45 protein-coding genes, 3 pseudogenes and 1 riboswitch are annotated in these 56,922 nt (G+C 39.7%); of the genes and pseudogenes, 3 read left to right on the forward strand and 45 right to left on the reverse strand.

Translation table 11 applies throughout. The annotated features are described in order from the left end of the window. The 11 genes from WJP93_RS06895 to WJP93_RS06945 form a co-directional block, all read right to left on the reverse strand. The coding region (locus tag WJP93_RS06895; RefSeq protein ID WP_337547451.1) for a hypothetical protein at positions 1-326 on the reverse strand (326 nt) is incomplete at its 3' end. Positions 327-352: 26 nt separating this feature from the next. Next, the gene (locus tag WJP93_RS06900) at positions 353-1,894 is read right to left on the reverse strand and encodes a hypothetical protein (protein WP_337547452.1); all 1,542 of its coding nucleotides are present in this window, start codon (positions 1,892-1,894) and stop codon (positions 353-355) included. A 150-nt stretch (positions 1,895-2,044) separates the two neighbouring features. Further along, positions 2,045-4,564: a hypothetical protein gene (locus WJP93_RS06905; RefSeq protein ID WP_337547453.1), complete on the reverse strand. Its 2,520-nt coding sequence runs from the start codon at positions 4,562-4,564 to the stop codon at positions 2,045-2,047. Positions 4,565-4,768: 204 nt separating this feature from the next. Then, complete coding sequence (locus WJP93_RS06910; RefSeq protein ID WP_337547455.1) at positions 4,769-6,313, reverse strand: hypothetical protein; 1,545 nt, start codon at positions 6,311-6,313, stop codon at positions 4,769-4,771. Further along, complete coding sequence (locus WJP93_RS06915) at positions 6,310-7,605, reverse strand: hypothetical protein (protein ID WP_337547457.1); 1,296 nt, start codon at positions 7,603-7,605, stop codon at positions 6,310-6,312. Before WJP93_RS06915 ends, WJP93_RS06910 begins: the two co-directional genes overlap by 4 nt. Before the next feature lie 236 nt (positions 7,606-7,841). After that, a complete protein-coding gene (locus WJP93_RS06920) occupies positions 7,842-8,375 on the reverse strand; it encodes a nitroreductase (protein WP_118613907.1) in 534 nt (177 codons plus the stop codon). Positions 8,376-8,438: 63 nt separating this feature from the next. Then, the gene (locus WJP93_RS06925) at positions 8,439-10,727 is read right to left on the reverse strand and encodes a hypothetical protein (RefSeq protein ID WP_337547459.1); all 2,289 of its coding nucleotides are present in this window, start codon (positions 10,725-10,727) and stop codon (positions 8,439-8,441) included. After that, a complete protein-coding gene (locus tag WJP93_RS06930; RefSeq protein ID WP_337547461.1) occupies positions 10,724-12,835 on the reverse strand; it encodes a hypothetical protein in 2,112 nt (703 codons plus the stop codon). The genes WJP93_RS06925 and WJP93_RS06930 overlap by 4 nt, the downstream gene beginning before the upstream one ends. 33 nt (positions 12,836-12,868) lie before the next feature. Next, complete coding sequence (locus WJP93_RS06935; RefSeq protein ID WP_337547462.1) at positions 12,869-16,555, reverse strand: tubulin-like doman-containing protein; 3,687 nt, start codon at positions 16,553-16,555, stop codon at positions 12,869-12,871. Between the two features lie 22 nt (positions 16,556-16,577). Beyond that, positions 16,578-19,061, reverse strand: coding sequence for a hypothetical protein (locus WJP93_RS06940; RefSeq protein ID WP_337547463.1), 2,484 nt, complete (start codon positions 19,059-19,061; stop codon positions 16,578-16,580). Between the two features lie 135 nt (positions 19,062-19,196). Continuing rightward, positions 19,197-20,411 (reverse strand): aminotransferase class I/II-fold pyridoxal phosphate-dependent enzyme, encoded by a 1,215-nt coding sequence (locus WJP93_RS06945; RefSeq protein ID WP_227101249.1) that lies wholly within the window; start codon positions 20,409-20,411, stop codon positions 19,197-19,199. Between the two features lie 555 nt (positions 20,412-20,966). Between WJP93_RS06945 and WJP93_RS06950 the strand changes: the two genes are divergently transcribed. Beyond that, the gene (locus tag WJP93_RS06950; protein ID WP_337547465.1) at positions 20,967-21,692 is read left to right on the forward strand and encodes a YoaK family protein; all 726 of its coding nucleotides are present in this window, start codon (positions 20,967-20,969) and stop codon (positions 21,690-21,692) included. A 75-nt stretch (positions 21,693-21,767) separates the two neighbouring features. Here the strand turns inward: WJP93_RS06950 and WJP93_RS06955 are convergent, their stop codons facing one another. Then, positions 21,768-22,952 carry a glycosyltransferase gene (locus tag WJP93_RS06955; RefSeq protein ID WP_337547466.1) on the reverse strand — a complete coding sequence of 395 codons (1,185 nt, stop codon included), beginning with the start codon at positions 22,950-22,952 and terminating at the stop codon, positions 21,768-21,770. Between the two features lie 207 nt (positions 22,953-23,159). Between WJP93_RS06955 and WJP93_RS06960 the strand changes: the two genes are divergently transcribed. After that, a complete protein-coding gene (locus WJP93_RS06960; RefSeq protein WP_337547468.1) occupies positions 23,160-24,137 on the forward strand; it encodes an alpha/beta hydrolase in 978 nt (325 codons plus the stop codon). 41 nt (positions 24,138-24,178) lie between these two features. Here the strand turns inward: WJP93_RS06960 and WJP93_RS06965 are convergent, their stop codons facing one another. The 6 genes and pseudogenes from WJP93_RS06965 to WJP93_RS06990 all read right to left on the reverse strand — a co-directional run. Further along, positions 24,179-25,153, reverse strand: a complete 975-nt coding sequence (locus WJP93_RS06965; RefSeq protein WP_337547470.1) for a U32 family peptidase — start codon at positions 25,151-25,153, stop codon at positions 24,179-24,181. Further along, positions 25,150-26,565 (reverse strand): hypothetical protein, encoded by a 1,416-nt coding sequence (locus WJP93_RS06970; RefSeq protein WP_337547472.1) that lies wholly within the window; start codon positions 26,563-26,565, stop codon positions 25,150-25,152. Before WJP93_RS06970 ends, WJP93_RS06965 begins: the two co-directional genes overlap by 4 nt. A gap of 37 nt (positions 26,566-26,602) precedes the next feature. Continuing rightward, positions 26,603-28,177, reverse strand: a complete 1,575-nt coding sequence (locus tag WJP93_RS06975; RefSeq protein ID WP_227101192.1) for an AarF/UbiB family protein — start codon at positions 28,175-28,177, stop codon at positions 26,603-26,605. Beyond that, positions 28,170-28,505: a hypothetical protein gene (locus WJP93_RS06980; RefSeq protein ID WP_337547474.1), complete on the reverse strand. Its 336-nt coding sequence runs from the start codon at positions 28,503-28,505 to the stop codon at positions 28,170-28,172. Before WJP93_RS06980 ends, WJP93_RS06975 begins: the two co-directional genes overlap by 8 nt. 31 nt (positions 28,506-28,536) lie before the next feature. Continuing rightward, positions 28,537-28,956, reverse strand: a complete 420-nt coding sequence (locus WJP93_RS06985) for a diacylglycerol kinase family protein (protein WP_262538056.1) — start codon at positions 28,954-28,956, stop codon at positions 28,537-28,539. An 18-nt stretch (positions 28,957-28,974) separates the two neighbouring features. After that, positions 28,975-29,382: pseudogene (locus tag WJP93_RS06990) on the reverse strand (phosphatase PAP2 family protein); the annotation flags it as partial. 358 nt (positions 29,383-29,740) lie between these two features. Here WJP93_RS06990 and WJP93_RS06995 point away from each other — a divergent pair. Next, positions 29,741-31,174 (forward strand): MATE family efflux transporter, encoded by a 1,434-nt coding sequence (locus WJP93_RS06995; protein ID WP_337547476.1) that lies wholly within the window; start codon positions 29,741-29,743, stop codon positions 31,172-31,174. A gap of 63 nt (positions 31,175-31,237) precedes the next feature. Here the strand turns inward: WJP93_RS06995 and WJP93_RS07000 are convergent, their stop codons facing one another. From WJP93_RS07000 to WJP93_RS07130, 27 genes and pseudogenes are all read right to left on the reverse strand, one after another. Then, entirely contained in the window at positions 31,238-31,666 is a 429-nt protein-coding gene (locus tag WJP93_RS07000; protein ID WP_262538017.1) for a DUF3021 domain-containing protein, read from the reverse strand. Positions 31,667-31,680: 14 nt separating this feature from the next. Further along, entirely contained in the window at positions 31,681-32,124 is a 444-nt protein-coding gene (locus WJP93_RS07005) for a LytTR family DNA-binding domain-containing protein (RefSeq protein ID WP_337547478.1), read from the reverse strand. A gap of 21 nt (positions 32,125-32,145) precedes the next feature. Further along, positions 32,146-33,057, reverse strand: coding sequence for an ABC transporter permease (locus WJP93_RS07010; RefSeq protein WP_262538015.1), 912 nt, complete (start codon positions 33,055-33,057; stop codon positions 32,146-32,148). Beyond that, positions 33,054-33,980: an ABC transporter ATP-binding protein gene (locus tag WJP93_RS07015; RefSeq protein WP_066559202.1), complete on the reverse strand. Its 927-nt coding sequence runs from the start codon at positions 33,978-33,980 to the stop codon at positions 33,054-33,056. Before WJP93_RS07015 ends, WJP93_RS07010 begins: the two co-directional genes overlap by 4 nt. Positions 33,981-34,281: 301 nt before the next feature. Then, positions 34,282-35,859: a DUF5605 domain-containing protein gene (locus WJP93_RS07020; protein ID WP_337547481.1), complete on the reverse strand. Its 1,578-nt coding sequence runs from the start codon at positions 35,857-35,859 to the stop codon at positions 34,282-34,284. Positions 35,860-35,945: 86 nt separating this feature from the next. After that, entirely contained in the window at positions 35,946-37,106 is a 1,161-nt protein-coding gene (locus tag WJP93_RS07025) for a hypothetical protein (RefSeq protein ID WP_337547483.1), read from the reverse strand. Between the two features lie 184 nt (positions 37,107-37,290). Continuing rightward, positions 37,291-37,761, reverse strand: a complete 471-nt coding sequence (gene sufU / locus WJP93_RS07030; protein WP_082868534.1) for a Fe-S cluster assembly sulfur transfer protein SufU — start codon at positions 37,759-37,761, stop codon at positions 37,291-37,293. Continuing rightward, positions 37,754-38,992, reverse strand: a complete 1,239-nt coding sequence (locus WJP93_RS07035; RefSeq protein ID WP_337547485.1) for a SufS family cysteine desulfurase — start codon at positions 38,990-38,992, stop codon at positions 37,754-37,756. The genes sufU and WJP93_RS07035 overlap by 8 nt, the downstream gene beginning before the upstream one ends. A gap of 1 nt (position 38,993) precedes the next feature. Further along, positions 38,994-40,055 carry a SufD family Fe-S cluster assembly protein gene (locus tag WJP93_RS07040; RefSeq protein ID WP_337547501.1) on the reverse strand — a complete coding sequence of 354 codons (1,062 nt, stop codon included), beginning with the start codon at positions 40,053-40,055 and terminating at the stop codon, positions 38,994-38,996. Between the two features lie 26 nt (positions 40,056-40,081). Then, positions 40,082-41,491, reverse strand: coding sequence for a Fe-S cluster assembly protein SufB (gene sufB / locus WJP93_RS07045; RefSeq protein ID WP_066559195.1), 1,410 nt, complete (start codon positions 41,489-41,491; stop codon positions 40,082-40,084). 27 nt (positions 41,492-41,518) lie between these two features. After that, positions 41,519-42,259, reverse strand: coding sequence for a Fe-S cluster assembly ATPase SufC (gene sufC / locus WJP93_RS07050; RefSeq protein WP_066559192.1), 741 nt, complete (start codon positions 42,257-42,259; stop codon positions 41,519-41,521). 214 nt (positions 42,260-42,473) lie between these two features. Further along, the gene (locus tag WJP93_RS07055) at positions 42,474-44,018 is read right to left on the reverse strand and encodes an ATP-binding cassette domain-containing protein (protein ID WP_227101178.1); all 1,545 of its coding nucleotides are present in this window, start codon (positions 44,016-44,018) and stop codon (positions 42,474-42,476) included. A 317-nt stretch (positions 44,019-44,335) separates the two neighbouring features. Continuing rightward, positions 44,336-45,574, reverse strand: a complete 1,239-nt coding sequence (locus WJP93_RS07060; RefSeq protein WP_337547488.1) for an MFS transporter — start codon at positions 45,572-45,574, stop codon at positions 44,336-44,338. A gap of 339 nt (positions 45,575-45,913) precedes the next feature. After that, entirely contained in the window at positions 45,914-46,771 is an 858-nt protein-coding gene (locus tag WJP93_RS07065) for a YitT family protein (protein WP_337547489.1), read from the reverse strand. Positions 46,772-46,945: 174 nt separating this feature from the next. Continuing rightward, positions 46,946-47,288 (reverse strand): annotated as a pseudogene (locus tag WJP93_RS07070) (MATE family efflux transporter); the annotation flags it as partial. A 66-nt stretch (positions 47,289-47,354) separates the two neighbouring features. Further along, a complete protein-coding gene (locus WJP93_RS07075) occupies positions 47,355-47,570 on the reverse strand; it encodes a substrate-binding domain-containing protein (protein WP_337547502.1) in 216 nt (71 codons plus the stop codon). Continuing rightward, positions 47,540-48,022, reverse strand: coding sequence for a hypothetical protein (locus WJP93_RS07080; RefSeq protein WP_337547491.1), 483 nt, complete (start codon positions 48,020-48,022; stop codon positions 47,540-47,542). The genes WJP93_RS07075 and WJP93_RS07080 overlap by 31 nt, the downstream gene beginning before the upstream one ends. A 157-nt stretch (positions 48,023-48,179) precedes the next feature. Further along, complete coding sequence (locus WJP93_RS07085) at positions 48,180-48,776, reverse strand: thiamine phosphate synthase (RefSeq protein WP_337547493.1); 597 nt, start codon at positions 48,774-48,776, stop codon at positions 48,180-48,182. Then, positions 48,769-50,028: a 2-iminoacetate synthase ThiH gene (thiH, locus tag WJP93_RS07090; RefSeq protein WP_337547494.1), complete on the reverse strand. Its 1,260-nt coding sequence runs from the start codon at positions 50,026-50,028 to the stop codon at positions 48,769-48,771. The genes WJP93_RS07085 and thiH overlap by 8 nt, the downstream gene beginning before the upstream one ends. Positions 50,029-50,040: 12 nt before the next feature. Continuing rightward, on the reverse strand, positions 50,041-50,805 hold the full coding sequence (locus WJP93_RS07095) for a thiazole synthase (protein ID WP_066561590.1): 765 nt from the start codon (positions 50,803-50,805) through the stop codon (positions 50,041-50,043). Between the two features lie 40 nt (positions 50,806-50,845). Continuing rightward, positions 50,846-51,499, reverse strand: coding sequence for a sulfur carrier protein ThiS adenylyltransferase ThiF (thiF, locus tag WJP93_RS07100; protein ID WP_262537993.1), 654 nt, complete (start codon positions 51,497-51,499; stop codon positions 50,846-50,848). A 4-nt stretch (positions 51,500-51,503) separates the two neighbouring features. Beyond that, on the reverse strand, positions 51,504-51,698 hold the full coding sequence (gene thiS / locus WJP93_RS07105) for a sulfur carrier protein ThiS (protein ID WP_118613975.1): 195 nt from the start codon (positions 51,696-51,698) through the stop codon (positions 51,504-51,506). 164 nt (positions 51,699-51,862) lie between these two features. Continuing rightward, a riboswitch (TPP riboswitch) is annotated at positions 51,863-51,970 on the reverse strand. Positions 51,971-52,081: 111 nt separating this feature from the next. Further along, a pseudogene (locus WJP93_RS07110) lies at positions 52,082-52,159 on the reverse strand (type II toxin-antitoxin system antitoxin, RelB/DinJ family); the annotation flags it as partial. Between the two features lie 151 nt (positions 52,160-52,310). After that, on the reverse strand, positions 52,311-52,970 hold the full coding sequence (locus WJP93_RS07115; RefSeq protein WP_082868632.1) for an HD domain-containing protein: 660 nt from the start codon (positions 52,968-52,970) through the stop codon (positions 52,311-52,313). A gap of 180 nt (positions 52,971-53,150) precedes the next feature. Further along, positions 53,151-53,888, reverse strand: coding sequence for an alpha/beta fold hydrolase (locus WJP93_RS07120; RefSeq protein ID WP_262537989.1), 738 nt, complete (start codon positions 53,886-53,888; stop codon positions 53,151-53,153). A 361-nt stretch (positions 53,889-54,249) separates the two neighbouring features. Beyond that, positions 54,250-54,669 carry a DUF2179 domain-containing protein gene (locus tag WJP93_RS07125; protein WP_337547498.1) on the reverse strand — a complete coding sequence of 140 codons (420 nt, stop codon included), beginning with the start codon at positions 54,667-54,669 and terminating at the stop codon, positions 54,250-54,252. Positions 54,670-54,719: 50 nt separating this feature from the next. After that, entirely contained in the window at positions 54,720-56,777 is a 2,058-nt protein-coding gene (locus WJP93_RS07130; protein ID WP_337547499.1) for an ATP-binding protein, read from the reverse strand. Positions 56,778-56,922: the final 145 nt, after the last annotated feature.

The raw sequence follows: 56,922 nt of genomic DNA on the forward strand, positions 1-56,922 counted from the left end.
TTTATTGTAGTATTATACCAAGTAAACTCTTGCGGTATTTTCTTCAATTTGATCTCTGGTAGCCTATTAATAAACTTATCAAACTTTTTGATATTTTCTACCTGATCATCAGGATTTATATCCATACTCTCAAGTACTGCTTTTAAATCATTATAAATATGAATTTTTTCTGTTTCTCCATATTTAACCCAATATTTTCTTTCTGATTCTGACTTTTTTTCTTCCAGTGTTCGTACCCAATTAAGGCGAAACGTACTATGGTAAAAGATATTTTGCTCATCATCGCCCATAGACTCAAAAAAATCTGCAAAGCTTTCTTGTGCCATTCTCTTTTCCTTTCAATTTTTACATTTTAAAAAGTCGTCATTCTAGTTCTTTTTTCTTTAAACTGATGTACTTGACCGGTAGCCACATTACTTTTTGCTATTGTAGCTTTTGCAGTCGCTATTGTGTTCATCTTACCTAATGCTTCTTTAAATTCTGTGCTAATATTTTCCATATCTGTTCTAGTTGCAATTGCGCCTTCCTCAACTTTAGAAAATGTTGTATTTACCATTTCAACCATATTTGCATACAATGCATTGCTATCAGCTAATTGATTAAATGTTTTTTCATACTCTTCTTTAAGTTCCCCAAGCTTTGTACAAAATGTATTAAATTTTTCTGCAGCCGACTCTATTGCTTGCACATCAATTGCAACCGGTTTATCAATTTTAATTTGATCCATTTGTCCAAAATTTTCTACTTCATTTTGAATATCCTCTTCAATTTTATTGGCTGCGTTTATAGATTTCTGACTTTCCCCAATTGATGTTAATAATGCAGTAAAACTATTATCTGAATTGCGCCATCCTTCTATCGCTTTCTTCACTTTATCTCTCAAATCATTATTATAAAATTCAATAAAAATATTGCCAGCACTCTCTAACTGTTCAAACGGAGTTTTCTCTATAATACCGGTAAACTCTGTTATAGTATCAGATGCAATTTTATATATGTCCGCAATCACCTCCTCATATTTATTTCCTGCTGCTCTCTGAGCCTCTTCTGAAAAATCCACACTACTTGCCATATTAAAACCTCCTTTAGGTATATTATTTTCACCTTCATCTTCTTTTCTATCAGCATTTTTTTGAATAAACTCATCAAATGTCTTGCCAACAGTTATCGGGGCAATAGTTCCATTAGGTGATATACTTCCTGCCTCCATCAATATTTGATTTCTTACAATTATAGCTGGTGCTTTTTCAAGTGAAAGTATTTCATCCACAGTATATTCCATATACAGCTTTGTTCTCTGTTCTGCAAATGCTTTTGTATCCCATTCAAGACCATTTATCGGATATCTACCCCTCCTAAAATCTTCATCAAAATTTTCATCAGAATATTCTAAGAACTGTCTACTCGTCTCAGTAATCTCTCGATGATCTTTTATTGATTCTATAGATTCATATTGATATTTATGTCGTGTTTCATGAATAATTGTATCTAAAAATTCTTTATAATCTGTTTTCGTTTGAAGCGGATATGCTGAATTGATATAGATTGTATCCGCTTCTGCATCCATTTCGAATCCATCATCATACCTTACTCTTCCTTTTTCACGATTATAAAAACCATATTCCTTATCAGATTCTTTCTCAGGCTCATAATCATACCAAAGATATTGAGGAGGATGAATTCTTAGATATTCACTTTCTAGCTCTATCATTTTGCAAATTAAAGCATCCTTTTTTTCAGGTTCAATATGAAATATCTCACCTGAATTTACTTTAAAAGTGTTTTTCTGTAATTTTCTTACTCTCCCTTCTGGTCTGGATCTCTCTCTAGCTCCTTTATTAGGATCTTCTGATGATTCTGACGAATTTGTTTTTTTCCTTTTAAATTTTTCCATATCAATTTTTGACGGATCTACCTTCGCTTTTATTCTATCCTTAAAACTTTCATTACCTATTTTTCCTCACCACCATTCTACTTGGCTTTGCAAATTACACTCTCTATCTGCTGGTAATTTTTTAATTACCAGCAGTATTCATAAAGCACTTTAGATATCCAGTTTGGATGCATTATCTCTTCCTACGCCCTTTACAAGAAAAACAGTCTTATCTTTGACATTCTGTAAATAAGCAGCATCTGCACTTTCTTTAACATTATTCCATGTATTAGAAGAAATAAGAAAAATTGGTACGATACCATAGAGCTTTACATTCATAAGCACATTCTTTATCTGATCACTAAGAACAGACGGCTTTCCTCCATCTTCGTTCACATTAGGAACAATAAAAATAATAAAGCTATATGGACGTGGCTTTTCCCATAATTCATCAATTGGTATATTAGGTCGTATAGCTATATCCTTTATATTTCTATCGTTCCCCATTTTTATATTATTCAGCTCATCAAAACTATTAATTCTAACTCCTTTCTTTCTGATATCTGATACAATATCATTTTCCTTTTCTTCTAAAGCACCTACTAATTTTGCTTTTCCATCCTCATTCGTTATGACTTGAATATATCTATTATATGGTGGCATGCTCAGAATACTTATTCCAGATAATACATCAATTACTGGAAATTTTCTCAGCAATGTTTCTGGATTACTTCTTCGCACAGCATCTATAAACCATTTTATAAAATGACATAATTCTTCGCTAAGATTATTGCCAGAAATATCTTTATCATCATATACAAATATCGTATGTTGACACCTTAAATCAATTTTTCTTAACTCTGCCATTTCATTTTTATCTTTTTCATTGCGAACGAAATAAATATGCTTTGCTAATTGTCCTTTGCATTTTAGAAGTTCACCAGGTGTATTTAACAGTTTACATTCTGCATCAAACGTATCTACACTGTCATCTGTGAGTATTTTTGTCTGCTTTATCAAACTGTTCTTCGTATCCTCCATCTGTGTTTTTTGCTTCGTAATTTTACTTATTAGTAAATTAATTTTGTCCGTAAAGAAGTCAATAACCCCTTGCAATTCCAAAATTTCTTTATCTTTTTCTTTCAGTTTTTTGCTTAACGTGTTCTTTTTTTCTTCAGACGCATTTTTCTGTTGTTCTATTTCAGCAATTTGTCTGCTACGCTCTCGCTGTCTAGCATCTAATTTTTCGTTACATTCTCTTGTAAATGCTATACATTCCGAATCTACTTCCATATTTTGAAGTTGTGCATCTAGCTCCATAATTTTTGAATGTAGCCTGTTTTCACATGCATATCCTATTGCTTCCTCATAATGAAACATTTGCACGTAGGTTACTCTATTTCTATCAAAATACTCTTCAAAATGATTCAAATCCTCAATAACCATATCTTTTCCTGGTTTAAAAAAGATCTTCACAAGAGCAGTATGTACTATAACCAAATACATAACGGCAACAATAACGGTTATCACAATGAAATTAAAAATTTCAAGAATAATATAATGAAGAACAACTCCAGCCCCCATCATACTTTGAGTTGAAAATTTCAAATATTCAAAAGTGTCGAACAAAAACATTGCAACTACAAATGCTATTATTCCTACAATAACACCAGGAGCCCCTCCATCATCTATAATAACTTCCTCAACAACCCAATATACTATACCCCCTACAACAACTGCTATTATAGCTGATACAAGCGTTCTAATTATCCATGTCACTGCTGTACCACCAACACTAGCAATTGCACGACTTGATGGAATTAGCGATGTCCACGGCGCAATTCCTATCGTAAATAAAATGAAAAGCCCTATTATCATTATTCCCAAAAAAGGGTAGAATAATTTACTTTGATAGTAAGATCCTTTTTTATATTGTGTAACAAAATCAACAATTCCATCACTAAAAAGTTTACGTCGATTATCATTAAAATCTTCCCGATCAAATCGTTGAGTTCTACAATAATCTTCCGTTCCTTTTAGCAAAAGAATTCTTGTTATTATATTTTCTTCTGAACTTCCACACTCATCTCGACCAATAGTTTCTGTATCAACAACATTTTGAATTCGTTTAGCAGTTTCTGTACTTTTAATTTTCTGATTAGCATTTAAGTATTCAAGAACATCCTGCTTCTTCTTTTCTATAATATCAAGACAGTCACTATTTATCTGTTTCATCGTTCGGCGTATGTAATTATTTTTATCTTGATTATATTCGGATTGCTCTTGTAATAACTGACCTTTCGACACTGTAAGTTCTGCTTCTTTTTTTTCGCAATACACTCTAATAGATTCATCACATTGTTGCTTAATTTCCTTTTGTTTTTTTTCAAATATGTCTGGATCTGTATATTCGTTCAAGATGACATAGTCATTTCCACCTGTTATGTCATTTGTTCCCATACTTCTTGAATACTGATATTCCAATCTTCTTGCTTTTTTTTCAGCCTCTTGCTTTTGCTTTTCCGTAAAATTTCTATCACGGATAGACTGTTCCAATTGCTGTTGTTTGTTCTTTAGATTTTCCTGCATATTATGCAGACTTTCTTCTAAATCCTCTACAACCGACATATCAGCTTGAAATTTATTATAAGCGATTAAATACGCCTCTAATTGTTGTTCTCCAAACTGCATACCTAATCCCCTCCTGTAATAACTTTTTATTTGTTGTATATAATTCTTTTACTCCTACTGCTACTGCAAAATAATCTACACAACTTTTGAATTTTCTTTTTATTTTAACTTTTTTTGTATTCAAAAACCAGTCTGTATCTACTACCATCTACATTAAACAACCAAAATAGACTATATTTTTTCACCCTGTATATTTTTCGCACCTTACATTATTCTATCACTACTTTGTGAATCCATTTTCTCTAGCATCTCCTCTAACAGTCTAACCTGCTCTTTTAATGAATATACCCATCCGCTTTCTGGTAAAAATTCCAGAAGGCAGAAAATCCATCTTGTTATACCAGCTTCATAAAATGAGAAATTAATCATATTTCCGTCATATCCCAAACAGGATAAATCCGTATCTACTTCACCGGAGCTTCGAACTGCAATTCCCGGTGTAAGGCTGAAATAATTTGTATTTAAAATCTGTATCATAGGAAGCTTCGTACCTTCCGATACTGACATAGCGTCTTTTTTCTTCTCTGCCTGCTCAGTCTCATATTCCTTTTGAATAAGTTCCAACAATCTGTGTAAAACTGCACATCGTTCCTCTTTGGAAAACGGGATATACCATTCATCTGGTAATTCCAGTATCTTTCCTGTGTCTATAAAATACTGAATTCCTTCACGTGTTATGTATTCACTTTTCTTTTTCTTTTTTTTAACCGTCTGTACTCGCTTTTGATAAACGCCAAGCGCCGAAATCAAATAGTCTTTTTTCTCTGGCTTAATATGAGTTACAAGCACATCGGCCGGAATTAACTCCATCGCACACAACTGCCAATTAAGGCAATAAAACGTGTCTCCCTCCTCTTCCATCTCTTGAGCTTCATTCTGCCAATCCACAATATTGATGCTTCGCTGTAATACAGTCGTACTATTTTTGTATTGACTCTCAAATTTGGCACGATAAAAAGCTAACACCTGTGAATCTGTAACAATCTGCGCATGCTTATATTCCTTCTCAATCCATAACGCAGCTCTCTCTGTCATTAACAGACACTCAAACGGGAAAAAAGCTTCTCTCGACGAGATTTCTTCATACACCACTCTTACATCGTAATTAAAATTAGACCGAAGACATGGCATCACCTCTGCCAGCAGCTTTAAATTATTCAAATTACTTTCTTGACTTGTTGATGGCAGTAATGAATACAAATGCTCTACTGAAATTTCTGTATTATGAAAAGCAAAGGCAATATCCGATAAAAGTGTATCGGTCCCTTGTCCCCATAATATGACAGGCAAATCATCTGACTCCTCACGCACCTGATTTAAAATCAAAAGCACTGCATCGCGTACAGACGATCTGCCAGAAATCAGGGAATTCTTCATTGTCCATATGTCATTTCCATTGCTACCCTGATTTTCCCTTTGAACATTTTCCATGCCTTCGGACATCTCATCCACAGACAAAAATTGAATACTCAACAGTTCTTTAAGTGTTTTTATGCATTCCCATGCCTCTTTTCCATACGCTGTCTGCAATTCTTCTCGGAATAATGCCTCATACAACTCTTGCTCTGTACGATTATTACACGGAACGACACGCAATATTGATTTTAACAATTTTACAGATCGTTTTTTCGTTCCATTTTTAAAGCGACTCAGTACATGATATTCCACTTCCAATCTTGCTGCGATCTGGTGCATTGTTACATTATGTGCTGCCATCATTCTTTCAAATAACTGTGCAAACGTACTCATATTTTCTCGTTCTCCTTCTCTGTGTTTTCAATCATTTGTAAAAGAAATTGCTGTTTTCTTTGTTCACTCATCACAAATTCAGAATCGGAGATTTCTTTCAGTGTACATCCGATCCATCGGATTAGTTCTGGCTCACACACCTCATATCTTCTAATTTCATATTCTGCCACCACTGAAATACACAAAAAACGCTCCTCACAAAATTCAATTGTAAGATTCGTTTTTAATGGCATTAAATCACTATCAATAAGAACAGTCTTTGAGTCCTTTAGTATGGATTCAAATATACTTTTCTTTCCGAGTTTTGATTTATATTGATACCATTCATTTTTATAGCGATCCCACAAAACACTATTTTCAGAAAAAGTCTGTATTGCCTTTGATGTAATATAACATGTCCCTTTTCTTTTTGTAATACGATCTAACTCAATCCAACCTTGGATAAAAATAGCTGCATCATCAATTACCCTATACCACTCTCCTTGTTTTACAGTCACGGCAATTGGCTTTCCCTGTTCTCGTATCTTCATAAAATAGTGATTAATCATCCGAATCTGATCATTATCTCTTAACACGATTCCCTGTTCTGCATCTTCCGATATAAAAACAGCCTCTTTTTCTGAAATGACAACACCAGAAAAAAGTTGTCCTGCCCAACCATTATTTCCATATACAATCATTGGATAATATTGTGGACAAGAAATCATCCTTAACAGCATTCCACATACTGTATGAATCCACTTTGACGTTTTTTTATTACTTTCTGAATGAATTAAGTGTAAATATTGAGTCTCTTTTGAGTATGGGATTAAAGACAAATTTTCCACAAACTCCTCGTTCCCCCACATTTTTATTTCACGTTCCTGGCTATTACTCAAAAAAGCTTCTAAATATTTTCTTACATCTAAGCTTCCGCAAAGTACCCCCTCCGTCAAACGAGACTCGCTTTTTTTCTCGTACAAGTAGATATCTGATGTGAGACTTTCACTTTGGAGAAATCTTAAAACTTCTTTTATGCATTCCCATGCATCATCTTCCTTATATTTTCGCGCCATGTATTCCTGTTTCCAAGCATTTTTTACCTCATCGCGCGCAGAAGCTGAGCAACGAATTACAGACAACAACCTATTCACTTTTTCTCTATTCTCAGGAAAACGTTTTCCTCTTTTGTATTTCGATATATCATCAGGACTGATCTTCGCCATTCTTGCGATTGTTACTGGCTTCTCTGGTTGCTGATTCAATAAATCATTTAGCTTTTGCGCAAACTCTGTCATTTTCCTCTCCCTCATGTTGACTCACACCTTTTTATCGCTGACCTTCCAATCAACGGGTGTTTTATTATTTTTCTTTTGTTAAACATTTGTATATACTATATCATCACATGCATCTATAATTCAAGTGCCAATTTTGTTTATGCTCCATATAAAAAGCGATATCTTTTGTACATACAGCCTCGCCATATTGTACATTAAAAGATATCGCTTTCACTCTTATGCAACTTTATTTTGCATTTTCTTTTTTGCGCTTACTCCGCAAAAATCACATAGTTTTCTTTTCTCGGTGCAGCTGTTGGCTCTTCACAGTCAGCATAACCTAAAATACAATGACCGATGCCTTCATAATCACCTGTAATGCCTAAATCTTTTAAGATCTGCTTTCCTTCTGGGCTTTCAAATTCTTCTTTTGCACGGTGGATCCAGCAGCTTGCTATGCCTAGCTCATGTGCGGCTAACATCAGATTACCCATGACAAGGCTTCCATCGTAAACATAAGTGCCATAATTTTTATTTGCCAGAACGATTAAAACTACTGGTGCACCGTAAAATGGATCGCTGTTTGATCCCATAACCTGTGCATTCATTTTGGAAAGACGATCTCTAAGTTCTTTGTTTGTAACGGCAATAATGATTGGAGACTGCTTGCCCATGCCAGTTGCAGCGTATGTTCCAGCCTCTGCAATCTTCTCAATAATTTCCTTCGGAACCATATCCGGCTTATATTTGCGGATACTTCTTCTTGTTTTCATATTCTCTAATACCTGATTTTTTTCTCCACTCATTTTTGTTTTCCTCCTAATTTTCTAGCTGTTCATCGCTATTTGGCTGGCAGGTGACAATCATGTTTACTCGCTCAAAAGTCCCAAGAGAAGCTTCGCTAATCCTGCAAGCTGTCCTGCACTTTCAGATGCGGCAGGAAGCATCAGCTGTGTTTGCTGTGCTTTCATCATATAATCTACAAGCGCGGCCTCGTTTGACTTTGGATCATCTACAGCGCGTCTTAGCCATTCCCTGCACAGCATAAAAAGAAGACTGCTGTTTTTATAAAGTGCGGCGGCAAGTCCTTCCTCACTCTGATTTTCGATAAGATCAATCACAAACGCATCCTGGTACATATTTTCCGTTGTCTGACTATGTCTGATAAAAGGAACAATTCCCAAAGAAGAATCCTCATCACGATAACATGCCGTAATTTGCCCTTTATTATAAGGAAAGATGGTCGATAACACTTCATTGCAAACTGATGCCAATAACTGCGCAAGCTGTTTTTTCTCTGAACTCTCACTGCACATAATTGTAAGCTGCAAAAAAACTGTCTCGTACTGATCAGGCTGTCTAAATACTGATTTTTCTTCATATTCCTCATGTATCATATGATCATAATCAGAAAGACTCCTTGTTTCTGCAAGAAAATAAACACCCCTGCATGTTCGTTTTATCTTTGCCTCACAAAGCTGCATACGCCAATTGTTTTGCTCAAGCTTGCTTCCAAGCGGCGCCACATCTTCCATTTCATAGACCATATCCGGCAGGCGAATCATTTCTGGTCGAGTGCTGATAAGCTTTTTCTCTGTGTCTCTCCTTGTCAAAATTGCCTCTGCTGCTGCATCGCTTAAGCGAACTTTCCATTTGCCATGCGGCCAGGCTGGCTCCTCCTCAAATGAAAAGATATCATAGATGTTTTGCACCGGATAGTCTGGAAGAACAGCTGACAATACGTTTTTTAGAAACTCCTCTGTTGATGCATGCTCCATACCAAAGCGCTTTTTTTGTCTGATAAGCCAACTCTCAGGCACCCCATTTTCTGCCTTCATTAAAAGAAGTAATCTTCTGTAAAGACCTGCCTGTGATACAACAAGCCATGGAACTAATTCTCTGCTTTCCTCATTAGATGCTTCTTTTTCCCAGTCAGCTTGATCTTCAACATCGCCTCCTGCATAATAAACAAGTGCTTCTTTTTCCTGTGCGCTCATTGTACAGTCTAAAAATAAATACTGAATCGAAGATTTGCTGCTCCTTTGTGAAAAATCCTGACTAGCCATCTGTCTCCAAAGAGCAAAAAAAGCATCTGCCTGTGTCGTATCTGCCAGAAAACGATGTGAATCAGACAAAATGACGAATCCAACCTGAAAAAACCACTGCGGCCAAATTTGCTGTAAATTTGTATGTAAAAATTCATCCGCATCTGCCACAAGTATATCAATATCTTCGCGATTCTTCAAGTGTATTGATTCACCAATTCTAATCAAGCAAATTTCACCAAATCGTCCTGTAAGCATATCAGTTAAAGTCATCTGCCAATGCAATTTTTCTTCTTTTCCTCTGCATAGAAAGACTACTCTGTGGCGTCTTTGAAAGCATTCATACAGATAATCTGGAAGCACCATTTTCAAATCACTTCTAGATGCCACCCTCAGATTAACACCCAAAAGCAATCGCTCATACGATGCTTGCTTTTTTTCAGCTTTTTGTGTTGCTGACTCTTGTGGTGCTCCCTGTTCAAGTGACCATTTGACATCATAGCTAAGTGCTCTGCCAACACCAGCCATTACAAGACTAATCAAAAACGTAAGCCTAAAAAAGCCGTATAACCACTGTGTTTTTCTTATATAAGAAAACTCTGGAATTTTCACATACACTGCAATCAGTCCGCACACAATCTGAATAAAAAATAAAACGAGCATCGCACTGCTAAGATTCCAGAGCCATTTGCCAAGTATAGTTGTAAATGGACGTTTTCTCATTTTTTCTTTGATATATATGGCTGCATTTTGCACGCATGTCAATTTGCTCATAAGTAAAATAAACCACCAAATCAAAAGACCAGCAATGCATACTGCAAAATTAATCATCAGTATATAAAAAAGAAAATATAAAACCTGCGGATTGCTTCCAGACAAAAAGTTTATTTTTATATAAGAAAACAATGCAGTCTTTTTCATTGACTGATACATGCCTTCGCTTCCAATTCCGCACGCAAATACAGCCACAACACCAAAAATTCCATAGCAGACAGCTGCCGCTGCTCCCTGAATCTTGCTTCCTGCCTTTATAAGCCTCTTTACTGAAACAATCAGAGACAAATCAAGTGCCAGAAATAATAAAGCAAAAATAATCGTCACAATTTCTTTCACCTTCTCTGCCCCCTTTCAATATCATTTTCTGTCCAAACTGGCCAATAGCATTCATTTCCAAGCTCTTTTTGACTATAATCCATTGGCTGCACAATGCGTGATGCAATCATTGCATCTTCTGTTTGTACAGTCACATGATTATTCTGCTCAAACCCAAATGAATCCAGCAAATCTAAAATGCGCTTGATGTTCGCAAGATGCCATGCACGCGCTGATACCTGCTCATTTTTACCTTGATTTTTTTGTGCCTGGTCATTCTTAAACTGCTGCTTATTAAATTCACACAGCCATTCATTTAGACAATTTTCATAATCCTGTGCTCTAAATTGATACGCCTTTAAAACTTGCTCTATCTGGTTTTGCAAATGTGCATAGCTCTTACGAATCTCATTCATAAAATAGCCAGAAATATTAAAACTGCCCACCGCCAGAAAAATAATGATAACAGCCATAGCGCAAAGACCTGCATACACAGACTGTACGCCTTCACCCTTATGGACTGGAAAATAGATACCAGCAGCAAATGCCATGCAGCCGCACAGATACAAAAATGATGGCAAGAATCCTGTAAGCTTTGCGCAGTGCACAAGAAACTGCATATCTTGCTTCCATTTTGTGATCATTTCCTTTGCAGATGCTTCTGTCTTTTGCTTCTGTATTTTTTTTGTTTGAATAGATGCTTCGCTTAGCTTATTTACTGATGATACTGATTCAAAACCAATTGAAGCAGACTGCTCTATCTCCCGATAAAGTGTCTTCGCTGCCGCCTTTTGATATGCCACAAGCTCATCCTCTAAACCATCTGTTGTCTTAAAAAGAATATCAGAGGCCTGCTCTATACGCTCCTTCATCTCACTTTTCTTTCCTTCTTTTAAAGAAAGCTCACAGATGTCAAGCTGCATCTTTACATTTTTTAAATGCTCCTGATATTCCTGCGGTGCACTTGGAACCATCAAAGGTTCTATACGAATCCTTTGTTCCTGCTCAAAAGATGTTTCTTGGTCATTTGATGCATATAAGTCTGCATGCTCTGCCTGAATTTCACGTATGATCTGCTGACGTTTTTTTCTAAGCTGATATCGGTATCCATCCAGAACATCCAAAAAGTGTTCCTGCAATTGTTTGGCTGCACGAGGATCTCCATGTGTCAAATAACGCTGTATGCTTTCTTGTGTGATTTCTTTTTGCATACACAAAAGCTCCACAAGCCCAAACATAGCAAGTGTACTCGCCTGGCTGCTATTTGCTGCAACCGGCCAATAAATAACTTCACATACACGCCCTATCTGACTTCCTTCGATTACACTTCTAAGACGATGGCTTATATATTCGCCATAATTGTCATCTGATATTTCATCTGGCGAATTTATATTATCAATCTGTGGAAGTTCCTCCTCTGGCATTCTCATTTTCTCGTCAAGCAGCTTTTCTTCCTCTATTACAGAAAGAATCCTTCTTTGAAGCCATGTCTGTGAAGATTCCCTCTTTGCGTTAAGCACTGCAACATTAAGCGCCTGAAAAAGAGTATTCTCCCACTCCTTAGGAGTAAGCACTGATGGCAGTCCAAAGCTGTCTACCATGACATATGAATTTTTCTCACCAGACATATCTTCATGATCACTCTGATCATTTTGTATAGCCTCACAAGCAGCCTGCAGACTTACTAAAAAGGATCTAAGACCTTCCTGTTCCTCCTCCCAGCTGCTTATCTGCTGTGCACTTCCAAAATATTCCTGCTCAGACTGAAAAACAATTTTTATTTTTCTTGTATACGATGAAGTCAGTACAGATGTCATACCAGACTGCTCAAGTGCTCTTGCTGTGAGTGTCTTTGCATATAGTGTTGTGTCATGCCATATAAGCTGAGCATTCATCTGATGTCTTGATGCTCTTTTATGTTTTCTTACACATACGATGACCTGATAATCATTATCTTCAAACTCGCGGCGGTTTATATGCGCTGCAATTTGTGAAAATACATCTGTCAGTGACTCAAATGTCCATTTTGCCTCAAACAGCTCTATCTTTTGCTTTGCTGCAGGCTCATAGAAAAAAATACCATAATTTTCCTGATGAATACACGCTTCCACATTCACCACATACAGCATTTTTTCACCCCCTTACTATAGCGCTGCCTTTGTTTAGGCAAGATCATCATAATCATCTGTAAAAATTTTCTCACCTGGCTCATCTTTTGCGACTGCAGCTTCTGCATCCGGATCATCAGTATCATAAAGGACTTTGCTTAATCCTGCATTTGAATCTGCCATGTCATCTTCTTCATAAAGCTCAAGGAAAACTGACAATAAATGTTCTTCTCTGTATGTAAGCTTTTCCTGTTTGCTTCTTTGATAAAGCTTTGAGAATGTTGCAATAGCATTTCTTATATTTCGGCATGCGTATATTACCTTGACCTCGTCCTTATCAAACATATACTCACAATACTCACGAATAAACTGTGCCAATCCCTCTAACAAACGATTAAACTGTGCACTTTCCATACTTCTTGACATCTTTTCAAAAATATCAAGCATGTTTTCATCGTCTGGCTCTTTCTCCTGCTGAATCATATCGGCAATTATCGGCTGCGTGTAAATTTCCTGCTCTAGCTGATCCTGCATGCTTTGAGCCTTTATACGATGCAAATGATTTTTTCCATAATATAAAAGTGTATATTTCATATCCCTGTTAAATTTCATCGCTTCATACAGATCTGCATAAGAGCTTCCAATTGGGACACCTGCTGCCTTGACGCGAATCGTATCCATACCACGAAGAAACCACCATGATATTTTTCCCTTAGTATTTTTCAAACGCACACAGCAAGGTTTTTCAAGTGTTAGTGCATAGAAAAAGGCTCGCATGTTATTTTTTTCATCCACAATTCGCTGCGATGGATAAATACTTGGAAGAAAGCCCTCCTCGCACCAATATTTATTTAAATGAGGATTGATTACAGTAATGATCTCTGACTCTCTTGACGTACCTGGCAGCTGACCAATACGGTTGATTCGCTGCTCATAGTAGCGATGCGCCTCTCCTTCCCGTTTGAATTTATCAAGATTTTCAATAAGCAAGTTGTAGCGTGCCTTATAGCAAATCAATTCATTCTGGCGGAAATTATCATGGATCAGCACAGTAACTGCATGACCCTGTGGTGTTGTTCGTTCTTTTAAATAACGTGCTGCTGTCGCCTCGACAGATGGTGTATTATCCATTCTAACAGCATTGTCAGGATGCATTGCAAGATAAACAGACATAGTCGTCGCACCCACTGTATTGCATATGCCGATCCAAGGCTGCGCCATTGTCATGGCAGCTGATACCTTGCTTTTAATCCATGCATCTAGCATTGCATCATAACGATCACGATCATGCTCACGCACAATGCCAAGCTCTGTCTGCATCTCAAGTGCAAATGCATCATATATACTTATTTCCACTACTGAAGAAGCCTGCTCACGCGCTTTTTGCTGCATCACCTCTGCCACCGCCTGATTAAATATCGTCCTCATGCGGTTATTATAAGCCATATCCTCTCTGCGGCGGTCTTCCATATTGTTTTTCTTTAATTCCAGCTCCATCTCTCCGTAAATATTTCGAAGAATCATTCTTGCCGACTCCTGCGGAAGCTCGGCGCCTGTATTCTGACACATAAGAGCAAATCTTTCATATAATGTTTCCAGGCACGATTCACTGCAGCAAATATATTGTTCTCCTACAGATGACTGTCTTCCCATCGTTTTGAGTTCACGAATCTGTCTTCTAAGATCCTCCGTAGAGCTTTCTAATACATTGAAAAAACGTCTGTACAGATCACACAGCTTTTCAAGACGTTTTTGCAGCGTCTCATAAACATTTGCGCGCAGCTGTGCCGACAAATATGCAGTCAAATTTGCAGCTGTTCTTCCAGATGCATCCTCATACACCTCAAGTACCTGACGCATTTGTTTGCGATTCATCCTTTTTCCAAGAATAGCCTCTATCGGAAGCCCTGGATTTTTGCCGCTTATATCATAATCTGCCTTGCTGATCAGATCAAGTTCAAGTCCAAAGCAATCCTCATTTGCCTCTCTTGCCCGTGCTGCAGTCTGCTCTAAAATCGCATACAAAAGATAACGAGCCGCAATCGGATGTACACGTCCAAGAATCTGAGAAATACAGCTGTCACGGTCACTCATCTGAATCATTGCGCTAAGCGTTGCCGGAATCATTTGATTTGGAAGTGAATATTTCGTATCATCAATAACCTTCATGACAGCAGCCCTATAATTTCTAATTGACTGCTTATTTGTTGCTACTCCCTGTCTTGCTGCTTCCGGTGACTGAATCCATTGATCAATAGAAATATCCATACAGGATTCTCCAAGGCGCTGCAGACTTTCCTTTGAAGTCGCATCCTCTATCATCTCCTCAATCTGCTCCAAAAAGCGGTCTGCAAGCGAAAAATCTGTTCCATCATCACTCTGCATGAAAACCTGAGCATATAAGGATGCCATACTTGCATGTTCTCCTGATGTCTCCTCCAAAAAAATCTCCTGATAACGCTCGATAATTCCAGGCAGCTGAATACGCGGATTCATTGCCTGTTCTTCCCTTGCCAGAATAAGTTCTTCTTCAAAGCGCTTATCAATACGCATCCAATAAGAATCAACAAGCTCTGTAATCCATCTCATTGAGCAATACTGCATGATCTGCTCACCTGGATAAATAATCTTGCAAAGACCTGCGCTTCCAAAGCGAGCCATACCATTGCTTCCAATCGTGGAAAGAATAAAATTATCCTCAACAGACAGCGCATTTTCTCCTACATCCGTAAGCAGATGCACATATGCCATGGACGCAATCATGCGCTCTACCTCTGCCAGCTGCTTTTGTCCAATCGTGCCGCCATTAAAGCTGCTGTCAAATAAAAACAGATGATCATATGGAATAGTTCCGTTTCGCTTTAGATATTCCTCCTGTACCTCCTCTGGTATTTCTTCATCTAATACAGCCACGCCCTTTGACGAAAGATCCTTTGCAATTGCCTGATACATCTGGCGCGACTCCATCACCTCTGCCTCAAGATCCTCATTTTCTCCGTAATCATAATATTCCATGCGAAGAAGTGACGATGAAGCATCACGTCTCTGCAATAAATAAAACGCATTTAATTCTTTTAGGCAGGCATATGCATTAACATATACAGCCTGACGATTTAAATCTCCCGGCTGAATAGGAGCCATAATATCAGGTCCCAAAAACATGCCTCTAACCATCACATTTGGAATTGCAAGCACCTTTTGAATGATTTTTTTGACATAAAATGGGATCTGGATAAACATGCCTGCTCCTGTACCGCCGCATATTGATCCGACAACCATCGTCATGATATTTTCCTTTAATCCGCTTCCCGTGACAGCTGCAATTTTTCTGACTGCCTCTTCAATCGGGCGAAACTTTCCTTCTTCCTCAGCAGCTAGTGCTGCGAGTCTAGATATTGCTCTAATCTGTCCAGCGCCCTCAAGCATTCCTCTGTTATTCAAAAAAATGTTATTCGGAAACCAACTCATATACTGAGGATGATCCTTCAAATATTGACGAACCAGACGCTCATCGCTGATCTGAATTGTCTCTATTCCCTGCTCACGCAGCTTTCGAAGATCCTTTACATTTGTGTCAATCGCAAGAATCGCCACCTTATCGCGCCTTGGTGAATCCTTTGCTAACATTTTATCTATCTGTGCCACAATGCGTCCTCCGACACCGCCCATACCAATCAGCAATATCGGTGCACCCTGACTTTTTTCAAAAAGCTCTCTTCCCATCTGCTCATATGCATCCATACCAATACCCATACCTTTCTGCTTACCCTGTAATACGGTATCCAGTCAGCGCCTGCGCATTTTTATCTGGTGCCACATAAAGTTCCATGCCGCGCACCATGCGCACATCACGCTTTGCCGGTTCCATCATACGAAGCAAACGTTTCATGTTTCCTGCACTTCTTCCCATAAACCGAACCTTACCTGAATATACAACGCGTCCTCTCACACAATCCTTATCTAGTACGATTTTTCGACCTGGCGCTGCAATAAATACAAGATCCCCTACACGCATGCGACATGCACGATATGGGATTAATCCGATGCGACGCTTCATAACCTTGATGCGCGGTGATTCCTGAATTGCACTTCCAAACTTTGTATATACCACAATCTCCATGATCTGATTATTGAATTTAGGCTGACGAATCCACCCTATGATACACCAGAGAAGAAAAAGTGAGAATAAGACAAAACCAATCGGTATCCAATAAAGAAAACTTCTTTCCTCTATTGTAAAGACTGCCGTACACGATGCCTCCTCAGAGAGTGTCAGTGCCACTTCTCCAGTTCCATAAAACCAGCTTAGGCCTTTCGGCTGGTATACACATGTTCCATCATCTTCAATATACCACCGTCCAGAAATGCCATTTCTTTTTTCGCCTGTTTTCCATATAAAAAATGAGCTGTCTGTCATCTTAACAGCTAGCGTAGGCTTTGTCTTTAACGCATCAATTGCTGCCCTATCAAGTGCCTCTGCATCAGCTGTAATCTTAAACTTTATTGGCTCCATTTGTCCAAGAGATGTCTGAGCTGCATGAGCATCCTGTCCACCAATCTGTATAATCTGATAATGTATTCTTGGAATCACATCAATAACTGCCTGACCTGATGCCTCTAATTCTTCATTTTCTACATAAACCGTAAGTGTGCCAGTACTGTCTGTTTCACCCTTTGGCTTAAAAATCCACTCACCACTATCCTCATCCTGATACCACTCATACTTCACCTCTGCACCAGTTAATACCGGTGTAGAAAGCGGGTAATTCTTTGCTTCATCAGCACTCATTTTCACGCCATCTGCTGTAAGGTAAAAACGAATTTCTTCGCAGGAATCTAACTCATTCTGACGCACAGATACATCAGCCGCATCTGATTCTACACGATATACAACTTTTGACTTTGTCGTAAAACGCTCATCTGCCGTCTTTGGCAAAAAGCCTGGCATCTGAATTTGTCCGCTTATGCGCCCCGCACCAAGCTGCAAAGTGATCGTCAGCTCACCTGTATCGGAACGTACAATCTCGTTTCCATCTACCTCGTAGACAAGTGTATTGGCAGTTCCTTCCTCCAAAAATGAACTATCAACCACCGTATCGGTTCCGCTCTCAACAGCCTGCGCCGTGATCGTCACAGTCTCACCCTCTGGAATTTCTGCTAATTTTTCTGCCGAAACTGTCTCCCCATTATATTGTACATCCAGACGGCACTCTACAGCCGGCTCAATCATAACATTCAGACTGGCCGGATCAACTCCTGCTGTAAACTGCACCTGATATGTACCTGCAGGCATATTCGCACCACCTGCATCAGTCACGATTGCATTTCCAAAAAGTGATGGATCGGCATTATATCCATCTGGTGCAAGAGTCACGTTTCGTCTTATTTCATAGTTTTCGCCATTTGGTCCAGTGACAGAAGATACTGCTGCCTCTCTTCCCTGCGATAAAAAGGATACACTCTTTAATGGAAGTTCGCTAGTAAAACTGACAAACGTATCATAAACAGAAATCTCTGAAGCATCAAGACGATAGCGGCCTGAAATAGTATCAGCTAACGCTCCTATTGCAAGAATCATACTCTGACCATCTGACGCCGTCTGCGCATGAAAGTTAAGATCTGGTCTATCAGTAAGCGCCACTGCTTCTGCACCAATTGCCAGATAATATGTATTCATATGTGTCTGGTTTGGCATCAAGGTTCCATAAAAGGATTCAAACTGTCCCTGCACAGTCCCAGTGTCAATCGTAATCTGATTTGTCGCATCGTCCATAAAACCACCATCTGACAATACAATCAGATAATATTGTGTGGAAGAATCAGTATCTTCATGAGATACTAATTCATTGTATCCCATCTGCACTGCACCAAACGGTGTTCCTGCACCCTGCCACGGATTATTTCTCACCTGATCGGCACCTGATTGCGGATTTGTCAGGTCAATATCTTTTGCAATCGCTGACGGATCAAAATTTCCCGGCTGCGCCGCCAGCTGTCTTGCAGCATCACTCATATAAATTAAATGAAGTTCATCCTCTTCATTTAAAAGCGCAATAAATGCCTGAATCGCATAATTAGCATTCGAGTAGCGATTCTCATTTGCCATACTAAAGGAATCATCAAAAACAATAGTCACGATCTTTCTTCCTGATGACTCGCTTGCATAGCCAATCGTATTCTGTAAAGGAAAAACTCCTGCTGTCATAAGCGACAACAGGAGCACAAAAAGTATAATTTGTTTTTTCATCCGGCCTCCCCATGCGCATCACATTTGACTGCACTGTTTTGCATCTTTCGACACAGCTTTTTCTTTTACTATAGCACAGCGATGTGTCAAACACAAGGAAGTGATTCTTACGGTTTTTTTAATTTTTTGCGAGGGTTACTGCTGATATGTCGATAAGAAATCACGCAAATTGTTTAATGATTCCTCAAGTATCTCAATACGCGGCAGATATACAATACGGAAATGGTCTGGCTGCTTCCAGTTAAAGCCACCTCCATGTACGATCAGAACCTTCTTCTCCTTTAAGAAATCAAGAGCAAATTTCTCATCATCGACGATATTGAAGCGTTTTGTATCGATCTTTGGGAAGGCATAAAAAGCTGCCTTGGGCTTTACAACACTGATGCCAGGAATATCATTTAATACCTTATAGATATACTCTCTTTGCTCATAAATACGGCCGCCTGGTATAATATAATTATTTACGCTCTGATATCCTCCGAGTGCAGTCTGTACGATAGACTGTGCCGGAACGTTGGAGCAAAGTCGCATGTTAGAAAGCATGTTTAAGCCTTCAATATAATCCTTTGCCATCTCCTTCTTTCCGCTTAAGATCATCCAGCCAATACGAAAACCTGCAATCATGTGAGATTTAGAAAGGCCGCTGAATGTTACGCAAAACAGATCTGGTGCCAGCGATGCAATTGAGATATGCTCTTCTCCATCCATAACAAGACGATCATAAATCTCATCTGAGAAAATGATTAACTGATGCTCTCTTGCAATTTTTACAATCTCCATTAATACTTCCTTTGGATATAATGCACCAGTCGGATTGTTTGGATTAATTAAAACAATGGCCTTTGTACGGTCTGTTATCTTCTTTTTAATATCATCCATATCAGGATACCATTCTGCCTGTTCATCACAAATATAGTGAACAACCTTTCCACCGGCAAGTGTAGCTGTTGCTGTCCACAGCGGATAATCAGGTGACGGAATTAAAATCTCATCTCCCTCATCAAGAAGTGCCTGCATAGACAGATTGATAAGCTCACTGACGCCATTTCCTGTATAGATGTCATTGATCGTAACATTCGGAAGATTCTTTAACTGTGCATACTGCATGATTGCCTTTCTTGCTGAGAATAAGCCCTTAGAATCAGAGTATCCCTCACACTCAGTAAGCTGCTGGCGCATATCAAAGATAACCTCTTCTGGTGTACGAAAGCCAAACGGTGCCGGATTTCCGATGTTTAATTTCAGAACATGCATACCTGCATCTTCCATTCTCTTTGCTTCCTCTACAACCGGTCCTCTCACATCATACAATACATTGTCCAGCTTTGATGATTTATTAAATGTTCTCATACCGTCTTCTCCTATACTCCATGAATTTTTAATCTGCTGCTCTTTTGCTGGCTGACTGTCTGCTGTCATTGCCACATCTTCGCCTTCAAGCCACAGATAATCTACCTCAAGCGCCTGTGCCAAAACCTTTAAAATATCACGCCTTGGCTCTGTCTTGCCACTTACATATTGACTCATATGGCTCTTGCCGATCCGAATGCCGACCGGCTCTCCAAATGGCTGTGCCAGACGAATAACATCTGCCTGTTTTAGCCCCTTTAATTCCATAGCCTCTTTCAATCGCTCTGCAAATGCTGCCATATCCACTCCTTATTATCTTAGTTCAATTTCCTACATGCACACTATAGCACGGCAGCCGTAAAAGTTCAAGTTTTATTTTTGAAGTTCAGTATCTTGAACTTTTTTATTTTTTCCCCGAAACTGACAACTTGCGATGTATTTTTCATTGTTTTTTTGTCCTTTTCGCGCATAGTCCAAAATCACTTTTTGCTTTATAATAATATGTAGTGTATTATATATCTTTACACTACTATTTCATTAAGGAGATGTTCTGCAATGACTCTGAAATTGAGACATGATTCTTCTGGTTATCTTACATGCGAACATGTAAGTGTTTTCTATCTTTTAATGCTGACTTCCGGTATTATGGGGGCTTACACATATGTTGTACGCGGCGGTGTTTTCTGTAATGCACAGACGGCAAACTTTTTGATGCTGGGAATTTCACTTGGAGAGGGCAACTTTAAGCACGCACTTTTCTATTTTATTCCAATATCTGCTTATGTTCTTGGTGCGATTGCCTCTGAGATTCTCCCTACACCAATAAAGCACTACGGCCTGTTTCGCTGGGACACTTGGCTTGTTGGATTTGAAGCACTTATTCTTTTTATTATTGGATTTATTCCAACAACAGTACCAGATCCTGTTGTTCAGGTCGCTGTTAACTTTATTGCCTCAATGCAGTATAATACATTCCGTCAAGCTGAGGGTATTCCGATGGCAACAACCTTCTGCACCAACCATATTCGTCAGGTTGGAATTGGCGTTGCAAAGCTATTTAGAAAGCATGATCAGAAAGGTTTTCATCGTGGTATGGAACATCTTGGCATGATTGTCTGCTTCTGTGTTGGTGCTTTCTTACTTTCAGTCTTCTGTAAATTTATGAATGAAAAATCAATCTGGATCGCTCTTGTTCCTCTTTTAATTCTTTTCTACAGACTCGCTCATGCGGATCTGACCTGGGAACACGATCTATTAAACAAGAAACCGGCTGGCCACTAAGGCTCGCCGGTTTTTTTGTAATTTGTAAATTGTAACTGAATTGCAACTGTTCATAATCATGTCAAATCGTAGTTACTATAAATTTACATTTTGTCTGTCCCGTACCATTTTTTCTGTCAGACGGCAGATCGCCATGCCACTGTCTGGACGCACAAATTTTCTCTGTGCCAGCTTCATTGTCTCACAAAGCTCCTTGCCCTGGATTCTATTCACTGCACGAATCAGCTGACCCTTTGTTTTTTTCACACCTATGCTCATGCCGCATGATTCAAAAAATTCAAGATTTCTTGTTTCACAGCCTGGAATTGCCATTGCATGTATAAATGGTATATTGGCAACTGCAGCCTCTGTACTTGAAAGACCACCAGGCTTTGTAATACACACATCACTTGCCTTCAGATAAAGTGCCATCTGCTTTGTAAATCCAGTCAATATAACACAATCATCATCGCCAACAATTTTTTGCAGTGTCTCATACAGTACCTTATTATTTCCGCATATAATAATTAACTTTGTCTGACGCTGATTTTCATTCTCGTTCTTACGTTTTTTCTCAAGCTTCTTATTTTGCTTTTTGCACCAACGATACAAAAGCTTAATTGTTTTCACAATTCCGCCCGCTCCCATGCTGCCTGCACTTACAAGCAGATAAAATGTATCCTCCTCTAATCCAAGCTCTTTTCTGGCTTCCTCTTTTGAAACCTTTTTAGCAAACTCCTTTCGAACAGGAATGCCAAGTGATTTTATCTTTTCTTCTGGTATTCCTCTTCTTAAAAAATCATACCTTACATGTCTTGATGGAATTACATACGCATCACAATTAGTTTCTTCCGTAAATGGAGTACACACATAGTCAGTCGCGACAAAAATCGTTGGCGGAAGATTGATCCCTTTTGCCTTCATCTGCGTTACCATCTCCGCCGGAAACAGATGCGGCATTAAAATCGCGTCATATTTATTTTCCTTTAAATACTTATCCATAACAGGAACCATCTGTGCATTTACAAAATAGACTGGTGAACGCCATGGCAGTCTGCGGTAGGCATCACCAATTTTATAAACACAGCCAAATAATGTCGGAGATATCTGCACCAGCCGTACATAGACAACGTCGATAATTTTGGCTAGCTTATTAGTTTTTAATGTATATGGATTCAATACATCTGCACTGTGACCACACGCCTCTAACGCTTCTTTCATCGCACTTGCTGCTGCATTATGTCCTCCGCCTGTACCGCACGATAAAATTAATACTCTCATATGGTTTTCCTCCTTCTTTCCATCATTATGATGTATAATACCAGATTGCTACGTACTTTGCACTCCCGAACTCTTCATAATAATGCTACCATATCCATTTTAAAATGTCTACACTTAACTTTCTGCTTGCCATTCAGTCTTAATCGTGCTATAAAAAAAGAAAAGCAGCTTTGCTGCAATTTATACGGAAAGGCATGGTATTTTTTTATGAAAACAATTCGTTTTTCAATCTGGGAAGATGGTGAATACACCTGGCCTCAGGGCTACGGATTTGTTCCGTTTCTGACTGGCTATCTTCATGAAGACAATAAAGAGCGTCCTTGTGTGCTCGTTGTTCCAGGAGGCGCCTACTATATTGCATCACCAACAGAGGCAGGCATTGTCGCTCTTGATTTCTACCATAAGGGTTATCAGACTTTTGTTCTCACCTACACGACAAATCTGCTTGGAACGATTCCTCTTAAGGATCAGCCAATGCGTGATCTTGCACGTGCTGTTCGCATTGTCAGAAGCCGCAGCAATGAATACAGCATCAAGCCAGACTGCATTGCAACATGTGGCTTTTCTGCCGGCGGCCATCTGACTGCCAGCGAGGGCGTACATTATAATGATATTGAAGAAAAAAATCCGCTCTATAGTAATATCAGTGCAAGACCAGATGCAATGCTTCTATGTTACCCTGTTATTACCTCTGGTCCTTATACACATGAAGGCTCCATGCAAAATCTGCTTGGTGCTAACCCAACAGCAGATGAATTAAAATATATGTCTCTTGAGACACAGGTAACTTCACAGACACCTCCTAGCTTTCTGTGGCAGACTGTAACTGATGAAGTAGTTCCTGTTGAAAACAGTTATCTTTTTGCTGATGCCTGCAAGAAAAATGGTGTTTCCTTTGCTCATCATGTTTTCTCACAGGGTCCTCATGGACTTTCTTTGGCAACAGCTTCCTGGGCACAGGGAATCTTCGGTGAACTGTATACACTAGATCCATTCAAATATACTATTGATGCGATCAAATCTGGTACTGCCAATGTTGGCGTATCCAAAGAAAAGCTAGCAGATTTAGAAAGAGAATTTCCAAACCATATGCCTGGTAATCCTTGTTCACGTGAGCCTAACGCAGAAGTTTCCATTTGGCCTTGTCTTGCAGATGCATGGCTTCGCACACAATGGTCACTCTAATATATTGTCTGCATCTTAAATTACAACATATCAGCAGCTAGTCAATTTTCTGTAATATAGTAACAATTATGGCTGCAGTCATTTGCAAACAGCCTGCTTTTCATTTGTTTTTTATAGTCTTTTTCGCAGGCTGATTGTTCTAAAATATTAAGAGCATTTTTTAATTGGCGGATATCTTCTATGGTATCCGCCGTATAATTTCCCCGGCTTACAAGCTTAATATGAGTAATGCCTGCATCTCGCAGCTGCCAAAGTGCACACAGACCACATCCGCTTTGTCCAAGCACAAAATTCTCTCCTGCATTTTCCAGATATGCCTGATCTGGCTGTCTCTTATAATTCAAAATATCTGCTTGTTCTGTTCTTACAAGTCTATAAGGTAGACGGCAGGCAGGTGCTAATTCATCACAATGAAGACTGCTGCAAAATGCACCTGTAAAATGACAAAGCTCATTTAATGCAAAAGCCTCATACTCGAGCAGCTGTTTTGGATACTGCATTTTTTGATAATCAATACAGCTTTTCATCTCCTGCGGTGTTACCTTACGATGAAAAATAATCCGCTTTGCCCCAAGACTCCTCATCTCATCAATCATTATATGATTTGATTCCGACATTTCACCACTTACATGAATTTCTGCCGGAACTGTCAGATTCTTTTTTAAAAATACAAGCAGCGCCATATCTCCAACAATAAATGATGAAAAACCCATATAAAACAAACGCTTAATAAGTGCTTCTATCATCGGATATTGATGAGGTGCATAAAATAATCCATTTAACGCTACTGTGACTATTTTTTTCTTTCTTCTGACAAGTGCTGCTAAGATCTCCATTTCACTTTCAGACCCGATCTGCACGTTATAATAAAGCACCTCTCTGCGATTTAGCGGATATGTCAATCCTCCGTTTTGCATCCATTCATATGGCACATAGCCGCAAAAAAATTCATCTGCCCCTGCTTCCACATAAGGAAGATAATCATCAACAGAGCCTAATCCTGCCGTAATTTTCATAGCTTTGTCCCCTTTGCCGAATCGTTTTTTAATGGTGTATTTAAAAATCCAGCCACAAGACGAACTCCTTCTTTTTCTATTCTAATCAAATCATTATATCCAAAAATACTGTTATACCGCCCTGTCATGCAAAGAAAATCAGGATACTCAAATGCATATGTCATACATTCACAATGGCAATCATCAACTGCTTTCTGCCTTCCTCTGCTGCCTCTGTAAAGCATTGCCAAAAGCGGACACCATCCAGAAGTATTCATTTGAAAATATGGAAAATGAAGTGTCATGCCAATCATACTGTCTGGCGTAAAAAATGATTGATCAATGCCGCTGTTTTGAAATGACACACGCGTTATATTAAAATGCTTGGCAAGATACTGTCTGTAAAATGGAGCATCTACCTGACTTTTTTCTTTACTAAACTCATTGTCATTTCTATTAACATAGTTCATTCTTGTGTCACGTCTTTGTTTTGACAAAAGGCAGCCAAGCGTCAGCAAAAACTGATTCGGATATTTTTTTCTGATCAGACCTGCCATTCCCCAATCATTTATTACAAGCTCAGTTTTTACACATTTATTTTGACACCAATCTGAAAGAAGCTTTAATATTTCTTCTATTTTTATTAGATCTTTTTCTTCAACAGGTGCAAACACACAAACAGGGAAAATATGATCACTCCACGTCTTTTCAAGCATAGCCTCTAACTGTGTCTTTTTAGGAAACAGATGAAAACAATATGCATTTCCAATATAAAAATATTTTGGTACACGCCATGCAATCTTACATAAATCTATATCAATCCATCCACTGCTTTCCCAATAAAGAGAAATAAAATCCTTAAGAGGCTTTGACAGATATGCCTGATACCAGGCCGGGTTATCTAGCTCAATGCCATCTACTCGCTCTGCCAGTGACTTCTTTGCTTCATTAGGTACTTGTGTCCATGCTGCTCGCTGTTTCTTTAGTGTATCTGAATAAGTTTGTTCCTTTTCTGACGGATAGCCAACTAATGCCTTTGACATATCTGCCTCTGTCTCATCCAGCTTTAAATATATATAATTCAGATACTCCTTATTAAAGCGTTCCGTATATATACGGTATTCTTCGTTTTTTACATCAACACGAATCTCGCAGACAAGCCCCTCCATCTGTTTTTGCGGCATCAATTCAATTTTTACAACGTCCCGTGTACAATTTAGTATCACTTCATGATAGCTTCTTTTCTGAAACTGAAAAAAGGACAGCACTATGTTGCCTTGCTGTCCTGCATCTGATAATTGCTGTACATATTTTTGTGCCTGTTCTTTTAACAGACGAAAGGTAAAATAATCAGGTGACAGCTCCAAAATGCGAATCTCTTTTTCATCTGTCTTTGTCTTTATTTTGCCTGATAAAATCGCAAATGGTATCATCCTAAACCTGCCTTTGCCATCACACGCCTAATGCATGCTATTTATTTTTGTTTTTAAAATGCTCCCACACTAGATAACCTGCAAGGCCAAGCGCCATGATGTAGCCGAGAAAACCAAGCGCTGGTATTCCAAACAGGTGCGGCTGCATTTGTGTGGTACATAAAATACTTGATGCCAGAAGAAGTGCTGCTATAACAAGTCCCATAACCATCTTTGAGACAAGCTTTTCAAGCATCTGTGACAAATCCTCTGTCGCATGAAGATCAAGCTTTATTCTCGTCTCATTATTTCGATAGCTCTGTAAAAGATCTGCCATTAGTACTGGAATGTCCATTGCCCTGTTAATGGAGCGATACAGCTGGCTTCCCTCATTTTTGAGTTCTTCCTTCCAATTTACATTTTCCCAAAATGATGCCGAAATACGTCCCGACGCTACCTCCACGATATTGACCTGAGGGCTTAAATCTGCAATTACACCCTCAATTGTCGTCATTCCTCTTGCGAGAAGTGTCAGCTGCGCCGGCATTGCAAGCTCATTGGCACTCATTATCTCTATTAATTCTGTTAAAAGTGCAGCAATGTCAATACTGCCGATATCCAGCGTGCCGTAACGCGTCATAAGACCTTCAATATCTGTATACAAGCGGATTCGATTTGGTTTTCCATGAAAAATGCCAAGCGCCAGTATCACATCCACTAACTCAGAATTATTTCCTCTTGCGATTGCTTTTACTGCCTTTGCTATCAGACTTTTGTCTCTTGGCGTGAGGCGCCCCATCATTCCCATATCAAGCCAGACAATTTTTCCACCGCGAATCCTAAGATTTCCCGGATGTGGATCAGCATGGAAAAATCCATCCTGCATAATCTGACGCACATAATTGTCAGCAAGCTTTTCTCCTATTTCAACTAGGTCATAGCCTTCCTGTTCTAGTGTATGCGTATCTGAAACGCTGTAGCCATCAATATACTCCATGACAAGAACCTGTGCTGTTGTCAGCTCACTGTACAGCTTAGGAGACGCAACAAAAACGACATTCTCATTGTTTTTTGAAAATGTTTTCATATTTGCAGCTTCAAGAAGAAAATCCATTTCCTCTTTAGCTGCTGACCAAAACTCACTTATCACTCGCTCTAAATCAACAAAACCTTTCAGGGCAGGCGGCACAAAACGAAGCATACGCTGCATCATGGCAACATCTCTTTCCATTGTGCCATAAATGCCGCGCCTTTGAACCTTGAGAACCACATGCTCACCACTTTTAAGAAAGGCTTCATGAACCTGCGCAATCGAAGCAGACCCGATTGGAGTCTTTACAATTGATGCAAAAACATCCTCCGGGTCTTTTTTGTATGCTTCGTAAAGTACAGCCCTAACCTCATCATATGGCATTGGGCTGACCTGAGAGCGCAGCTTCTGCAGCTCTTTGCAATACTCAGATGAAATTAAATCTGTTCGTATTGAAAGAATTTGTCCCAGCTTTACATAAGTTGGTCCTAGTTCTTCTAATATCTCACGTACTTTTACCGGCGTTATCCCTTTTGTAATGCGATAACGCCGCAGTACCTGCATGATTTCAGAAAGTCTCGATCTGTCTTCTCTCTCACTCATCCTGTGTATTCTCTTTTTGCTCTGCCTTTTGTTCTTCATCCTGTGGCTTAGCTGCCTTATTTAACAGCTCCTTTAAAGCATCAATCTGATCTGGTGTCATCGCTGACAGCAGTTCCTCAACAGAAGCATCCTTTTTTTTCTTATTATCCAAGGTTTCTTTAATGTTGTGTTTAAGTTCCTCGTTTAACACCTTTCCCTGCTCTACGGTCAGGCTTCCTTTTTTTACGAGTTCATCCGCAACATCCTTTGCCTTCTCGGTTGTCACTGCTGCTGCACCAATACCTGCCAAAACTACATTCTTTACAAGATCTGTTACCTTAAAATCCATACTGTTACCTGCCTTTCTGCTTGTGTTAAATTTATAATCCAAAAAGCTGTGCCAATTTAGGGAAGAAAATTAATCCGCCTACAATGGCTGCCGTGATGGCTGCTACAAGCACAGCACCTGCCGCTGTGTCTTTCGCTAAACGTGCCAGCTCTTTGTGTTCCTCTGTCACCAGATCAACTACTGCTTCTATTGCAGTATTGACCTGCTCAAGTGCAATGACCATTCCACATAATATAAGGCAAATGCCCCATTCGGTCACTGTCAGTTTTAATGTGACACCAAAAACTACAACTAATACAACTACTGAATAATGTATCATCATATTTCGTTCATTTTTGATGCCGTCAAATATACCTCGAAATGCATAGGCAAAACTTAAAACAAGCTCTTGCTTTACATCTAAATGATGATGTGCCGCATCTAATGCCTCTGCTGCAAAGTAATGACTAATAACCTCAGTATATAAAATCAAATACATTACTGAAACGCAAAATCCACCAATAACGTCAGTTGCATAATGCACGCCAAGATAAATTCGGCTGCAGCCAACTAAAAATACAATCAGCGCATTAAGCACTGTAAGCGCATATCTTTGACTTTTTTTCAAGTCTGCCTGCTTAAGCATATATGCAAGAAATCCATAAAATGACGCTGCCACCATGGCATGTCCACTCGGAAAGCTATAACCACTCTCCATAACAAGATGCATCTCCTGCGGCGGACGTATTCTCATAAAACTACCCTTGATTGCTACATTCAAAAGGACTGTCAAAATCAAATTTCCAAGCAAAGCTATAAAATATTTACGCTGCTTTAAAATATGAATCATCGAAAGACTTATTACTAAAAGTACTACTGGATGAACCATGTTAGTCATTATTTTGAAAAATCCTGTCGCTGCGCTGCTCTCAAATGACCTTAAAATATGATACGCTGCAACATCAATCGGTGCAGTCACATATGATCCACTGATATCAGCCGCCAATAGTCCAAATAAAACAGCACATACGACAAGCGTTGGAATCTTCCACAATTTTCCTTTTTTATATTTCAATACATCACCTGCCTGTCTTTTCTTTTGTCGTCATTATAGTACAGCACGACAAAAATGGCAAGACCATATTCTTCCAAAAAGTATATCATTTAAGTAAAATCCTACATGGAAAAACATATTAAACCATGATATACTAGCGCTGCTTCTGCATTTTATTATTGTTTTTGGGGAGGTTTTTCTTATGAAGCAGAAAAAATTTGACTGGGGGTACTTTCTAAAGCACATTGCAATTATTGCGATACCAGTAGCCCTCCAGAATCTGCTCACCACCACAGGCAGTATGGTTGACACCATTATGCTGGCTTCTATCGGAGAAAAAGCGGTCGGTGCTGTCGGATTATGTGCTCAATTTTCCAGTTTGATGTTCTCTGGATACTGGGGTTTTATTGGCGGAGGCATGCTGTTTTTCGCTCAATACTGGGGAGCAAAGGATCATGATGGAATTACTCGCTCTTATGGAATGACGCTTCTTTTTATGATGACCGTTGCTCTTGTTTTTGCAGGTCTTGCAATCGGAGTACCTTCTTTTATCATGGGAGTCTACACCGACAAGCCAGAAATTCAGGCGATTGGTATTTCTTACCTTAGGATTGTTGGCTTTGCGTACCCGCTCCAGGTTTTGTCAATGGCAATGAGTGCACTGCTTCGTTCCATCGAACGCGTGAAAATTCCGCTTTATGGCGGCATCGCCTCTGTTATCGCCAATTGCTTTTTTAACTATCTTTTCATTTTTGGAAAATTTGGACTTCCAGAAATGGGTGCCGCTGGTGCTGCTGTCGGAACTGTTCTTGCCGGTGTTGTGAATCTTTTAATTTTGATTGGATTTATCCTTCATCAAAGGATTCCATTTGTCTTGGAATTCTCCAAACATTTTCGCTGGACAAAGGAATCTCTGCAAAATTACCTGATCAAGTGCTTCCCAATCATCTGCAACGAAGTTCTGATTGGTGTTGGAAATATGATGATTAACGTTGTTCTGGGACGTCAAAGTGAACAGGCAATCGCTGCCATCGCTGTCTTTCGTACTATGGAAGGTCTCGTCATTGCATTCTTCAGTGGTTTCTCCAATGCAGCCTCAATTCTCGTTGGAAAAGAAGTTGGTGCCGGCAATCACGAGCTTGCCTTTGAGCGCGCTAAACGTCTGGTTTATCTGTGCAGCGCCATTATAAGCATTGCCTGTCTAACACTTTTGCTCGTTCACAATCCACTTCTTCATACGCTTGGACTTTCAGGAAAATCATATAAAATTGGTACTGGCATGCTTATCATTTACAGCATTGCTGCCATCATCCGTATGGGAAACTGGGCACAAAACGACACCTACCGTTCTGCCGGAGATGCCGCTTTTGGTTCCATTATGGAGATTACATTCATGTATCTTATGGTGCTTCCGTTTGTATATCTTTCTAATTTTTATTTTCATGCACCATTTCTTCTCGTGTTTGCGTTCTGCTATATTGATGAGCCGATCCGCTACATTATCATGCAGTGTCATCTCTACTCTGGAAAGTGGATTCGTCCTGTATCAGATGCCGGACTTGCCACCATTTATGAGTTTAGAAAGCAGCACCACATTGAAGTTAAAAGTCAGAATCAATCACACAATAAAAGTTAATTTCATTTGTGATTGACTTAACTGCTAGTCTAATTATGTGATTTACTATATTTTTTCGATTTATCATGATTCGTTGTCATTACGCTTTTTCAAACGCTGGTTAAGCTTTTGTGCCTCTCGATTTCCCTTCGTCCACGAATACAGGGAAATAATGAAAAAGATAATGGCAACGGATAATGCCATCATAGCAACCTGCAGTGGCTCATGAATATCAAACCAGCCAAACAAGCTGCCACCACCAAGCACAATCCCATTCATAATCAGATAGTGAATGGCAATGCGAATCACAAACTCTTTTCTTGTCATGCTGCGATCCCAAGGATAAATCAGAGAAGAAAGTGCTCCTAAAAATGACAATAATGGAATCTGCCACAAAAGAGAGGCTGGAACCGTGTCATAGTCTCCGTTTAATACTGTCATAGCAACCGCCGCAAACAGCGACCACGCTGTAATTTCATAAAATTTATTCAAAACGAACTCGAATTTTGTCATGTTCCTTCTCCCTTCTAATTTTTTAGTCCTAATCGAACCTTTAAAAGTGAAACGTATTGTCTGGATATTACGACATGCTCTTTGTTTGTCATGCAGGCATCCATGCGTCCTTGAAACATTGGACTAAAATGATCGACCTTTGATAAATTTACGATGACTGATTTTGAGACTCTGAAAAAATCTGCATTTCCATACTGCTGCTCTAACTCATACAACTTTGAATGAATTTCAAACACTTTTGTATCCAGATAGGCAAACACACGATTGTCAACTGCCTCAAAATAGCAGATATCGCGAAGCTGTACTTGATGCATTTTTTCTCCGTCAAATACCGTCAATTTTTCCTGATCGGATTGGAGTGCCTTAAGAAGTCGACTGATTCTTTCATCTATTCCACGGCATCGGATGATGACTTCCTCTTCCTCCTCTGCCAAACACTCCTGTATTGTTACTTTCATAAATTCCCCTCTCTCAGACCTTTAGCGATCTTTTAATTTTCTTCTTTTTGCGATTGCAGCTGCAATTGCGATGACAACCACTGCCCAAGCAATCAATAGTAAAATCTGTCCCAATATACTGATTGTCTGTGCGCCATTTTTTAGTGTGACACCCATCTGTTCGAAAAATACAGTCTGTACGGTATCTGACATTCCTGCAAAAACTGTTTTAGATGCACTTTGCATACAAAATCTTCGCATCAGAGCAGTTCCATGAATCACTGGAAGAAGTTTTACCACATTTTGAAGCCATTCAGACATGGACGCCACTGGAATGTAAGTACCACCCAAGAAACCTACAAGTGTACCAGCCACAGTCAACATACCACTCCATGCACTTCCTGTGCGTATAAACAATGCTGCCAAATAGCCAATTGCTGAAAATACAAACGTATTTAATGCAATCACACCAACAAGTGATACCAGATCAACAATTCCAAGTACTGGATGTCCTTTTAATGCAAAGAACCCTTCTCCCACTGCCAATGTCGTAAGGCAAATCACCATACCACTAACCCAAGCTGACAAAATATAACCCAGTGACAGATAAAAACGACTTGCTGGTGTCACATAAAATGAACGTAACCGTCCTCTTTCTTCATCCTCTACCATTGCACCAATCGCAGTTAGCGATACTGTTACGCTGTTAATACCCAGAATACCACCCATGATCCACAATTGAACCAGCCACGAGGCATTTTTTGCATTTTCCTCTGCTGTGCCAGTTCCATATTGGTTCAATGCGTCAAGCAAACCCTCTGATGACGACTCTCCAAGAAAGACAACCATAATGGCAAGCAAAATCAGTGCTGATAATATCGAAAAAAAGACAGCACTTTTGTTTCGAAAATAAATTAACAGATTTCTCTTTGTCATTGCTTTGATCTCTCTCATATGTTGCCTCCTTTCAAGCTCTTTCCAGTAACTGCCAGAAACACGTCATCCATGGTACCCTGCTGCAACTCAAAGCCTTCAAGCTGATCTGATAACTGATTTAAAATTGGGATTGCTTCCATGCTGTTTTCTAATACACGGATCTCTGATTTTGCTGTTATCGGTATTGTATCATATATTTTTTCATTATCAGAAGTAAGTGTGTGTTTCTCTTGTTTATAATACAACGTCAGTGTATCCTTTGCGTAGCGCATTTTTAATTCCTGTGGTGTTCCAAACTCACAAAGTTTTCCTTTGTCGATAATGGCGATATGACCTGCCGCTGCTGCCTCTTCCATGTAATGGGTTGTCAGAAAAACCGTCACCTGATCCTCGCACTGAAGTGATTCTACGCTGTTCCAAACTTGCTTTCTCGTAGCCGGATCAAGACCAGTTGTTGGCTCATCCAAGAACAAAACCTCTGGATCGTTTAGCAGTGCTGCCGCAATCTCACATCGCCTCTTTTGTCCACCGGAAAGTTTTGCATAACGCCTCGTGTAGATATCCTCCAAATGAAGCTTTTCGCAAACTGTCTGAATGCGTTCCTTTTGCCATGCACGCTTTGTCTGATACATTGCTGCGCGTACCTGCAAATTTTCCTTAACCGTCAGTCGATCGTCTAACACATTCTCCTGCCAAACCACACCTATTTTCTGACGAATCTCTTCATCATGTACTCCAACCTGCTGTCCTCCAATCCAAATCTCTCCATCTGTCGGAGAAAACAGCGTGCACATCATGCGAATCGTTGTTGATTTTCCAGCTCCATTTACACCGAGAAAACCAAACAATTCCCCTTTTTGCACGGTAAAACTGATGTCATCGACGGCTTTGATTTCAGCGAAGTACTTTTTTAGATTTTTTATGGTGATCTCTGATTGCATATGCGTTCCTCCCTTATATGTTCACGGGCTATCTAAGTTACGAAAGGCTTCGAACGAGGAATCCGGCTTCGAAGCAGACGATTGCCTCAGTAAAGCACAATCGTCGAAACCTCTGCCAAGTTTTTCAAAAGTCTGCTTTGGTTACGGCGTCGCCTGAGTACTGATATCTCATGAATATCATTCACTAATATAAGGATAGCGAAATTAGGAATATACGACAAGCAATTCACGGCAAGATGCGCAAAGGCAGCGGTAAGATGCAAATTGCGCACCTTATCGCTGCCGAAAGGTTTTCTATCTATTATTTAAGGTGTACCTCCGCTCCCTCTCTCCAGATCTGCACGGCCATATACGGCTTTGCTTGAAGTGTTACCTTGAATTTACCTTGGAATCTGCCGCGATCTTCGATTGTCATGTTCCAAGTATCGAGCACGCGCACATGCCAGCTTGACTTATCGTCGAAATGAAACTCACGGAAGGTTGGACGCATAAAGCTGTAATAAATCAAATAATATTCCTTGCAGCCACACTCGGCCTCTCCAGGCGTAATCTCCTGCGGCACAGCACACACCTCATCCCACGTGCGCGAATATGGCATCAGACCAAGACCTGGTGTTTCCTTTAAACGATCTAATAAAAAGCCAAATCGCTTGTGACTCTCGCCATGAAGAATACCGCCATGTGACCACCACAAAATATTTTCCTTATTTAAATAGGTCTCTCCGTGACCTGGATAGCCGCCCCTGCATGCTGCTTCCCAGAATCGGCGAAGCATCTCTTCTCCTGTCAGATTTCCCCATCCATGCTGTATATCACCCTCATAAGCAATTTCGTCAAGCACAACAGGCTTATGATAACGCTCACGGAGTTCATTTGTAATTTCAGAACTCTTATATAAATCAGTGCGCTGTACGCTGCAATGTGTAATCCATGGTCTTGAAAAATCGTACAATGACACACAGTTATGTATAGAACGCATATGATGATATGGATCCTTTTCACACAGAATTGATGCATATCGCTCCCAATCCTGAATTGCTTTATGTGGCATCAGATCATACTCATTTGCCAGTGACCACCATACATTTGCAAAAGCACTAAAGCGAGCAACTGCATAGTTCCAGTAAAGATCGTCCTGCTCTTTTGTCATCTGTGAAAAGCCCCAGCGGTCATACGGATGCATCATAATCAGGTCTGCCTCTATTCCAAGCTCACCAAGACGACGAATACAATTTTCAATATGTTGAAAATGCTTTGGATTAAAGCGTGTGAAATCCCAGTGATTGCCCTCGGTCTTTCCGGTATAATCCCAGAAATTTTCCGGTGTCAGCACACTCGAATCCATAGGGGTACCCTCATATGGGTAGGAGCGCGGCTCACGCAGGTTATAATCATAGTGTTTCGGAAAAATACAGAAACGGATCTTATTAAATGCACTGTTTTTGAGTGTATCAAATGTTTGCTCAATTAATTCATCGCTCTGTAGCTCCCACACATAACAGGTTGTTCCAATTGAATAATATGGCGTGCCATCCTCGTAAGCCATATGATAAGTATTTGCAACGCGCACTGGCCCATGAGCGTTCTCCTTTGGCTTTATAACTGTAAAATGGCCTTCATATTCTTTGCCAAATGTGGTCTGAATCTGATAGGTATACTCTCCCTCAAAGGATGGCATAAAACGAATACGGTAAATGCCATCTCCATCATAAAATCCATCACATGATACGGTCTCATTTATGCTGTGAAATGTTCCCGTCACACGCTGCTCGGTAAACGGATTGCCCTCCTTTGGGCCATCAAGTGCTACCTCATAAATTCCCCATCGGTTGCAGGTGTCCATACCAGACTTCTGCATTTTTTCTTTAAAATTCTCCATTCTACATCTTTTCCTCCTGTTTTTTTTATTTTATGTTCTTAGTAGATTTTCTATATTAAAATACTGACTCTTTATTGGTTTATTTTTCACTTTATCTGACTTAATCTCGTGATCTCTGTCGTCAGCATTTCAATTTCTCTCGTATATTTTTCTTTTCTTTCCGTAAGCAAGCCAATTTTTTCAAAACTTCCCATGGTATCCGCATCTTCGATCTTTAAAAAGCCTTTTGCCACTGCATCTGGAAGCACAAACTTCTTTGTACCGGCTGAAAATTCCACGGTGAGATATTTGCCACTTTGCTCTGCTACTGTTCCTGCCCCATAGCGAATGTTTTTTACGGTCATGCCAGTAAGATCTGGCAGTGAATTTTCTTTTAACTGAGCGTCCACCTGCTCAATCTGTTCCTTTGCCTCATCACGCTGTGATGCTAGTTCCTGTATCCGAATTTGTCTGTCCTGCTTTTTCTGCTCGATGCTGCTTAATTTTGTTTTTTTACGAACTGGAATATCGCCATACAAATTATAGGCATGCGCGCAATAAATGATATCATACGCATAGATATTGTAGCGGCCAGCAACCTCTGTGATTGAGTTTGTTTCATTCTCATCGACATTTGCTTCGGCTTGCAGTTTATCCTCTAAAAGCGCACACAGTTTCTCATTCTTCTTAATTTCTTCTGCCAGTTCTCTGCACATTCGATAATACACATCAAGTCTAAACGTCTGACCGCTTCCGATATCTTCCCCAAATTCACAGCCATTTGCAAAGGCTCTTGCCTCAGTTGATTTAAACATGAAATTGTCATCTGGAGAAATAAAACTCAAATACATAATAACAGATCTTCTATCCTGATCATACTTCCATTTGCCAGGTGCAGCATTCTGTAACTTTTCATTAATTGCTGCAGCAAATGTATCAATCCGATCCTGTCTCGCTCTGATATCACCACCATCTGGTGCGAGCAGTTTTCTAAATTCTTCCCGTACTTCCTCTTCTGTTTTCTTATCTTGCTTACACAGAAAAACAATTCCGTTTGCCGGCTGCACAATACTGTTATTTACAATATTAAAGGACTGCTCCATAGCCTGTTTAAACATCTCACCAAATTCATCGGCTTCAAGATTCCAATGCTTCTGAAAATGATTTACCGCTCTCCACTTATAAAGCTCATCGTGTTCCGCATCTGTCAATACATTGTAGCTTTCAATGTAATTATGAAACAATTTAGCTAAGTTTGCCTGATTCATTTTGGTACCTCCATTTTATTTTTCCTTGTACAATTAGTTGCTGATTTTATTATAAACAGGCAGGGCGCAAGCTGCAATGTATTTTTTTTTTAAACATGAGGAGTTTTTTATTTTAAAATCACAAAAGCCTTACTGATCTCAATTTAAGGAAACCAGTAAGACTCTTTAAGCAAAACTTTTCTTATTACCCTTCCGGGTTGCAGTGACTGCACTCCCCATGTCCGCTGCACTTATCACATTTAAGCATCTCTTCCATGGTATGCCATCCGAGCACTGCACACTTTACACGTGCCGGCATATGCGCGATATCCTCAAGCGCAGATGCTTCTTCAAGACTTTCAATTTCTTCTTCTGTAGCTGTTCCCTTGATCATCTTTAAGAAGTTATCTGCCAATTTCTCGGCATCCTCTACCTTCTGTCCGATAATCAGATCGAGCATCATATCAGCAGATGCCTGAGAAACTGCACAGCCCTCGCCTACGAAGGAGCCATCTACGATCACGCCATCTTCAACCTTGAGCTTCAGCCAAATATGATCACCACATGTTGGATTTAAGCCTTCCATCACCATGTTTGCATCGTCTAAATCATGCTTGTGACCCGGATGCATGTTGTGATCTATTAAAATTTCATTATAAAAGGTTTTGTTAGTCAACGTAACCCATCCTCCTTCTTACCTGAGCGAGGCTCTCTGCTAAAGCATCAACCTCTTCCATTGTATTATAAAATGCAAAGCTTGCACGTGTGGTTGCTGACGTATTTAAATGCTGCAGAAGCGGCTGCGCACAGTGATGACCTGCACGTACTGCGATGTGATCCATATCAAGAATAGATGCAACATCATGCGGATGCACATTGTCAACAAGGAATGTCACAATGCTGTGATGCTCACTTGGATCCTGTGAACCAAGAATGTGCACGCCAGGAATTGCCATAAGGCGCTTTACTGCATACTGCGTTAACTCTGCCTCACGTCTTTCAATAGTATCAAATCCAATCTCTTTTAAGTAGCGGATCGCTGCCATAAGTCCAACTGCACCTGCTGCATTAACAGTACCTGCCTCAAACTTATGCGGAACTGGTGCATACACGGCACCCTCTCTTGTGACAGTATCAATCATCTCTCCGCCAAATAAAAATGGCGGCATTGATTCCAACAGTTCTTTCTTTCCGTACAGCGCACCAATACCCATTGGTCCCATCATCTTATGACCGGAAAATGCCAGAAAATCAACATCAAGTGCTTTGACATCGACCTCAATATGAGGAACGCTCTGTGCACCATCTGCTACAATCAGACAGCCCTTTCTATGACAGATCTCTGCAAATGATTTAATATCATTTTTCCATCCCAGTACATTTGAAATCTGAGTCACGGCGAAAATCTTTGTTTTATCAGTAACAGCAGCCTCTACCATCTCTGCGGTAATCTTTCCATCCTGTGTGCAGTCAAGATAACGAAGTGTTGCACCAGTACGCTTTGCTGCCTGCTGCCATACAAGCAGATTGCTGTGATGTTCCATAATGCTGACAAGAACCTCATCGCCAGGACGAAGCACAAGATTTCCTAAACTGTATGCAATCAAATTCAGACTCTCTGATGCATTTCTGGTAAAAACAATCTCATCTGTATTTGCATGAAGAAGCTCTGCAACAGCTGCTCTAGCCTCCTCATAATGCTCTGTAGCAAACTCGGCCAGCTCATAAACACCACGAAATGGGTTAGCATTATATTTTTCATAAAATGCTGCTTCTGCCTGAATGACACATGATGGCTTTTGCGTGGTCGCTGCGTTATCAAGATAAATCAGCTCTGGATACTGTGCAAACAGTGGATATTCCTGGCGAAAGCGTGCATCTTCTGCCTTTCTTTCTTCTGTCGTCATTTTACTGCTCCTCTCCAACCGGCTCCTCGCCATCTAACAGTTCATTAAGCTCTGCGCGAAGACCTTCAACTGGAATCTTCTTGCAGACAGCCTTTAATCTTGCCTTTGCCATTAGCTCATATGCAGCCTCTTCACTGATTCCTCTTGATTCCAGATAGAAAATCAGCTCATCGTCAAGGCTTCCGATGGATGCACCATGATTTCCTTCTACATCCTCCTCTGCACAAAGAATCAACGGGATTGTCTGGTTCTGAACACCATCATCAAGAAGAAGTACATCCTCTAACTCATCACCCTTTGCGCCTTTTGCACCCTTCTTAAAGTCAATGGTACCGCGAAACAGCTTCTTTGCATGGTCGCGAAGCACACCATTTGCTGTCATGCTGCTCGTTGTCTTCTTGCCTTCATGAACGGCATTGTAATTCATATCAAGACAATTTTCACCTGTCACCTGATAGCCTATTGCTGCTGTAAAATCAGATTCTTTTCCGGCAAGTGTTGTCTCTGCACCCATATAGACATTTTTTCCACCGATAACTAACTGTACAAGTTCAACTCCTGCACCATCTTCGCAGTAGGCACCGATATCATTCATGCAATCAAAGCCTTCTCCAAGACGTTCAATCTGAATCAGCTTTAACTTTGCATTCTTCTCTGCGTGAATCTTTGTCTGAATTGCTGCAGTACCAGTTCCCTCGTTGCTGTGGTAATCCATTACAACTGTCATCTCACTGTTTTCTTTCAAATACAGATCAATTCTATTTCCCTTGCGGTCAGTATCCTGATAGCCAAATGAAAGTGTTACTGGAGCTGCCTCCTTTACACCTTCCTCCGCTGTAAAACAGATTGCCTGTGTTCCAGACTCCTGCAGCAGCTTTGTCATATCTTCGCCCATACCTGTACGAATCTGATTAAGCTGTTCCTCTGATGTTTCTGTCTTCATAATTGCATCTGGACATTGAATTGCAACCTGACATAACGCCAGATCTGCTTCCTGCTCAATGCGAGCATCATTCATATGCAGCCATCTCCATGTTCCGGCCGGCAATTTATTTATCTTCATCTCCAAAACGTGTTCACCTCTCTCCATCATCCGATGCTGCCCTTCATCTCTAGGCGAATCAGATTGTTCATCTCCATTGCATACTCAAGCGGCAGTTCCTTTGATACTTCATCTGCAAATCCGCTGACGATCATCGCTCTTGCATCTTCCTCTGAAATACCTCTTGACATCAGATAGAATACAGCCTCATCGCTGATTCGTCCGATTCTTGCCTCATGACCGATATTGGCATCCTTTGTGCGGATATCCATAGCCGGAATTGTATCAGAACGTGAAATATCATCAAGCATCAGTGACTGGCATGAGACAGCTGACTTGCTGTGCTTTGCCTTGCTGTTTACAACAACACTGCTTCTAAAGGTACTTACACCGCCATCCTTTGAAATAGACTTTGTATTTACATAGGAGGACGTATTAGGTGCATTGTGAACTACCTTTGTACCAGTATCCAGGTTCTGACCCTTTCCGGCAAAGGTAATTCCTGTAAATTCAGCGCTTGCACCCTCACCGTTTAAGATGCTCATCGGGTACAAATAAGATACATGAGAACCAAATGAACCAGATACCCACTCAATCTTTCCGCCTTCTTCAACTTTTGCACGCTTTGTATTTAAGTTGTACATGTTCTTGGACCAGTTCTCGATAGTGGAATAGCGAAGTGTCGCATTCTTTCCAACAAACAGCTCCACGCAGCCTGCATGAAGGTTAGCTACGTTGTACTTTGGTGCAGAACATCCCTCAATAAAGTGCAGATATGCACCCTCATCAACGATGATAAGTGTATGCTCAAACTGACCTGCACCTGGTGCATTCAGTCTGAAATAAGACTGTAACGGAATAGTAACTGATACACCCTTTGGAACATAGACAAAGGAACCGCCAGACCATACAGCACCATGAAGTGCGGCAAATTTATGATCAGTCGGCGGAACAAGCTTCATAAAGTGCTTGTGTACCATATCTGCATACTCGCCATTTAATGCGCTCTCCATATCAGTATAGATAACTCCCTGTGCTGCTACCTCTTCCTTTACATTGTGATAAACAAGCTCGGAGTCGTACTGAGCACCAACACCAGCCAGAGACTCACGCTCTGCCTTCGGGATACCAAGCTTTTCAAAAGTATCCTTAATCTCTTCCGGAACTTCTGACCACTTTGCTGCCATATGAGTGTTTGGACGAACATAAGTTACAATGTTATCCATATCAAGTCCCTCAATGGATGGACCCCATTCATCCGGCATCGTACTATTATTGAAAATCTCAAGAGATTTCATACGAAATTCTTTCATCCACTCTGGATCATGCTTCTCGCTTGAAATCTGCTCTACAATTTCAGGATTCAAACCTTCCTTTACTTTATAAGCATCTTTGTCTTCATTTCTAAAGTCATACATGCTTCTATCGACATCTTCTACATAAGTCTTTTCTTTCATAATCGCTTTGCGTCTCCTTCTATCCTATTACAGAAAACGCTCAAAACCGTTTTCGTTGATCTCGTCTACTAAAGATCCATCTCCTGATGCCACAATACGTCCATCTACAAGAACGTGAGTAGCATCTACGTGAAGAGACTCTAAGATTCTTGTGCTGTGTGTGATAATTAAAAGACCGCCGTGAATGCTCTTTTGATACTCTTCTACACCGCTTGATACAGTTCTTACTGCATCAACATCCAAACCAGAGTCTGTCTCATCAAGAATTGCAAAAGATGGCTTTAACATTAACATCTGTAAAATCTCAGCCTTCTTTTTCTCACCACCTGAAAAACCTACATTTAAATCTCTCTCTGCATAGGACGGATCCATCTGAAGAACCTTCATCATTTCCTCAAGCTCCTTCTTATATGCAAAGAAACGGATTCTCTTTCCAGTGCGCTGTTCTACGCCGCTGCGGATAAAGTTTGTTAAAGATACACCTGGAATCTCAATCGGATTCTGGAAAGATAAGAACATTCCATCTTTTGCTCTCTTATCCGGTGTTTCTTCAGAAATATCCTTACCCTCAAACAGGATCTTTCCTCCAGTAATCTGATACTTAGGATTTCCCATAAGTGCATAACCAAGTGTAGACTTTCCAGCTCCGTTTGGTCCCATCAAAACATGGGTTTCTCCTTTTTTAATCTGCAGATCAATTCCGTGCAGAATCTCTTTATCCTCTACGCGAACTGATAATCCTTCTATCTGTAATAATGGTGCTGACATCGCAGTGCCTCCTCAAAATAATAATAATGAATATTATGGCGAACCAATAAACTTTTAAAACCTATTCAAACCTATTTCCTACGGTTTTTATAGGTTGATACTGGCTTATTATACAACATTGTTAAAAAAAAGGCAAGCACAGAAGTGCCTACCTTTTTTGTTTTTTGCTTATTTTTCCTTATTTTGCACTGTTTTTCCGGGTTTATCCTTCGCTTTACAGGTTTGTTTCCACTAACCCGTGTGCTTCGAGGCGATAAACCTTCTCGCACACCTCTATGATGTATTTTCGGTCATGGGAAATGCTGATGATCGCCCCTGGAAATGCGGCAAGCATCTGACGGATGACAGGACCGGACAATGGCGAAAAGTTTCTTGTCGGCTCATCAAGAATTAGGACATTTGCATTTGACAAACTCATCTTTAAAAGAAGAACCTTTGCCTTCTGTCCACCAGACAATTCCCGGATAGGATGATCCATCTCATCTGCCGTATATTTGAGTGCGCCAAGATACGTGCGAATCCGCGTCATCTCCTCCTTGTCGCCAGTTGTGTTTAAATATTCAACTGGCGTGAGCGACAGGTCAAGCTGATCTTCGTAATTTTGCGGCATATATTCAGCACGAATGTCCGATCGTTCCATAAGGTCTTTTGCAATCTTTTTTAGAAGTGTTGTTTTTCCGACTCCATTCTTTCCAATGATGCAAATCTTCTCGCTGCCGCGAATGCGAAGCGAAATATGCTCTGCCAACACACGGCCGCCATCCGGCGAGGTCAGCTGATCAAGCGAATAGTCAAGTACCGTTTTTCCCGCCGGAATTTGCGAGTCCTTCGTTCCAAGCTCAAAGTAGATCGCGGTCTCCTCCTCTGGCATGGCGGTCATGTTCTCGTCCTCCCGCTCAAAACGGCGTCCCATTGACTTGACAGCGTGCATCTTTTTCTTTAGGAGACGTCCACCGGACGGATTTTGACGCGTAATTACCGCTTGTGCATGTTCGACGCTCTGATATATTCTTTGGAATTTCTCATCACGGATTTGCTTCTGGCGGCGCTCATCTGCCGCCTGGCGTGCCTGATTCTCCATCTGGCTGCTGCGATTTTTGAGATATTCTGTGTAGCTTGTGTTTGCGATGCAAAAGCGGCTCTTTGTCTTGCGGCGAATCTGCTCGATATGAATAATCTTATTCGCCGTGCGTTCAATTAAGGTTTCATCATGCGAAATATAGATGACGATCTTGTCCCACGATAAAATCAGCTCTTCAAGTGTCTCTAATGTCTCAATGTCAATGTCGTTTGATGGCTCATCGAGCAACAGGACAGTTGGTTCTGCGAAAAGGATTCGCATCAGCTGTGCCTTTACCTTCTCTCCACCAGAAAGCGTGCTCATTTGCTGCTCCCTGTAAAAAAAGTCAGGAGCGATGTGAAATTTTGCCGCAGTCTGGTTCAGTTCCTTCGGTGTCTGATTCCAGAAACTTTCTTGTTCCGAAAAAAATTCATAGACGCTTTTTTGCTGGTCTTCTTTGGGCAATTCCTGCGCAAGATACCCGAGTACTTCTCCTGATATAAGGCGCTCCCCCTCTGCCTCACAGTATTCCTCGACCATTAACGGATCATACAGCCATTTTAGAAGAGTTGATTTTCCATTTCCCTCCTCGCCAATGATTACAGCTTTGTCGCCATTATTGAATACGCAGGAAAAGTCACTTAAAATTTCTCGCAAATCCTTTTTGTGTGTCAGTGTTAAATTTTTTATTTGCAGCATATACGTTGTACCTGTGCCTTTCTTGCACACCGAAACAGTCGTTGATTTTTCGCGAATCTTCTTCTAAAATATGCACTGCCGAAAGCCATTGGGCATAAAAATAGAGAGAATGATTCCCGATAAACTGATTCGGCATACACAAACAAGACCTTTACGGTCTTACCATTTTGTTACTCCAAATCAACTTATCGAATAATCATTCCCTCACCGTACATGCATTTCCTATTTCAGGGTATTACATGCCTTTCTTTTTTCTGTTTTTCAGTATAGCAGACTTTTCAGGATTGTCAACCTAAAAAATTGTGCAGTCCGGAAGTTCAACAAACGCATAACATACAAACAATTAGAAGCACTCCGACTCCGAGAAAGCACCACCCAATTCCTGCCGCAGTCAGCGCTGCCGACGCAAATAGTGCCAATATCTCGATGATGCTGACGCCCATATTCAAAACGGATAACGCCGCTGCACGCTGTTCTTTCACGCCAAGCAGATCTACCAGCACATTTTCCTGCTCCATGACAAAATATTCTGGCAGCTTTAAGAGAAGCGGAAGTACAAGCATTAGAGGCAATATGAGGATACGCTTTGAGACAAAGCCGAATGCCAGAAAGCCCACACCACAAAGAATGCCAAATCGACGCGCCCAACTTTTTGAAAAAGATGTTCCAAGTTTTCGGATGATCGGCTCTGCAAGCATCTCTACTGCGGAGTAGCCCAAAATAACAGCAGACATCCATTCTGGTGAAATTCCGCACTCTCCCAATTTTTCAACATAAAAGAAATTGATTAGCAGCCATGATACCTGAAAGATGGAAAGGGCTGACGCAAACAAAAGTGCTCTTGGATGTTTCATGACGGAAAGTAGTTGCTTAATTGAGTGCTCTCCCTGTTTTGCTGTTTCTTCTATTTTGACTGTTTCTTCTATATTAAATGCGTATGTTTCCTTCTTGGCGAAGTTCTTGTTTTCTGCTTCGTTTTCTTTTGCATAGCAGGTCTGTTTATTTTTTGATGGCTCTGGTTTTAGCTTTATGGAAAAGATTGCCGCAGCTGTGCCTGCTGCCATCGTAGAAAGAAGAAGTCCTTCTATGCCACACTGATGATAGATAATTACATAGCTGAGTGTACTGATCAAAAAGCCTGCTGTACCACAATTGGACGCATGTGCTGTTTTGGAAAGATAGGCTTCGTTACCGTACACCTCATACAAATAGGCACTGTCTGTACCAGAAGAAAAGCAATAAGATAGTCCTTCAACTGCTGCTTCTATTGCAAACAATACTGGATTTTTGCAAAGAAAGCTGACAAATAAAAGGCTTCGTGCCAGAAGGAGCAGACTCTGTGAAAGCACAAGGGAGCGCTTATATCCGATTCGATCTGTCAAAAAGCCGGTTGGAATCTCGCCCAGAAAAGTGATTGCAGAAAGAAGCGCCTGCAACAAAAAGAACATGCTCTGTGATACACCTGCCTGTGTGCGCACTAGAAGAGACACGGGTGCAAAAAAGACAAGTCCATTGAAAAAAGATACCGCATCGTAGCTGTCCATTAAGCTTGACATATGAATTCCCCGCTTGCTACTTTTAATACTCTTAATTTTATCTAATTTTTTATTCAATTTTGATTTTTTCATTCTAATATTAACTCTCCTGTTATCGAACGTATTGTACATTTTGGATTAATTTTTTGTACGCAAAAAAGGCGCCACGAGAAACCCAGAGCGTTTGCCCTAGGTTTATGACGCTTTTATTTGGTTGCCGTTTGATAACAGTTAATGCGGCATGATTCTTCTCCTTGTTTTTTCATTTAGTGTTTGAAAACCATGGGGGACAGATATAGTGCCACTGTACCCGTCCCCATGGCTTTAAGTGCCACTGTACCTGTCCCCGTGGCTAGTTCATCAGTTCAATCCACGGAAGCCCTTTCCGATGATTTCACTTGAATTTACAATGGCAATAAATGCGCCTGGCTGATAGCGCTTTACAAAGTTTCTAAGCTGAACTGCCTGTCCACGCTTCATAACTGACATAATAATCATCTTCTGATTATGCGTGAATGCGCCATGTGCTTTATAAACGGTTGCACTACGCTTAAGATCCCGGTAAATAAATTCACAAATCGGATCTGGATCATCGCATACAATCAAAAATACCTTACAGCGATTAATACTCTCAATTACGTTATCAATGACAAGTGACTTTGCCAAAAGACCTGTCAGTGAGAACAGACCTGTCTGAATATCAAATACAAAGCAAGATGATATAACAATAACGCAATCCACTAAAAATAGTGCTGTGCCAATTGGCACGCTTGTATATTTCTTTAAGATCATTGCAATGATATCTGTGCCACCGCCAGATGCGCCAATATTGAATAAAATGGCTGCACTAAGCGCCGGAAGAAAGATTGCAAAAATCAGTTCCAGCACTGGCTCTGTCGTCAATGGTGCACTCATAGGAAACAACTTTTCAAGTGCTGACAATCCTACTGATGTTAATACACTGACATAGACTGTCTTGGCACCAAAACTTTTTCCTAAGAATAAAAAGCCTAACACCAGAAGCGCCATATTGATGATAAATGTGTAGGAACTTGCTGATGCTTTGCTCATTGCTGAAAGCACAACAGCAATACCAGTTACTCCTCCAAATGAAAAATTATTTGGAAACTTAAAAAAATACACGCCAACTACTAAAAGCAGTGTCGCCACTGTGATCACGCCATATTCAAATGCCGTTCTCGCAAGCTTCGCCTTCATTTTAAAACTCCCCTATTCTCTTTTGTTATCATTTTTCTCTGCCTGCTATTATAGCATAGGAATTTTGTTTGTCAATTGAAAGCAGCCTGATTTGCAGCTTTATAAAACCAGCGAAGCTGTTTTTCCAGATCACATTGATTGTAAGACTACCTGGCACCAAAACTGATCTGGTGACTATGATAAACTGATCATCCATTTACGCTTTTTAAATATAATCAGTGATACAACTAGCCTGAATATTTCTTCTGTGGTGAGCAGCGTGTATACACCTACGATTCCCCAATTAAAAACATACGCTGCAAGCAGACACAGAGGTATTCCAATGCACCATGTACCAACAATATCAATCACCATGATAATTTTTGTATTGCCGCCGCTTCTGATAATTCCTCCTCCAAGAATCATATTTTCAACCTTAACAGGTGCATATAAAGCAAATATAATCTACACGATAAAAACCGGTATAGACTCCTGAAAAAATAATAAGCAATGACGATACGGCTATTGCACCGGCTAAACTGCAGCATACTTTGCAATGTAACAGGAATCGCTATTTTACATAATGATTTCATGAACTTTGACATTATAGCACCCCCGTACTTTCTCTTTTTACAAGTTCAACCGGAAGCACAATTTCAGTCTCACAATTTAATCCATCTCGCATAGCTTCAAGACAATTAATTGCAGTTTTTGCCCTTAAAGATGCATCCTGATGAATCGTCGTAAGCAGAGGATTGCTTTCCCTGCTTGCTGTGTTATCATCAAATCCTATAATCTGGATATTCTTTGGGATTTGTATTCCTTGCGTTCCTTATCCATACAAATAAAGTTATCTGCTATACATAATGCTTTTTTATGACCAAGTTCCTTGAAATATTTTCCAGCTTGATAACCACCATCATAATGATTTATGACCAGGTTAACTACCTTAGAACATTTCTCAAAGTAGCCATCATACACTACAAATGATATTCTCATCTGATTTCGAAGTTTCTCATAATCTGCTTCGCAAAATCCCATTAAAATCAGTCCATCCATATTCCACATGGAAGCAAACACCGGAATTTCACTGATATCAGCTGTCGTTTTTATCATCAAGAAATATCCTTTTTCATTTACCTCACGTGAAAGAGCATTTAATGATGACATCACAAAACCATCTTCTAAAACTCTGCCCTCATACTTTTCATGGTCATTGACCACTACTCCGATAATTCTTGAATTATTTCTTGCAAGCAAAATACCTGCCATATTCGGTATGTATCCCGATCTTTCAAGTTCTTGCTGAACACGTTTTATTGTTTCATCAGAAATTTTTTCAAAGGTTAAACGCGTAACCCGTAACAAAATCTGCAGCTATTTTTTGTGATATTTTACTGCAGTTGACATGTCATGTTATGAAAGCACTTTATTGCAATGTTTTCGTTGTTTGCATAAATCCAGACATCATGCAGCAACCTGCAGCTCCCGCGTCTATGACAAGATGCAGCCTTTGCAGATTCATTCCGCCTATAGCGTATACCGGAAGCGGACACTTTTGACATATTTCTCTGACAAACTCAACACCCTTGCCTAGAACACCTTTTTTACACTCTGTCTCAAAAATAGTTCCCAGAATAATCTGTGTAGCACCTCCTGCCATTGCAATTTCTACATCTTCCATGCTGTGGCAGGAAATACTGATTTCACAAAAATCTTCTGTTAAAGCTTTCTTTTCTGTCTCTGATAATCCTTTTAGCACAGGAATAGACAGATGAATGTTTTGACATCCTATTTTTCGGGCAATTTCAATCTTAGTATGTAAAAAGAAAGTTATATCTTCTCTCTCGCATAAATCAAAAACTTTTTTTGCCAGACTTTCATAAGCATCATCTGTAAGATCTTTTTCTCTCAGAATCAATGCATGGGGATGCAGCTTTGTTACTTTTTCGAGCTGCTTCAGGAAATCCCCCTGCACAAGATGACGGTTAGTAATTACAATAGTATGTTCGTAGCTGTTACACATAGAGGTAATCATTCAACACAGGCTGCAGACCTTCCTGTTCCATGTCCTGATACATGGATTCAAAAGAGCGGGAATCGTTAATTTCAAACTGCTCGTCTCCTACATCTGCATCTTTTGTTCCTTCATATTTTTCTTCATGATCACCTATACCTGTTGATACTCCTGCTGATACTTTTGTTGCACAAATTTTTGCAATACCATTTCTGAAATCAGCACTTTCACGACTAGATACTGTAATTCCAACAAAAGGAAGGAACATACGATATGCACATAATACTTGGCAGAGTTCTTTTTCGCCTACATCACGTGGATTGATCTTATCATTATTTACAATAGGACGCAGTCTTGGACAGCTTAGAGAAAGCTCTGCATGCGGATATTTACGGTTTATATAATAAACATGAAGCGCAGTCGCCAGTGCATCCTTCCTGAAATCATCAAGCCCCAGAAGGGCAGAAAATCCAGCGCCTCTCATGCCTCCCATCAATGCACGTTCCTGAGAATCAAAACGATACGGCCATACACGCTTATGTCCGAGCAAATGCAGTGTCTCATACTTATCTGTATTATAGGTTTCCTGAAAAACAGTTACATAATCTACGCCGCATTCATGAAGATACTTATACTCATCTACGTTTACCGGATAAATTTCAATTCCGATGTTTTTGAAATATTTCCGAGCAATTTTTACTGCCTCACCAATATATTCCACATCAGAATATTTCCGGCTTTCTCCGGTAAGCAGCAGTATCTCTTCCATTCCAGTTTTGGCTATAACCTGCATTTCATGCTCTATTTCTTGGAAATTTAATTTCTTTCTGCGAATATTGTTATAACAATTGAATCCACAGTAAATGCAGTAATTCTGACAATAATTGGCTATATAAAGTGGTGTAAAAATATAAACAGTGTTTCCAAAATGATTTTTTGTTATCTCTTCTGCTTTTCTTGCCATCTGCTCCAGATACGGTGCTGCAGCAGGTGACAAAAAGGCTTTAAAGTCTTCTATTGAACATGTCTCGTGAGAAAGTGCTCTCTCAACATCAGCTGCAGTGTAGGAATTGTAATCATACTCTCCCATGGCTTTTAACACTTTATCTTTAATGTCTGATTCGATTACCTGCATTCCATCCATGTATTTCATATGGTCAGCACGAAAAGAGGGATCCTGCTCCAAACGATGTTTTCTTTCCAATGCGGAAGGCGGCAGTTGATCACTGTCAATAAAATATACCTGATTTTCTTCATTCATGACTGCAACCTCCTACCGTAAAAATCCTGTTAACGGATCTGATGCGCTTCCACCTCTTGCAAGAACTCTTCCCATTCCAGTAAGATATGCTTTTCTGCCAGCCTGAATTGCAAGCTTAAAAGCCTCTGCCATATCAGGTATATTCCCTGCTGTTGCAATTGCCGTATTTGCCATAATTGCTGCTGCTCCCATTTCCATTGCTTCACAAGCCTGAGATGGTTTTCCAATTCCTGCATCCACAATAACTGGCAGATCGATCTCATCAATAAGTACCTGAATCATGGCTTTTGTTGCCAGACCTTTATTGCTTCCAATAGGAGCAGCCAGCGGCATTACAGCAGCAGCTCCGGCGTTTTGCAGATCTCTTGCAACATTTAAATCAGGATTCATATACGGCAGAACTACAAATCCTTCCTTTGCCAAAATTTCTGTTGCTTTTATTGTTTCCTGATTATCTGGGAAAAGATATTTGGCATCTCGCATTATCTCTATCTTTACAAAATCACCACAGCCCATTGCACGGCTCAGTCTCGCAATACGAACTGCCTCCTCTGCATTTCGTGCACCAGAAGTATTTGGAAGCAGTGTGACACCCTTTGGAATATAATCCAAAATATTTTCACTTTCCTTGGTATTTGCACGTCTAAGAGCAAGTGTTATGATTTCTGCACCACCCTGCTCTACTGCTGCGTTAATCAGATTCAAATTATATTTTCCTGATCCCAGAATAAAACGACTTTTGAATTCTTTTCCACCTAATATCAGTTTATCTTCCATGTTTGTCTCCTCATTAAACTTTTATTTTTAAGTTTTTATTTCATGCTTCCATAATAAGCTGTATCACTTTATTGGCTTCATGTGCAGCGCAAGCTGCTACTCTCGGAGCCATAAGACCAATTCCCTCACCTACATCTGTATGCTGATCTCCGCACACATAAAGGTGCCTCATTTTTCTGCTTGTCTGTATTTCATTGATATCTCCATATCCAGCCATTCCATTTCCCGATACAACTGTAGTATTGGGACACTGAGTAAGTACTTCTCTTACCAGCATTGCTTTCTGATCTGGTGCGTCAAAAGCTTCACATACAATTGGATATTGCGAAAACAACTCGTGTACATTTCGCTCTGTTACTTTCACAGAACATGACTGATAATTACTATATGGATTAATCTGATATAATATTTCAGGCAGTGCCTGAGCTTTTGGTTTTCCAATATGTTGAATATAATACATCTGTCTATTCAGATTTGTCACATCTACCACATCATAATCTACAAGTAAAAGCTGACCCACCCCACTTCTTGCAAGCATGACTGCAATATTGGAGCCAAGTCCGCCAAGTCCTGCTATGGCAACCTTTGCATTATGCAGCTTTACCTGCATCTCTTTTGGAAACCTTGCATCAAAAGCTTTATCCAATTCGTCTTTTGAAATAAGTTTCTGCATCTCTTTCTGCATTTCAGTCATTATATCAGCCTCCACCAACAAAACTCAGTACTTCAATGGAATCATTTTCCTGAATCACCACATTTTCTAACTGATCTCGCGGAATGATTTCCAGATTTCGTTCTACCACAATCTTTTCCAGTTGGTATCCAGCATCTTTTAAGTATTCCAAGAGATTAATTCCTGCAAGTGCCTTATCTTCTCCATTTATCCTTACCATATGGCTTATCTCCTTTCTTATATTCGGCACCTTTATTAGCAAATTAAAAACAAAAAAAGCGCCGAATGATACAATACAAGTATCATCCGGCGCCTAGTCTGTTCTGCGAAAAGTGGTGCCCCCAGTTCACAAAAAAACAGAGAGCAAAAAACACACAACATTATTGTGCAAGACATGTATTTCCCTACGTTGGCATTATCCAAATCAGGTTTCAGGTCAAGACTACCAAGTCTACTCTCAGCCCATCTATTTGAGCTCCCTATTTAGTCATATCATATCGCATTTATTTTGTTTTGTAAAGTATTTCTTCTTCTGTATATTCCTCTATTTCTGTCTTTGTCACCTGCTTGATATCCAGAAGGCCATGGGGACAGGTACAGTGGCACTTTAAACGCCGTAGTCAGATTCATGCCAAGTTCAGTAAACAGTGCGTCCGCTTGCGCTTTCAAATCTGCATCCATACAAATACTTATGTTTGTAGCATTTCCAGTAAGAACAATACTTTGCACGAATATTTAACAATAAATTTATTCAAGGAGGTTACCTGCTTTGTAAAAGTATTCCAATTGAAGATGATGATGCCCATGTGACATTTTATATTGCCTCACGAATTTAACACAGCTTACTTCCATTTGCAACCAATTTAAAGCGCCAGCCAAGCACCTCTGCTGCACGTCTGCACATCATCATGCGCTCTAAGAATATGCCAAAGTAATCCATAACCGTACACATCGAATCATCCAGTTCCAAATTCATCTGAATGATTTTCTTTTCTGTCTTAAACTCTAGAGATGAGGACAATGCTGCATAGTTTACGCGGTCATGAATATCAAAATTTGCAATGACTGGGTTTTGTACACGATTTCTTCGCACATCGGTCTTATCAGCAAGAATGAGTGCAGCCGAAACTGGATCTAGAGCTGTTCCTGTCTTCTCATCATGATGACCAATTGCTGTTACGATTGTCAATCGATCTGAAATCGGCATATCCAACTCTTTCAAAATGGAATAGGTCAAAATAGCTCCACTGTGCGCATGATCCTGTCGATTGATACAATTTCCAATATCGTGCATGTAACCTGCAATTTGTGCCAGCTCAATCTGATGTGCGTCTGCTCCAGTGATTTTTAAAATCTCAGCTGCATGCTCTGCCACCTTGATTGCATGTTTCTTCGAATGCTCCGTATAACCAAGTGTCTTTAATACTTGGTTGCCCTGCTCAATCATTGCATTGATTTCTTTATTTTTCTGGATGTCTTTATAGGTAATCATCTTTATTTGTGCCTCTTTTCTGTATTAGCGAACTAGCTAATCTATCATCTAGTATTATTTCTGTTTCTAATACACAATAGCACCAAACTATGTTGCTTTTCTATCCTGTTTGAGTAAAAAAAATGTAAATTTATTCATGCATACAGCAAACTACTAAATCGTGATTTAGTAGTTAAAATTTTATTTCAAATTTTTCTTAATAAACTCTATCGACTGTTCTCTCGCAAACTGACTATCCTTTCCATCAAATCCATGCCCTGCGCTTGGAATTCGAATCAGTTTAACATTGTCATATACTTTTTCTGCGTGCTCGGAATAAGAAATCGGCACGCAATTATCGCTTTCTCCATGAATGATCACCACTGGTCCCTTATATCCTGTGATGACATTGAAAATATCGATATCCTTTGCTACTTTATTGTAATCTGGACTTAACTGCTGTCCAAAACAGGTATTGTCATTTTCTTCAAAACGGCGCTTGGCATCATCTGGAATCACAAATGCAGGATACCACAAAATTAATCCCTTTATTTTTTCTGGAATCTGCGCTGCTACATAAGCACCGACAAATCCTCCCTGACTTTCTCCCTGAATAAATAATTGATCTGAATCTACATTCTCCATCTGCTGCACTTGACTAATTACCTCGGTTAAATCCTCTGCCTCTGTGAGAACTGTCATCTGCGTCATCTTGCCATCACTAAGAGACTTTAATCCACCTCCACAAAAATCAAAAAAAATGCAGTTAATTCCACTTTCTGCAAATCCAGCTCCGTGATGTTCTAGGTCACGGTAATTGGAACCGAATCCGTGAGCAAAAATCACCGTCGGATATTTTTTATCTACGCCTGCAAAGTATGCCTTTCCTGCAATTTTTTGTCCATTTTTCTTCTGAAATGCTAATCTCTCACCCATCATCTGTTTTTACCTTCCCTTCTCGAAAACAAAAATCTTGCTTCCACTATTACTTATAACGTATTCTCAACGGAAACTCTATCTTCCATTTATTTTTTTCTTCATTTTACCATCAGAACTTGAGCTTTACAATACTTGAAAATTTCTACATTCATGAAGCATACCTTTTTACAAAAAAAGATGGCATTCCAAAGTTTTCATGGAGTGCCATCTTGCTGAATCAAACTTATTTATGAATATACATTCTCGTCATCTCATGTATACTGGTCAAGATTTTTTGTAACACTTTGTTCGATAACTACCTATTACCTATAATACGATTATAGTTGTAGTAAACATACTTTATTTTGCACTGTTTTTTGCATCAGTTCAATCCGCGGAAGCCTTTTCCAATGATTTCACTTGAATTTACAATGGCAATAAATGCGCCTGGCTGATAGCGCTTTACAAAGTTTCTAAGCTGAACTGCCTGTCCACGCTTCATAACTGACATAATAATCATCTTCTGATTATGCGTGAATGCGCCATGTGCTTTATAAACGGTTGCACTACGCTTAAGATCCCGGTAAATAAATTCACAAATCGGATCTGGATCATCGCATACAATCAAAAATACCTTACAGCGATTAATACTCTCAATTACGTTATCAATGACAAGTGACTTTGCCAAAAGACCTGTCAGTGAGAACAGACCTGTCTGAATATCAAATACAAAGCAAGATGATATAACAATAACAGTCATAAAAACAACTATCATTTTGTTCAAACAAACTCGATGCTCCATTTCCCCTGTTCTCCCAACTACCAATTCTCGTATTCTTCTTGTCGCTTCACTTATTCTGCATTCAAAATATTATGCAGGACTTTTCTTACCTTTTTCATATCTATCGGCTTTGATATATGTCCATTCATTCCCAAATCCAATGCAAGTTTGCGATCTTCTGCAAATACATTTGCCGTCATCGCAACAATTGGAATTTGAGCTTTCTTATCATTTTCCATCTGCCTTATTTTTACAGTTGCTTCGTAGCCATTTACATTAGGCATCTGAATGTCCATAAGAATTAGATCATAATAGCCTTCTTCTGCCTGATCAAGCATATCAAAACATTCTTGACCGTCAGTGGCAAGCTCCACGAAAAAGCCTTCTTCATGCAATAACTCTATTGCAATTTCAGCATTCAGCTCATTGTCCTCTGCAAGCAAAATCCTCTTGCCTCTGATATCATCCGTATTAGGCTGTTTTTCTTGTTCTTTATATACATCTTCCTTCGATACTGTTTCCAGCGAAATTGTTACCGTAAACTTTGTACCCACTTCTTGACTGCTCTCTGCCTTAATGTTTCCGCCCATTAGCTCAATAAGTGATTTCACAATCGGAAGGCCAAGTCCTGTACCTACGACTTTATTCTCCGTTGATGTATGCTCTCTGGAAAATTCTTCAAATATATGAGGCAGATATTCTTCGCTCATTCCTATTCCTGTATCTTCACAAATAAAACAATATTGTGCCATTTTATCATCTGATGCAATCTCTTTGACTATCACATGAATAGATTTTCCGCTCGGCGTATATTTAACTGCATTACCTACGATATTCAAATAAATTTCCTGAAGCTTTGTTTTGTCACAGATGGCATACTTATGGCAGACATTAGCATCGATTGAATACTGCAGATTCTTTTTTCTTATATCTGATTCAAATACGCTGCTAACATCGTGAAAAATGGCGCTTAAATCTTCTGCCTTTAGTCTTAACGTGGCCGTTCCGCTTTCAATGCGCGCCATCTCCAAAACCTGATTTATAATCGTCATCATAAGCGCACTAGAAGATTGAATTTTTTTCAGATATTCTTTAGCCTTCTCTTCATTTTGAAGATTTTTCTCCAAAAGACCTGAAAATCCAATTATTGCATTCATCGGTGTGCGAATATCATGACTCATATTAAATAAAAATCTTGTCTTAGCTTCATTTGCATTTTTTGCCAGTTTCGCTGATCGCTGCAGCTGCTCTGCATACTGCTTCTCTTGATTGTTTTTACTAAGAACCTGATAAAAAATAGCAGCAATTAACATAGACAAAACCAATATTGTGAGGATAACTGAAAACCAATAAGATATTGTTATCCATCCAGCAGACGGCTCTATATCAAAGTACCATACTTCATTTGGAATATTGCACTCTAGCGTCAGGCAATCTTTTGAAAGCTTTTCTTTATTTTGAGCCAACACAACCTGTTCACCTGTACTGTCATCTTTTGTCCAGATTTTATAATAAAATGAAGCTTCACTCAACTTCTCGAGCTTTAATTCATTTACAAAACGATCCCAGTCAATTACTGTAATCACAAACCCCCAAAATATACTGTCTTCGCCATCAGCTGGCTGATAGACTGGATTGAAAAGCAATGCACCCATTCCGCCCTGCCTCAATTCATAGGGACCGCCAAGTGTATATTCTTTTGTTTCTTTAGCCAAATTAGCGTCAATGCTTCGCTCATGTTCTGTCAGCAAATCAAGTCCAAACGCTTTATCGTTATCCTCTCTGGGATAAATATATGTAATTATCCCATCTGGTGCCAGCTCAAATGCTTTTACTACATCATTTTCATTTGGAATGACACTTGCCAGCTTGGAGAATGTTTCTTCATCTAATTGATAGCCTGCATTAATAATATTTTCCATCAAATCTGAATTCACTACATATCGCTCTAACTGTGCTTTAATTCGCCTTACAGTACTTTGTGCCATATAGGCTGCTCCTGCTTTCTCTTCTTTTTCCATATAGCCAAAGATCATGCATCCAACAAGAAACAAAAGCATAAAAGAAATTAGTCCAACAACACAGCTATATTTTATTATTCTTTTTTTGGCAGTACTGTATTTTTCCATTGCTGTTACTCCCTTTGATTTTATTATACAATTATATCACGTCAGTCACTCGAAACACAAGGTTTTATTGCAAATAAAAAGCCACCAGAGATGATATGCTACCCTCATATAGGACAATGAAATATAAAAGTCCTATATGGGGGTA

This window comes from Anthropogastromicrobium sp. (assembly GCF_037349415.1).
GTDB classification, from domain to species: domain Bacteria; phylum Bacillota; class Clostridia; order Lachnospirales; family Lachnospiraceae; genus Anthropogastromicrobium; species Anthropogastromicrobium aceti.

Excerpts from the sequence above, each read along its gene's own strand:
- WJP93_RS06950 (WP_337547465.1), top strand. The coding sequence starts at position 20,967 with ATGACTCTGAAATTGAGACATGATTCTTCTGGTTATCTTACATGCGAA.
- WJP93_RS06960 (WP_337547468.1), top strand. The coding sequence starts at position 23,160 with ATGAAAACAATTCGTTTTTCAATCTGGGAAGATGGTGAATACACCTGG.
- WJP93_RS06935 (WP_337547462.1), bottom strand. The coding sequence starts at position 16,555 with ATGGATGCATATGAGCAGATGGGAAGAGAGCTTTTTGAAAAAAGTCAG.
- WJP93_RS07005 (WP_337547478.1), bottom strand. The coding sequence starts at position 32,124 with ATGAAAGTAACAATACAGGAGTGTTTGGCAGAGGAGGAAGAGGAAGTC.
- WJP93_RS07085 (WP_337547493.1), bottom strand. The coding sequence starts at position 48,776 with ATGTGTAACAGCTACGAACATACTATTGTAATTACTAACCGTCATCTT.
- WJP93_RS07130 (WP_337547499.1), bottom strand. The coding sequence starts at position 56,777 with ATGGAAAAATACAGTACTGCCAAAAAAAGAATAATAAAATATAGCTGT.
- thiF (WP_262537993.1), bottom strand. The coding sequence starts at position 51,499 with ATGACTGAAATGCAGAAAGAGATGCAGAAACTTATTTCAAAAGACGAA.
- sufB (WP_066559195.1), bottom strand. The coding sequence starts at position 41,491 with ATGAAAGAAAAGACTTATGTAGAAGATGTCGATAGAAGCATGTATGAC.
- WJP93_RS07120 (WP_262537989.1), bottom strand. The coding sequence starts at position 53,888 with ATGATGGGTGAGAGATTAGCATTTCAGAAGAAAAATGGACAAAAAATT.
- WJP93_RS07035 (WP_337547485.1), bottom strand. The coding sequence starts at position 38,992 with ATGACGACAGAAGAAAGAAAGGCAGAAGATGCACGCTTTCGCCAGGAA.
- WJP93_RS07010 (WP_262538015.1), bottom strand. The coding sequence starts at position 33,057 with ATGAGAGAGATCAAAGCAATGACAAAGAGAAATCTGTTAATTTATTTT.
- WJP93_RS07125 (WP_337547498.1), bottom strand. The coding sequence starts at position 54,669 with ATGGAGCATCGAGTTTGTTTGAACAAAATGATAGTTGTTTTTATGACT.
- WJP93_RS06915 (WP_337547457.1), bottom strand. The coding sequence starts at position 7,605 with ATGAGGGAGAGGAAAATGACAGAGTTTGCGCAAAAGCTAAATGATTTA.
- WJP93_RS06930 (WP_337547461.1), bottom strand. The coding sequence starts at position 12,835 with ATGCTGTATGTGGTGAATGTGGAAGCGTGTATTCATCAGGAAAATTAT.
- thiS (WP_118613975.1), bottom strand. The coding sequence starts at position 51,698 with ATGGTAAGGATAAATGGAGAAGATAAGGCACTTGCAGGAATTAATCTC.
- WJP93_RS07015 (WP_066559202.1), bottom strand. The coding sequence starts at position 33,980 with ATGCAATCAGAGATCACCATAAAAAATCTAAAAAAGTACTTCGCTGAA.
- WJP93_RS06940 (WP_337547463.1), bottom strand. The coding sequence starts at position 19,061 with ATGAAAAAACAAATTATACTTTTTGTGCTCCTGTTGTCGCTTATGACA.
- WJP93_RS06975 (WP_227101192.1), bottom strand. The coding sequence starts at position 28,177 with ATGAGTGAGAGAGAAGACAGATCGAGACTTTCTGAAATCATGCAGGTA.
- WJP93_RS07065 (WP_337547489.1), bottom strand. The coding sequence starts at position 46,771 with ATGAAGGCGAAGCTTGCGAGAACGGCATTTGAATATGGCGTGATCACA.
- WJP93_RS06920 (WP_118613907.1), bottom strand. The coding sequence starts at position 8,375 with ATGAGTGGAGAAAAAAATCAGGTATTAGAGAATATGAAAACAAGAAGA.
- WJP93_RS07025 (WP_337547483.1), bottom strand. The coding sequence starts at position 37,106 with ATGAATCAGGCAAACTTAGCTAAATTGTTTCATAATTACATTGAAAGC.
- sufC (WP_066559192.1), bottom strand. The coding sequence starts at position 42,259 with ATGTCAGCACCATTATTACAGATAGAAGGATTATCAGTTCGCGTAGAG.
- WJP93_RS06965 (WP_337547470.1), bottom strand. The coding sequence starts at position 25,153 with ATGAAAATTACGGCAGGATTAGGCTCTGTTGATGATTATCTTCCTTAT.
- WJP93_RS07095 (WP_066561590.1), bottom strand. The coding sequence starts at position 50,805 with ATGGAAGATAAACTGATATTAGGTGGAAAAGAATTCAAAAGTCGTTTT.
- WJP93_RS06910 (WP_337547455.1), bottom strand. The coding sequence starts at position 6,313 with ATGAGTACGTTTGCACAGTTATTTGAAAGAATGATGGCAGCACATAAT.
- thiH (WP_337547494.1), bottom strand. The coding sequence starts at position 50,028 with ATGAATGAAGAAAATCAGGTATATTTTATTGACAGTGATCAACTGCCG.
- WJP93_RS07080 (WP_337547491.1), bottom strand. The coding sequence starts at position 48,022 with ATGGCAGGTATTTTGCTTGCAAGAAATAATTCAAGAATTATCGGAGTA.
- WJP93_RS07060 (WP_337547488.1), bottom strand. The coding sequence starts at position 45,574 with ATGTCAAGCTTAATGGACAGCTACGATGCGGTATCTTTTTTCAATGGA.
- WJP93_RS07000 (WP_262538017.1), bottom strand. The coding sequence starts at position 31,666 with ATGACAAAATTCGAGTTCGTTTTGAATAAATTTTATGAAATTACAGCG.
- WJP93_RS06970 (WP_337547472.1), bottom strand. The coding sequence starts at position 26,565 with ATGATACCATTTGCGATTTTATCAGGCAAAATAAAGACAAAGACAGAT.
- WJP93_RS06955 (WP_337547466.1), bottom strand. The coding sequence starts at position 22,952 with ATGAGAGTATTAATTTTATCGTGCGGTACAGGCGGAGGACATAATGCA.
- WJP93_RS07040 (WP_337547501.1), bottom strand. The coding sequence starts at position 40,055 with ATGAAGATAAATAAATTGCCGGCCGGAACATGGAGATGGCTGCATATG.
- WJP93_RS06980 (WP_337547474.1), bottom strand. The coding sequence starts at position 28,505 with ATGGATTTTAAGGTAACAGATCTTGTAAAGAATGTAGTTTTGGCAGGT.
- WJP93_RS07055 (WP_227101178.1), bottom strand. The coding sequence starts at position 44,018 with ATGCTGCAAATAAAAAATTTAACACTGACACACAAAAAGGATTTGCGA.
- WJP93_RS06945 (WP_227101249.1), bottom strand. The coding sequence starts at position 20,411 with ATGAGAACATTTAATAAATCATCAAAGCTGGACAATGTATTGTATGAT.
- WJP93_RS06900 (WP_337547452.1), bottom strand. The coding sequence starts at position 1,894 with ATGGAAAAATTTAAAAGGAAAAAAACAAATTCGTCAGAATCATCAGAA.
- WJP93_RS06905 (WP_337547453.1), bottom strand. The coding sequence starts at position 4,564 with ATGCAGTTTGGAGAACAACAATTAGAGGCGTATTTAATCGCTTATAAT.
- WJP93_RS07020 (WP_337547481.1), bottom strand. The coding sequence starts at position 35,859 with ATGGAGAATTTTAAAGAAAAAATGCAGAAGTCTGGTATGGACACCTGC.
- WJP93_RS07115 (WP_082868632.1), bottom strand. The coding sequence starts at position 52,970 with ATGATTACCTATAAAGACATCCAGAAAAATAAAGAAATCAATGCAATG.
- WJP93_RS06995 (WP_337547476.1), top strand. The coding sequence starts at position 29,741 with ATGAAGCAGAAAAAATTTGACTGGGGGTACTTTCTAAAGCACATTGCA.